This window comes from Streptomyces sp. NPDC005574, from assembly GCF_040605435.1.
Taxonomy (GTDB): Bacteria; Actinomycetota; Actinomycetes; order Streptomycetales; family Streptomycetaceae; genus Streptomyces.
Map to the genome: position 1 here is coordinate 1 of NZ_JBEXCW010000019.1, position 57,671 is coordinate 57,671.

The 57,671-nt window shown below is 72.2% G+C and carries 48 protein-coding genes and 1 tRNA gene (1 of these 49 running past the window's edge); 11 read left to right on the forward strand and 38 right to left on the reverse strand.

All coding sequences use genetic code 11. The features are described 5' to 3' along the window. Positions 1-148: 148 nt before the first annotated feature. The gene (era, locus tag ABZT03_RS15340) at positions 149-1,108 is read right to left on the reverse strand and encodes a GTPase Era (protein WP_356038879.1); all 960 of its coding nucleotides are present in this window, start codon (positions 1,106-1,108) and stop codon (positions 149-151) included. Between the two features lie 174 nt (positions 1,109-1,282). On the opposite strand from era, the gene ABZT03_RS15345 reads away from it, so the two are divergent. Together ABZT03_RS15345 and ABZT03_RS15350 are read left to right on the forward strand one after the other, a co-directional pair. After that, the gene (locus tag ABZT03_RS15345) at positions 1,283-2,605 is read left to right on the forward strand and encodes an ammonium transporter (RefSeq protein WP_356038881.1); all 1,323 of its coding nucleotides are present in this window, start codon (positions 1,283-1,285) and stop codon (positions 2,603-2,605) included. After that, the gene (locus tag ABZT03_RS15350; protein WP_356038884.1) at positions 2,602-2,940 is read left to right on the forward strand and encodes a P-II family nitrogen regulator; all 339 of its coding nucleotides are present in this window, start codon (positions 2,602-2,604) and stop codon (positions 2,938-2,940) included. The genes ABZT03_RS15345 and ABZT03_RS15350 overlap by 4 nt, the downstream gene beginning before the upstream one ends. On the opposite strand, the gene ABZT03_RS15355 is transcribed toward ABZT03_RS15350, so the two are convergent. From ABZT03_RS15355 to ABZT03_RS15405, 11 genes are all read right to left on the reverse strand, one after another. Then, complete coding sequence (locus ABZT03_RS15355) at positions 2,834-3,868, reverse strand: DUF916 domain-containing protein (protein ID WP_356038887.1); 1,035 nt, start codon at positions 3,866-3,868, stop codon at positions 2,834-2,836. The genes ABZT03_RS15350 and ABZT03_RS15355 overlap by 107 nt on opposite strands. An 88-nt stretch (positions 3,869-3,956) precedes the next feature. Continuing rightward, complete coding sequence (locus ABZT03_RS15360) at positions 3,957-5,300, reverse strand: beta-xylosidase (RefSeq protein WP_356038890.1); 1,344 nt, start codon at positions 5,298-5,300, stop codon at positions 3,957-3,959. Between the two features lie 172 nt (positions 5,301-5,472). Next, a complete protein-coding gene (locus tag ABZT03_RS15365; RefSeq protein WP_356038892.1) occupies positions 5,473-5,949 on the reverse strand; it encodes a hypothetical protein in 477 nt (158 codons plus the stop codon). A gap of 282 nt (positions 5,950-6,231) precedes the next feature. Then, entirely contained in the window at positions 6,232-6,585 is a 354-nt protein-coding gene (locus tag ABZT03_RS15370) for a cytidine deaminase (RefSeq protein ID WP_356038894.1), read from the reverse strand. Between the two features lie 76 nt (positions 6,586-6,661). Then, a complete protein-coding gene (locus tag ABZT03_RS15375) occupies positions 6,662-7,021 on the reverse strand; it encodes an MmcQ/YjbR family DNA-binding protein (RefSeq protein ID WP_356038896.1) in 360 nt (119 codons plus the stop codon). Then, complete coding sequence (locus tag ABZT03_RS15380) at positions 7,018-8,316, reverse strand: hemolysin family protein (RefSeq protein WP_356038898.1); 1,299 nt, start codon at positions 8,314-8,316, stop codon at positions 7,018-7,020. Before ABZT03_RS15380 ends, ABZT03_RS15375 begins: the two co-directional genes overlap by 4 nt. After that, entirely contained in the window at positions 8,313-8,810 is a 498-nt protein-coding gene (gene ybeY / locus ABZT03_RS15385) for an rRNA maturation RNase YbeY (protein WP_356038900.1), read from the reverse strand. The genes ABZT03_RS15380 and ybeY overlap by 4 nt, the downstream gene beginning before the upstream one ends. A 12-nt stretch (positions 8,811-8,822) precedes the next feature. Further along, positions 8,823-9,881, reverse strand: a complete 1,059-nt coding sequence (locus tag ABZT03_RS15390; protein ID WP_356038902.1) for a PhoH family protein — start codon at positions 9,879-9,881, stop codon at positions 8,823-8,825. Positions 9,882-10,057: 176 nt separating this feature from the next. Next, positions 10,058-11,167, reverse strand: coding sequence for a PfkB family carbohydrate kinase (locus ABZT03_RS15395; protein WP_356039122.1), 1,110 nt, complete (start codon positions 11,165-11,167; stop codon positions 10,058-10,060). Positions 11,168-11,285: 118 nt separating this feature from the next. Continuing rightward, positions 11,286-12,575 (reverse strand): glucarate dehydratase family protein, encoded by a 1,290-nt coding sequence (locus ABZT03_RS15400; RefSeq protein ID WP_356038904.1) that lies wholly within the window; start codon positions 12,573-12,575, stop codon positions 11,286-11,288. Then, positions 12,572-13,510 (reverse strand): 5-dehydro-4-deoxyglucarate dehydratase, encoded by a 939-nt coding sequence (locus ABZT03_RS15405; RefSeq protein WP_356038906.1) that lies wholly within the window; start codon positions 13,508-13,510, stop codon positions 12,572-12,574. Before ABZT03_RS15405 ends, ABZT03_RS15400 begins: the two co-directional genes overlap by 4 nt. Before the next feature lie 104 nt (positions 13,511-13,614). On the opposite strand from ABZT03_RS15405, the gene ABZT03_RS15410 reads away from it, so the two are divergent. Continuing rightward, a complete protein-coding gene (locus ABZT03_RS15410) occupies positions 13,615-14,400 on the forward strand; it encodes an IclR family transcriptional regulator (protein WP_356038908.1) in 786 nt (261 codons plus the stop codon). 104 nt (positions 14,401-14,504) lie between these two features. Here ABZT03_RS15410 and ABZT03_RS15415 read toward each other — a convergent pair whose 3' ends face one another. From ABZT03_RS15415 to hrcA, 10 genes are all read right to left on the reverse strand, one after another. Continuing rightward, positions 14,505-15,497 carry an adenosine deaminase gene (locus ABZT03_RS15415; protein ID WP_356038910.1) on the reverse strand — a complete coding sequence of 331 codons (993 nt, stop codon included), beginning with the start codon at positions 15,495-15,497 and terminating at the stop codon, positions 14,505-14,507. Between the two features lie 20 nt (positions 15,498-15,517). Beyond that, the gene (locus tag ABZT03_RS15420) at positions 15,518-16,423 is read right to left on the reverse strand and encodes a ribonuclease Z (RefSeq protein WP_356038912.1); all 906 of its coding nucleotides are present in this window, start codon (positions 16,421-16,423) and stop codon (positions 15,518-15,520) included. Between the two features lie 6 nt (positions 16,424-16,429). Continuing rightward, positions 16,430-16,783 (reverse strand): histidine triad nucleotide-binding protein, encoded by a 354-nt coding sequence (locus tag ABZT03_RS15425; protein WP_356038914.1) that lies wholly within the window; start codon positions 16,781-16,783, stop codon positions 16,430-16,432. Between the two features lie 86 nt (positions 16,784-16,869). Continuing rightward, positions 16,870-20,067 (reverse strand): S41 family peptidase, encoded by a 3,198-nt coding sequence (locus ABZT03_RS15430; protein WP_356038916.1) that lies wholly within the window; start codon positions 20,065-20,067, stop codon positions 16,870-16,872. A gap of 46 nt (positions 20,068-20,113) precedes the next feature. Further along, positions 20,114-20,611, reverse strand: coding sequence for a hypothetical protein (locus ABZT03_RS15435; RefSeq protein ID WP_356038918.1), 498 nt, complete (start codon positions 20,609-20,611; stop codon positions 20,114-20,116). Between the two features lie 122 nt (positions 20,612-20,733). Further along, on the reverse strand, positions 20,734-21,126 hold the full coding sequence (locus ABZT03_RS15440; RefSeq protein WP_356038920.1) for a VOC family protein: 393 nt from the start codon (positions 21,124-21,126) through the stop codon (positions 20,734-20,736). Between the two features lie 17 nt (positions 21,127-21,143). Then, on the reverse strand, positions 21,144-21,893 hold the full coding sequence (locus ABZT03_RS15445; protein WP_356038922.1) for a 16S rRNA (uracil(1498)-N(3))-methyltransferase: 750 nt from the start codon (positions 21,891-21,893) through the stop codon (positions 21,144-21,146). Next, complete coding sequence (locus ABZT03_RS15450) at positions 21,890-23,011, reverse strand: nitronate monooxygenase (protein ID WP_356038924.1); 1,122 nt, start codon at positions 23,009-23,011, stop codon at positions 21,890-21,892. The genes ABZT03_RS15445 and ABZT03_RS15450 overlap by 4 nt, the downstream gene beginning before the upstream one ends. A gap of 98 nt (positions 23,012-23,109) precedes the next feature. Then, complete coding sequence (gene dnaJ / locus ABZT03_RS15455) at positions 23,110-24,243, reverse strand: molecular chaperone DnaJ (RefSeq protein ID WP_356038926.1); 1,134 nt, start codon at positions 24,241-24,243, stop codon at positions 23,110-23,112. Then, positions 24,244-25,260 (reverse strand): heat-inducible transcriptional repressor HrcA, encoded by a 1,017-nt coding sequence (gene hrcA, locus ABZT03_RS15460; protein WP_356038929.1) that lies wholly within the window; start codon positions 25,258-25,260, stop codon positions 24,244-24,246. 271 nt (positions 25,261-25,531) lie between these two features. Here hrcA and ABZT03_RS15465 point away from each other — a divergent pair, with 271 nt between their 5' ends. Together ABZT03_RS15465 and ABZT03_RS15470 are read left to right on the forward strand one after the other, a co-directional pair. Then, a complete protein-coding gene (locus ABZT03_RS15465) occupies positions 25,532-26,266 on the forward strand; it encodes an MBL fold metallo-hydrolase (protein ID WP_356038933.1) in 735 nt (244 codons plus the stop codon). Positions 26,267-26,299: 33 nt separating this feature from the next. Beyond that, positions 26,300-27,163, forward strand: a complete 864-nt coding sequence (locus ABZT03_RS15470; protein WP_356038936.1) for a DUF3097 domain-containing protein — start codon at positions 26,300-26,302, stop codon at positions 27,161-27,163. Positions 27,164-27,220: 57 nt separating this feature from the next. On the opposite strand, the gene hemW is transcribed toward ABZT03_RS15470, so the two are convergent. Together hemW and ABZT03_RS15480 are read right to left on the reverse strand one after the other, a co-directional pair. Further along, positions 27,221-28,453: a radical SAM family heme chaperone HemW gene (gene hemW, locus ABZT03_RS15475; protein WP_356038938.1), complete on the reverse strand. Its 1,233-nt coding sequence runs from the start codon at positions 28,451-28,453 to the stop codon at positions 27,221-27,223. A 192-nt stretch (positions 28,454-28,645) separates the two neighbouring features. After that, positions 28,646-30,505 carry an ATP-binding SpoIIE family protein phosphatase gene (locus ABZT03_RS15480; RefSeq protein WP_356039125.1) on the reverse strand — a complete coding sequence of 620 codons (1,860 nt, stop codon included), beginning with the start codon at positions 30,503-30,505 and terminating at the stop codon, positions 28,646-28,648. Between the two features lie 582 nt (positions 30,506-31,087). Between ABZT03_RS15480 and ABZT03_RS15485 the strand changes: the two genes are divergently transcribed. Next, a complete protein-coding gene (locus ABZT03_RS15485) occupies positions 31,088-34,861 on the forward strand; it encodes a HAMP domain-containing protein (RefSeq protein ID WP_356039128.1) in 3,774 nt (1,257 codons plus the stop codon). A 12-nt stretch (positions 34,862-34,873) separates the two neighbouring features. Continuing rightward, positions 34,874-35,449: a response regulator gene (locus ABZT03_RS15490; RefSeq protein ID WP_356038941.1), complete on the forward strand. Its 576-nt coding sequence runs from the start codon at positions 34,874-34,876 to the stop codon at positions 35,447-35,449. A 47-nt stretch (positions 35,450-35,496) separates the two neighbouring features. On the opposite strand, the gene ABZT03_RS15495 is transcribed toward ABZT03_RS15490, so the two are convergent. Further along, positions 35,497-37,371 carry an AMP-dependent synthetase/ligase gene (locus ABZT03_RS15495; RefSeq protein WP_356038944.1) on the reverse strand — a complete coding sequence of 625 codons (1,875 nt, stop codon included), beginning with the start codon at positions 37,369-37,371 and terminating at the stop codon, positions 35,497-35,499. A 257-nt stretch (positions 37,372-37,628) separates the two neighbouring features. Then, complete coding sequence (lepA, locus tag ABZT03_RS15500) at positions 37,629-39,497, reverse strand: translation elongation factor 4 (RefSeq protein ID WP_356038947.1); 1,869 nt, start codon at positions 39,495-39,497, stop codon at positions 37,629-37,631. Positions 39,498-39,762: 265 nt separating this feature from the next. Here lepA and rpsT point away from each other — a divergent pair, with 265 nt between their 5' ends. Then, on the forward strand, positions 39,763-40,029 hold the full coding sequence (gene rpsT / locus ABZT03_RS15505) for a 30S ribosomal protein S20 (protein WP_356038950.1): 267 nt from the start codon (positions 39,763-39,765) through the stop codon (positions 40,027-40,029). A gap of 369 nt (positions 40,030-40,398) precedes the next feature. Here rpsT and ABZT03_RS15510 read toward each other — a convergent pair whose 3' ends face one another. From ABZT03_RS15510 to ABZT03_RS15535, 6 genes are all read right to left on the reverse strand, one after another. Next, positions 40,399-40,794, reverse strand: a complete 396-nt coding sequence (locus ABZT03_RS15510; protein ID WP_356038953.1) for a nuclear transport factor 2 family protein — start codon at positions 40,792-40,794, stop codon at positions 40,399-40,401. A gap of 172 nt (positions 40,795-40,966) precedes the next feature. Continuing rightward, entirely contained in the window at positions 40,967-41,956 is a 990-nt protein-coding gene (gene holA / locus ABZT03_RS15515; protein ID WP_356038955.1) for a DNA polymerase III subunit delta, read from the reverse strand. A gap of 414 nt (positions 41,957-42,370) precedes the next feature. After that, positions 42,371-42,616: a hypothetical protein gene (locus ABZT03_RS15520; RefSeq protein WP_356038958.1), complete on the reverse strand. Its 246-nt coding sequence runs from the start codon at positions 42,614-42,616 to the stop codon at positions 42,371-42,373. Between the two features lie 293 nt (positions 42,617-42,909). After that, the gene (locus ABZT03_RS15525; RefSeq protein ID WP_356038960.1) at positions 42,910-43,743 is read right to left on the reverse strand and encodes an arylamine N-acetyltransferase; all 834 of its coding nucleotides are present in this window, start codon (positions 43,741-43,743) and stop codon (positions 42,910-42,912) included. 4 nt (positions 43,744-43,747) lie between these two features. Continuing rightward, entirely contained in the window at positions 43,748-46,318 is a 2,571-nt protein-coding gene (locus ABZT03_RS15530) for a ComEC/Rec2 family competence protein (RefSeq protein ID WP_356038963.1), read from the reverse strand. Between the two features lie 122 nt (positions 46,319-46,440). Beyond that, on the reverse strand, positions 46,441-47,211 hold the full coding sequence (locus ABZT03_RS15535) for a ComEA family DNA-binding protein (RefSeq protein ID WP_356038966.1): 771 nt from the start codon (positions 47,209-47,211) through the stop codon (positions 46,441-46,443). 240 nt (positions 47,212-47,451) lie between these two features. On the opposite strand from ABZT03_RS15535, the gene ABZT03_RS15540 reads away from it, so the two are divergent. Next, on the forward strand, positions 47,452-47,910 hold the full coding sequence (locus tag ABZT03_RS15540) for a hypothetical protein (protein WP_356038970.1): 459 nt from the start codon (positions 47,452-47,454) through the stop codon (positions 47,908-47,910). Positions 47,911-48,182: 272 nt separating this feature from the next. Here the strand turns inward: ABZT03_RS15540 and ABZT03_RS15545 are convergent, their stop codons facing one another. From ABZT03_RS15545 to leuS, 3 genes are all read right to left on the reverse strand, one after another. Further along, the gene (locus tag ABZT03_RS15545) at positions 48,183-49,028 is read right to left on the reverse strand and encodes a DegV family protein (RefSeq protein WP_356038972.1); all 846 of its coding nucleotides are present in this window, start codon (positions 49,026-49,028) and stop codon (positions 48,183-48,185) included. A 72-nt stretch (positions 49,029-49,100) separates the two neighbouring features. Beyond that, positions 49,101-49,832, reverse strand: coding sequence for a hypothetical protein (locus ABZT03_RS15550; protein WP_356038975.1), 732 nt, complete (start codon positions 49,830-49,832; stop codon positions 49,101-49,103). A gap of 140 nt (positions 49,833-49,972) precedes the next feature. Continuing rightward, positions 49,973-52,852, reverse strand: a complete 2,880-nt coding sequence (gene leuS / locus ABZT03_RS15555) for a leucine--tRNA ligase (protein ID WP_356038978.1) — start codon at positions 52,850-52,852, stop codon at positions 49,973-49,975. A gap of 506 nt (positions 52,853-53,358) precedes the next feature. Between leuS and ABZT03_RS15560 the strand changes: the two genes are divergently transcribed. Continuing rightward, entirely contained in the window at positions 53,359-54,582 is a 1,224-nt protein-coding gene (locus ABZT03_RS15560) for a cytochrome b/b6 domain-containing protein (protein ID WP_356038981.1), read from the forward strand. Continuing rightward, the gene (locus ABZT03_RS15565; RefSeq protein ID WP_356038984.1) at positions 54,579-56,189 is read left to right on the forward strand and encodes an NADH-ubiquinone oxidoreductase-F iron-sulfur binding region domain-containing protein; all 1,611 of its coding nucleotides are present in this window, start codon (positions 54,579-54,581) and stop codon (positions 56,187-56,189) included. Before ABZT03_RS15560 ends, ABZT03_RS15565 begins: the two co-directional genes overlap by 4 nt. 117 nt (positions 56,190-56,306) lie before the next feature. Here ABZT03_RS15565 and ABZT03_RS15570 read toward each other — a convergent pair. The 3 genes from ABZT03_RS15570 to ABZT03_RS15580 form a co-directional block, all read right to left on the reverse strand. Continuing rightward, positions 56,307-56,379 (reverse strand) — tRNA-Ala (locus ABZT03_RS15570). A 187-nt stretch (positions 56,380-56,566) separates the two neighbouring features. Further along, positions 56,567-56,800, reverse strand: coding sequence for a hypothetical protein (locus ABZT03_RS15575; RefSeq protein WP_003976229.1), 234 nt, complete (start codon positions 56,798-56,800; stop codon positions 56,567-56,569). Between the two features lie 246 nt (positions 56,801-57,046). Continuing rightward, positions 57,047-57,671: the final stretch of an MFS transporter gene (locus ABZT03_RS15580; RefSeq protein ID WP_356038986.1), read on the reverse strand. 845 nt of this gene lie beyond the right edge of the window; the window shows 625 of its 1,470 coding nt (coding positions 846-1,470); its start codon lies beyond the right edge, outside the window; it ends in the stop codon at positions 57,047-57,049.

The window sequence follows — 57,671 nt, forward strand, 5'->3', positions numbered from 1 at the left end:
CGGCGTTTGAGGAGCGGGGGTCCGGGGGCGGAGCCCCCGGGTTCGGGACGGGAAGGGGCGGCGGGGGCGAACCCCCGTAGGCCCCGGACCGGACCCCCCGGGGAACGCCGGGGCCGCGCCCCGCCCGCGGCAGAAGACGAGACCGGTCTCAGAACCCCAGCTTCCGCAACTGCCGAGGATCCCGCTGCCAGTCCTTGGCGACCTTCACATGCAGGTCCAGGAACACCGGCGTCCCCAGCAACGCCTCGATCTGCTTGCGCGACTTGATCCCGACCTCCTTGAGCCGCTTCCCCTTGGGACCGATGATGATCCCCTTCTGGCTCGGCCGCTCGATGTACACGAACGCGTGGATGTCCAGGAGGGGCTTGTCCGCCGGCCGGTCCTCCCGCGGCAGCATCTCCTCGACCACGACGGCGATGGAGTGCGGCAGTTCGTCCCGCACCCCCTCCAGCGCGGCCTCCCGGATCAGCTCCGCGATCATGACCTGCTCGGGTTCGTCGGTGAGGTCGCCCTCCGGGTAGAGGGCCGGCCCCTCCGGCAGCAGCGGTACGAGCAGATCGGCCAGCAGGTCCACCTGCTGGTCGGCGACCGCCGACACCGGCACGATCTCCGCCCACTCGAACCCGAGCTCCCGGCCGAGCTGGTCGATCGCGATGAGCTGCTCGGCGAGCGTCTTGCTGTCGACGAGGTCGGTCTTCGTGACGATCGCGATCTTCGGCGTCTTCTTGATGGACGCCAGTTCCTTCGCGATGAAGCGGTCACCGGGGCCGAGCTTCTCGTTGGCCGGCAGACAGAAGCCGATCACGTCGACCTCGGCCCAGGTGGTCCGTACGACGTCGTTGAGGCGCTGGCCGAGCAGCGTCCGGGGCTTGTGGAGCCCGGGGGTGTCCACCAGGATCAGCTGGGCGTCGGGCCGGTGCACAATGCCCCGTACCGTGTGCCGCGTCGTCTGCGGCTGGTTCGCCGTGATCGCCACCTTCTGCCCGACCAGAGCGTTCGTGAGGGTGGACTTGCCCGCGTTGGGGCGGCCGACGAAACAGGCGAAGCCGGCCCGGTGGACGGTCTCCGGCGATTCCGGCGGCTCGGATGACTGGCTGCGAACGCTCATGGTGCCCATTCTCCCTGATCCACAGAGCCCTGCCGTACAAGCGTCCGCCCCCGGTCCTCCCCGTGAGCTTCCGGAAACCCGCACGCAACGAAACCTCACGGAAACACGGTCGTGCACAGCCGGAAACCGGGGCCGGTGAACCTCTGACGAGCCCCCACACCGGAGGAGACGACCGTGACCCTCGCCGCCCCCCTCGCCGCAGGGCGTGCCGACACCGGCGACACCGCCTGGCTGCTGGCCGCCACCGCCCTGGTCCTGCTGATGACCCCGGGCCTGGCCCTGTTCTACGGCGGGATGGTCCGCACGAAGAGCGTTCTCAACATGCTGATGATGAGCTTCGTGTCGATCGCCCTGGTCACGGTGGTCTGGCTGGCCGCCGGCTACTCCCTGGCCTTCGGCGGCGACGTCGGCGGCGGGCTGCTGGGCGGGCTGGAGCACACCGGCATGGCGAGCCTCGGCCCGGACAGCGTGCACGGCACCGTGCCGACCCTCCTGTTCGCCACCTTCCAGCTCACCTTCGCGATCGTCACGGCCGCGCTGATCAGCGGCGCGGTCGCCGACCGGGTGAAGTTCGGCGCGTGGCTGGTCTTCGTGCCGGTGTGGACCCTGCTGGTATACGTTCCGGTCGCGCACTGGGTGTGGGGTCCCGGCGGCTGGATCGCGGCGCGGCTCGGTGCCCTCGACTTCGCGGGCGGGCTCCCGGTGGAGATCACCTCGGGTGCCTCCGGGCTCGCGCTGTGTCTGGTCCTCGGCCCGCGCCTCGGCTTCAAGAAGGACGCGATGCGTCCGCACAACCTGCCGATGGTCATGCTGGGCGCCGGTCTGCTCTGGTTCGGCTGGTTCGGCTTCAACGCGGGCTCGGCCCTCGGCGCGAACGGCCTGGCCGCGGCCGCCTTCCTGAACACGCTCGCGGCCGGCTGCACCGGTCTGCTCGGCTGGCTCTTCGTCGAGCAGCGGCGCGACGGCCATCCGACCACGCTGGGCTCGGCCTCCGGCGCGGTCGCGGGCCTGGTCGCCGTGACGCCCTCGTGCGGTTCGGTCTCGCTGCTGGGCGCGCTGGTCGTCGGCCTGGCCGCCGGTGTGCTCTGCTCGTACGCCGTGAGCTGGAAGTTCCGGTTCGACTACGACGACTCGCTGGACGTCGTGGGTGTCCACCTGGTCGGCGGGGTCGTCGGCACCCTGCTGATCGGCGTGTTCGCGGTCGACACCATGACGGGCGGCGCCGAGGGGGTCCTCTACGGCGGCGGACCCGCGCAGCTCGGCAAGCAGGTGGTGGCCGTCCTCGCGGTGGGCTCGTACGCCTTCCTCGTCACGTACGGGCTCGGCCGGCTGATCGACAAGGTGCTCGGCTTCCGGGCGAGCGAGGAGCAGGAGCACACCGGCCTGGACCTTACGGTGCACGCCGAGACCGCCTACGATCACGGGGTCCTGGGCCATGGCGCCCCGGTCTCCGCATCCGTTCTCCCCTCCGGCCAGAAGGTCAAGACGCAGGCATGAAGCTCATCACCGCGATCGTCAAGCCGTACCGCCTCGACGAGGTCAAGACCGCCCTGCAGGAACTCGGCGTGCACGGTCTCACCGTCACCGAGGCCAGTGGCTACGGCCGGCAGCGCGGTCACACCGAGGTGTACCGCGGCGCCGAGTACCAGGTCGACCTGGTCCCCAAGGTCCGGATCGAGGTCGTCGTCGGGGACGCGGACTGCGACGCCGTGCTCGACGCGATCGTCAGGGCCGCGCGGACGGGGAAGATCGGCGACGGAAAGGTGTGGGCACTGCCGGTGGAGACGGTCGTACGGGTGCGGACGGGCGAGCGCGGCCCCGACGCGCTCTGACCAGCAGGACACCTGCCACGACGCCCGCGCCGAACAGGACGGCCGCCACCAGCCACGGCAACGCGAAGAAGCTCGCGCTCGCCGACTCCCGGGTGTCCTGCGCGCTCGCTGTCAACGTCACGTCGCCCCAGTCGAGTTGGGGGGCTCCCCGCCAGGGTTCGGTGAGGTGCACGCGCTGGCCGGGCAGCAGTTCGGCGGGGATCTTCGCGAGGTCGCGGGCCAGCAGCGTACGGCCGAACAGGCCCGTGGCCCGCAGCTCCACCTTCGGGTTCAGGGTGACGTTGCCGGTGTTGCGCAGGGTGTAGGAGACCGTCGCCGTGCTGGCCCCGAGACCGGGGACGAGCGGCTGGTGGTGGGTGAGGTGGACGTCCTCGACGGCGATCGCGGCGAGCGCGGGCCCGCCGACCCTCAGGTAGACGCGGGCGCCGACGGCCCGCCGCACGCCGAGGGCGAAGGAGCCGTCGCCCTTGTCGATCCGCTCGTCGAGCGCGACCAGCGCGCCCGGGTGGTCGCCGGGTTCCGCGCCCTCGGGCACGGTGATCGTGAAGGGCACGGTGACCTTGCCGTGCGCGGGGACGGTCACGCTGGAGCGGGCCGGGCGCGCCCAGGCGCCCACACCCCGCTGGGTCTCCTTCGGTGTGCGCACCGCGAAGCCGCCGTCGCGCGCGGTGTTGTAGGCGTCGGCCGCGTACAGCCGGAAGGTCAGCGGCGCGGCCGTCTTGTTGGCGACGACCACCTTGTCCCGCAGGGTGGTTCCGGGGTCGGCCGACAGATAGAAGTACGGCCGGGCAGCGATCCGCGAGGAGACCGGGTAGACGGACCAGCTGCCGTTGTCGGCGGCGTGCGCGGGAGGGGCCGGGAACACGGCGAGGACCGGGCACAGCAGCAGGCCCAGCAGGCTCAGGAGGAGGACGTGCGGCGTACGCATGGGTGCGGACCCCCGGACCGGATCGGGGTGGACGGGCGGGTGCGGCCCTGTGCGGAGGGGCGCCCGGCCACCGGAGACGGACATGCGGTCAGGTGAGCGTGAGGGTCAGGACGCCGGAGTACGTGCCCGGCGGGGTGAACGCCGGGACGTTCAGGGACAGTCCCGCGTCGGCGGTGAACTCACCTCCGGTGAGCGTGCCGTCGGGGGTGGAGGCGAGCGTCGCTCCCGAAGCGCCCACCGGGCCCGCGGAACCGGCCTGGCAGGTGCTCGGGCTGCCCGCCTTGGTGGCGCAGGCGGGGGTCCAGCTCAGCTTCCCGGCGTCGATCTTGGCGCCGGGACCCGTGAAGTCGGTGACCTTGCCGGTCAGGGACCAGCCCGCGGGTCCACCGCGGAAGTCCTTGACGGTCACCGAGCGCAGCGCGCCGTCCGAGGCGCCGCCCTTGCCGAAGTCGACCGGGGACAGGTCCACGGCGTCCCCGGCCTGGGACATGGACAGCGTGCCGGCCTTCACCGTGGTGGTGATCTTCTGGCTGCCGGCCGGGACCGGGGTGTCGTCGACGACGACGTAGGCCGCTGGGCCCGCGCCCTTGTCCGCGTTCCAGGCGGAGCCCTCGAACGCCACCACTCCCGTCGTCGTCTTGTCCCTGACGACGAGCGAACCGCTGAAGCCTCCCTGCGCGTTGGCGGTCACGGTCGCCGTGTCCGCGGTCTGGGTGGCGCCGGACCGTCCGGCCAGGGTGACACTCGCGCCCGGGGTGAAGTCGCTGCCGGTGACGGTGACGCTGTCGCCGGGCTTGCCGGAGGCCGAACCCAGCTGGATGGCACGGGTGTTGGCCGGTGTCCCGTCGGTGGCGGTGACCGTCTCGGACACCGGTGCCGGCGGGTTGGTGACCGTGCAGGGGGTGTCGAGTTCGAGGATGTAGCTGGTGTGGATGTTGTAGTCGCCGGGCGAGAGGGTGATCGCGCCGGGCGCGGTCACGGTGAAGGTGCCGGTCATCTCGAAGGACGGGAAGGCGGCCTTGCCGGCCACCGGGTCGTTCTTCTTGGGGCCGGCGACGGTGATGCTGCCCGTCTGCGCCCCGCCGAGAACGACCTTGCCGGTGGGCGTCATGATGTCGGCCGGCAGGGCGAGGTCGGTGGGGTTGTTCGCGGCGGGCTTGACCACCTTGTACGTCACCGTGACCGTGTCGCCGACCTTGGGCGCGGCCTTGTCCACCTCGATCCTCGCGGTGGTGGTGCCGTCGATCGGCGGAAGGCCCGCGATGGCGGGCGGGATGCAGTGCGTGGCGAAGTCGACGTCGGCGGACGCGGCGCCGGCCGGAGCGGCCAGCGCACCACCCGCGGTGACGGCGAGCGCGGTCGCCCCGAGCAGTGACGCCCAGCGCCGTCTTCGGGAACCTCGGGTGTTTCCGGAACTTCGGGGTGAACCCATGTGTGCCCCCTCCTCCAGGGTGCGGGCGCAGCGGCTCTTCTGCGCCGACAGGGGGCATTGAGGTGCGGATCGCGCGAGAAGTCAATGGACATCACGCACAGAACTGATGGACCGTCAGCTTCCTGCTGCCGTACGGAAGCCGACGGCCCGTCGGCCCGGTTTGCAGCCGCTGTCAGCTGAACACGAACGGTCCCGGCGCCTGCGGTCCGGTCGCCGTACAGGTGACGGTGATCCCGAAGACGACCATCTTCAGTGAACCGCCGTAGAAGTTCAGGCTGTCACCGGAGGCCACGGTGCCGTTGAGCGGACCGACCGTGATCGGGGCGCCGGTGGCCATGGCGGGGTTGACGGTGCCGCTGAAGACCCGGGCGGCACCGGTCGAGTTCGCCATCGTGAGCGTGGAACTGATGGTGTTCGCGCCGATCGGGATCGGCGCGGTGATCGCGGTGGACGACAGTTTGAGGGTGGCGGCCGTGCCCGTCTGGGTGGCCGTGAGGGTGGCTGCGCCGCCTCCGAAGAGACCGCAGTTGGCGGTGACGGTCGCCGTCAATGGGGTGACGGCGACAGCCGAGGGCGCGAGCGCCAGTCCGGTGACCGCGAGGGCCCCGACCAGCATTGCCGCACCTGATCCGATTCGCTTGCCTCTCATGGGATCCGCTCCCTTCCCGAGTACGGGAATCCATGTGGGGGGGTGGATGAGTGGGAGCCGACGGGTCGTCTTTCCGGGAGGGATGGGTGCGGGCACCCTGCCCGGGGCCAAATCTGACGGACCGTCGGAACGTGCGATCCCATTGATGCGCGAGCGACACGAAAACGGCAAGGTGGAAAACCGGCCTACCTCGGGCGCCCCGCCGCGGGCCGCCCGGATCCGCCGCCGAGCCGCTCCGGACCCGGTCCCGCGCCGCCGCCGCTCGCGGTGAACAGCCCGCCGTCAGCCCGCCGGGACGGTCAGCCGGACGGTCCCGTCGGGCGCTGCCACCAGGACCGGGGTCGCCGGCCCGCCGAGGTCCCGCACGGCGGCGAGATCGGCCTCGGCGGCCGCCTCCGCGGCGGTCACCACCGCCGCCGCCTCCAGCGACCGCGCCCCCGAGGCCACCGCCATCGCCACCGCCGTCTGCAGCGCGGTCAGACGCAGCGACGGCAGGTCCACCGTCCCCGCGACATACGTCCGGCCCGTCTCGTCCCGTACGGCGGCGCCCTCCGGCACGCCGTTGCGGGCCCGGGCCGAACGGGCCAGGGTGACGATCTTGCGGTCCTCGGGGTCGAGCGCGCTGCTGTCGGTCATGCCCCGAGCATACGGAGCGCCTCCGGCACCGCCCGGCCACGGGGGCCGCCCTGCCGCGTCCCGGGGACCCGGGAGGTCAGGGCCGGTCCAGCCGCAGCCGCTCCGCCCTCGGCAGACCGGCCACCACGAGGTCGTAGGAGTCCTCGACGAGCTCCCTGACCAGCCGGTCGGGCAGGCCGCCGCCGACGGTCACCGTGTTCCAGTGGCGCTTGTTCATGTGGTAGCCGGGGACGATCAGACCGGGGTGCTCGCCCCGCAGCCGGACCGCGTCGTCCGGGTCGCACTTCAGGTTCACGGTCAGCGGGCTGCCCGCCAGGTTCGTCAGGGCGAACAGCTTGCCCAGCACCTTGAACACGGACGTCTCGGGATTGAACGGGAAGTCCTCCACGGCCGCGTTGAAGGACAGGCACAGGGTGCGCAGCTGCTCCGGCGTCACTCCGGCTTCCCCTCCTCCGCGGAGCCGCCCACCGGCTCCACCAGCACGGTCACGATCTTGTTCCGGCGGCCGGCGGCCGCCTCCGCCGTCAGCTTCAGCTCGCGGCCGTCTGGCAGCTCCACCACGGCCGACGCCCCCGCGATGGGCACCCGGCCCAGCGCCTTGGCGAGCAGGCCGCCGACCGTCTCCACGTCCTCGTCGTCGTACTCCTCCAGGCCGTACAGCTCGCCCAGGTCGGTGATGTCGAGGCGGGCGGTGACCCGGTGGCGGTCGTCGCCGAGGTCCTCCACCGGCGGCAGCTCGCGGTCGTACTCGTCGGTGATCTCGCCGACGATCTCCTCGAGGATGTCCTCGATGGTGACGATGCCGGCCGTGCCGCCGTACTCGTCGATGACGACGGCGACGTGGTTGCGCTCCTGCTGCATCTCACGCAGCAGGTCACCGGCGTTCTTGGTGTCGGGCACGAAGGCGGCGGGCCGCATCGCCGTGGACACCAGCTCGCTCTCGGCCTCCCGGCTGATGTGCGTCTTGCGGACCAGGTCCTTCAGGTACACGATCCCGACGATGTCGTCCTCGCTCTCGCCCGTGACGGGGATGCGGGAGAACCCGGAGCGCAGGGCGAGGGTGAGCGCCTGGCGGATGGTCTTGTAGCGCTCGATGACGACCAGGTCGGTGCGCGGGACCATGACCTCCCGCACCAGGGTGTCGCCCAGCTCGAAGACCGAGTGCACCATGCGGCGCTCCTCGTCCTCGATGAGGGACTCCTTCTCCGCGAGGTCCACCAGCGCGCGCAGCTCCGCCTCGGAGGCGAACGGGCCGCGGCGGAAGCCCTTGCCCGGGGTGAGGGCGTTGCCGATGAGGATCAGCAGCGACGGGATGGGGCCCATGATCCGCGCGAGCGGCAGCAGGACGTAGGCGGCGGCCGTCGCCGTGTTCAGCGGATGCTGGCGGCCGATGGTGCGCGGGGACACCCCGACGGCGACGTACGACACGAGGACCATCACGCCGATCGCGGCGAACAGCGCCCCCACCGTCCCGTCGATGGCCTTCAGACAGGCGTAGGTGACCAGCGCGGCGGCCGCCATCTCGCAGGCGACCCGCACCAGCAGCGCCATGTTGAGGTAGCGGGTCGGGTCGGCGGCGACCTGCGCGAGCTTGGCGCTGCCGCGCCGGCCGGAGCGTACGGCCTCCTCGGCGCGGAAGCTGGAGACGCGCGCGAGGCCCGCCTCCGCGCACGCGGCGAGCCAGGCGACGACGACCAGGGCGATCGCGCCCGCGACGAGGGGCAGGCTCATGAGACGGTCGGGGCCGGGGAGGGACCGGTCAGGCCCTTCTCCGCGCGCCAGCCGTCCACGATCGCCGCCTGGAGACCGAACATCTCGGCCTTCTCGTCGGGCTCCTCGTGGTCGTAGCCGAGCAGGTGCAGCACTCCGTGCACGGTGAGCAGGTGGAGCTCCTCGTCCATGGAGTGCTGCGTGGGCGCCTCGGTGCCCTGCTTGGCGGCGACCTCGGGACACAGCACGATGTCGCCGAGGAGGCCCTGCGGGGGCTCGTCGTCGTCCTTCGACGGCGGACGCAGCTCGTCCATCGGGAAGGACATGACGTCGGTGGGCCCCGGCAGGTCCATCCACTGGATGTGCAGCTGTTCCATGGCGGCGGCGTCCACGACGATCACCGAGAGCTCGGAGAGCGGGTGGATGCGCATCCGTGCGAGGGCGTAGCGGGCGATGTCGAGGATCGCCTGCTCGTCGACCTCGGTTCCGGACTCGTTGTTGACGTCGATCGACATGGGCGTGCTGGTCTACTTCCGCTTGTCACGGGCGCCCTTGCGGGTGCCGTTCTCCGTACCGTTCTCGCTGTCGTACTTCTCGTACGCGTCGACGATACGGCCGACCAGCCGGTGCCGGACGACATCCTGGGACGTCAGCCGCGAGAAGTGCACGTCGTCGAGGCCCTCCAGGATGTCCTGCACCTGCCGCAGCCCGGACGCGGTGCCGCTCGGCAGGTCGACCTGCGTCACGTCACCCGTGATCACGATCTTCGACTCGAAGCCGAGCCGGGTGAGGAACATCTTCATCTGCTCGGGGCTGGTGTTCTGGGCCTCGTCCAGAATGATGAAGGCGTCATTGAGAGTTCTGCCGCGCATGTAGGCCAGCGGGGCCACCTCGATCGTCCCCGCCGCCATCAGCCGCGGGATCGAGTCGGGGTCCAGCATGTCGTGCAGCGCGTCGTACAGCGGGCGCAGGTAGGGGTCGATCTTCTCGTAGAGGGTGCCGGGCAGGAAGCCCAGGCGCTCTCCGGCCTCGACCGCGGGGCGGGTCAGGATGATGCGGTTGACCTGCTTGGACTGCAGGGCCTGGACCGCCTTGGCCATGGCCAGGTAGGTCTTGCCGGTGCCCGCGGGACCGATGCCGAACACGATCGTGTGCTTGTCGATCGCGTCGACGTACCGCTTCTGGTTGAGGGTCTTGGGGCGGATGGTGCGGCCGCGCGAGGACAGGATGTTCTGCGTGAGTACCTCGGCCGGGGTCTCCTGGCCGTCGCTCTCCCCGTTCTCGCTCGCCCTGAGCATGGCGATCGAGCGTTCCACTGCGTCCTCCGTCATCGGCAGTCCGGTGCGGAGCACCAGCATCATCTCGTCGAACAGGCGCTGGACGAGAGCGACTTCACCGGCGTCGCCGACCGCGCTGATCTCATTGCCCCGGACGTGGATGTCGGCCGCCGGGAAGGCCTTCTCGATCACGCGCAGGAGGGAGTCGCCGGAACCCAGCACGGTCACCATGGGGTGCTGGGCGGGGACGGTGAACTCGGCTCTCGCCTGTCCCTGCGCGGGGGTGTGAGCTGTGGGTGTCTGAGTCATGGGCCGGCGCTGTAGGCCTTGCTCGTCCTCCTCGATACGACTCGCCCGCCTCAGGGGCGGTCTGGCGGTTCCAAGGGTACGCCGCGCGACTGACATCGCCGTAGGAGTTTTGCGGGCGGACAGCGGCGCTCCCGGCGGGACGGGCCGGGGCCCGGCGCGGCGGGGGCCGGGCCGGGTCAGGCCGGGCCGCCGAACCCGATCGTGGGCACGGCCCGGCGCAGCGGCCAGGGCCGGGGCTCGGCCAGGCCGGGCAGCATGTCCGCCAGGAACGCGTACCGGCTGAGCGCCTCCGGGTCCTGCTCGCGGACCGACTGCACGGTGCGCCACCAGGCCGCGACCTCGGACCAGCCGGGGGCCGACAGCGAGCCGCCGAACTCCTGCACCGACAGGGCGGCGGTGAGTCCCGCGAAGGCGAGCCGGTCGGCCAGCGGCCAGCCCGCCAGGCTGCCGGTGACGAAGCCGGCCACGAAGACGTCGCCCGCGCCGGTCGGGTCGAGGGCCTCCACGGCGATGGCCGGGACCTCGGCGCTCTCCCCGGTCCGCCGGTCCACGGCGTAGGCGCCGTCCGCGCCGAGGGTGACCACCGCGACCGGTACGTGCTCGGTGAGGGCGTGCGCGGCGGTGCGCGGGCAGTCGGCGCCCGTGTACCGCATGGCCTCCTCGGCGTTCGGCAGGAACGCCTCGCAGTGCTCCAGGTCCCCGAGGCCGGCGAGGTCCCAGGTGCCGGTGTCGTCCCAGCCGACGTCGGCGAAGACGCGGGTGCCGCGCCCGGCGGCCTGGGCGATCCAGGGGGCCCGCTTGCCGGGCGTGAGCGAGGCGACGGCGGCGCGCGCGTGCGGCGGGCACTGCGGCGCGGGTTCCGCCGGTGGTGGCTCGTGGCCGTGGGAGACCATGGTGCGCTCCCCCTCGTACGCCATCGAGACGGTGACCGGGGAGTGCCAGCCGGGCACGGTCCGCGACGCGGACAGGTCGATGCCCTCGCCCTGTGCGAGGGCATCCCAGCAGTACTCGCCGTAGTGGTCGTCACCGAAGGCGGCGGCGAGGGACGTTTTCAGGCCGAGGCGGGCCAGGGCGGTGGCCATGTTCGCGACGCCCCCGGGGCTCGACCCCATGCCGCGCGCCCAGGACTCGGTACCGCGCACGGGGGCCGAGTCGAGCCCGGTGAAGATGATGTCCAGGAAGACGGTCCCCGTGAGGTAGACGTCCCGCGGCGGGTCCTGCGGCGCGCGCAGGGCGGCGAGCGGGTCGACCTGGGGCCGGTCGCGGTGGTCCTCTCCGGTGGACATGGTCACGGTGACTCCCTGACAGGTGCGGTTCAGGCCAGTCTGCACCACACCTGCGACAACACCGCGTGACGTCACCGCCCCGCCCGCGCCCGGGCCCCCTCGCCGACGGAGGGGCGGTCTACCAGCGGGGGACGCCCGGGGTGACCCAGCCCGGTTCGGCGACCCGCATGGCCGCCGCGTCGTCGCGCTCGCGCAGGGAGCCGTCGTCGTCGAGCCAGCGCCGGTGCAGGAACGCGAGCCTGTCCCGGTCGAGGGTGACGCCGAGGCCGGGCGCGTCGGAGACGGCGACCCTGCCGTCGTCGAAGGTGAGGCGTTCGGTCAGCACGTCCTCGGACTGCCAGGGGTAGTGGGAGTCGCAGGCGTGGTGGAGGTCGGGGACCGTCGCGGCGACGTGGGTCATCGCGGCGAGGCTGATCCCCAGGTGGGTGTTGGAGTGCATCGAGATCCCGACGCCGAACGTGCGGCAGACGGCGGCGAGTTGCTGGGTGTTGCGCAGTCCGCCCCAGTAGTGGTGGTCGCAGAGCACCACCTGGACGGCGCCCTTGGTGAACGCCTCCTCGATCTCGGGGAAGGTCGTCACGCACATGTTGGTGGCGAGCGGTACGCCGGTCCGCGCGGCCACCTCGGCCATGGCGGGCGTGCCGAGCGCGGGGTCCTCCAGGTACTCCAGGACGTCACCGAGTTCGGCGGCCACCTTCAGCGAGGTCTCCACGGACCAGGCGCCGTTGGGGTCCAGGCGCAGCGGGTGTCCGGGGAACGCCTCGGCGAGGGCGCGGACGGCGGCGACCTCCTCGTCCGGCGGGAAGACGCCGCCTTTGAGCTTGAAGGAGGTGAAGCCGTACCGCTCGGTGAACCTGCGGGCCTGCTCGACGACTCCGGCGGGGTCGACGGCGGCACCCCAGTCGTCCTTCTCGGCGGCCACGCCTTCCGGGTGGCCGGCCCACTTGTAGAACAGGTAGGCGCTGTACTCGACGCTGTCCCGGACCTTGCCGCCGAGCAGCGCGTGCACGGGCAGGCCGAGGGCCTTGCCGAGGGCGTCGAGGCAGGCGACCTCGAAGGCGGAGACGACGGACAGCCGCAGCTTGTCGGCGGTCTGGACACCGCGCAGGCCGCCGACGTCGACCTTGCCGGAGACGTGTGCGCCGTCGACGGCCACCTCGTCGGCGAGGGTGAACAGGCCGTTCAGGTCGCTGACCGGGCGTCCTTTCAGCCGGGCGGCGAACGGGCGGGCCAGGTCGAGGTACTTGGTGTCGCCGTACGTCTCGCCGACGCCGGTGATCCCGTCGGCCGTCACCACCTCCACGATCAGGCGCGGGGTGTACGGCTGGTGGACGCCCTGGGTGTTGAGCAGGGGCGGGTCGGCGACCAGGATCGGGGTCAGCCGTACGTCCGTGACGGTGAGGTTCACAGGGTGGCTCCTACGAGGTCGAGTCCGGCGGCGAGCAGGGTCGCGAGGTCGGCCAGGTCGGCGGCGGACGGGTCGGTGAGCGGGGCGCGCACGGGTCCCACCGGGCGGCCGCGGAGCCGGGCCGCGGCCTTCACCAGCGACACCGCGTATCCCGGTACGCGGTCGCGGATCTCGACGAGGGGGACGTAGAAACAGCGCAGCAGTTTCTCGACGGTGCCGTCGTCGCCGTCGCGGAGGGCGGTGAAGAAGGCGTTCGCGATCTCGGGGGCGAAGGCGTGCACGGCGGAGGAGTAGGCGGGGACGCCGACGGTGGCGTAGGCGCGGGCCTGGATCTCGGCCGTTGAGGCGCCGTTGAAGAACAGGAAGTCCTCGGGGGCGGCGAGCGTGAGCCGTTGCAGCCGGTCGAGGTCGCTGTGGCCGTCCTTGAGCCCGATGACGTGCGGGATACGGGCGATCCGCTTCAAGGAGTCGGCGCTGAAGGCGACTTGGCCGCGCTGGTAGGCGATGAGCGGGAGCGTGGTGCGGGCCGCGAGCTGTTCCAGCTGGGCGACCAGGCCGTCCTGGGGGGCGGCGACGAGGTAGTGGGGCAGGACGAGGAGCGCGTCGGCGCCGGCGTCCTCGGCGATGCGGGCGAAGCGGGCGGCCTGGGCCCAGCCGTAGCCGACGCCGGCGACGACGGGCACGCGGCCGGCGGCCTCCTCGACGGCGACGGTGACGACCTGGCGGTACTCGTCCTCGTCGAGGGAGAAGAACTCGCCGGTGCCGCAGGCGGGGAAGACGGCGCCGGGGTCGGTGGCGACCTGGGCCGCGAGGTGGGTGCGGAGGCCGTCGGGGTCGAGCGAGCCGTCGTCGTGGAAGCTGGTCAGCGGGAACGACAGCACGCCGCGTGTCATGCCCTCCCGCAGCCGCCGGACCGTGTCGGTGTCGAGGCTCACCCTCGCTCATCTCCCTGTGCAGACGTTATCTACGTATGTAGATGGAGGTTAGATACGCGAACGGCGGTCGTCAAGCGGCGGTCCGGCCCGCTTACGATCGGCACATGTCAGAGACAGGCGGCGTCCGCGAGGTGAAGTCCGCGGCGCGCACCGTCGAGTTGCTGGAGGTGCTGGCCGCGCGCGGCGACCGTCCGGCCCGCCTCCAGGAGCTCGCGGACGAACTGGGCGTGCCGCGCAGCTCGATGTACGCGCTGCTGCAGACCCTGATCTCGCGCGGCTGGGTCCGCACCGACGTCACCGGCTCCCTGTACGGCATCGGCATGCACGCCCTGCTGACCGGCACCAGCTATCTGGACTCCGACCCGCGCGTGCGAGCCGTACGCCCGTATCTCGACGAGGCGTCGCAGGCGCTGGGCGAGACGCTGCACCTGGGCCGTCTCGACGGCCGGCACGTGACGTACCTGGCGACGCGCGAGTCGCACGAGTACCTGCGCACCATCAGCCGGGTGGGGCGGCGGCTGCCCGCGCACGTGGGCGCGCTGGGCAAGGCGCTGCTGGCCGAGCGGGGTGAGGAGGAACTGCCCGAGGGGCCTTACGAAGCGCTCACTCCCCGCTCCCACACCAGCAGGGAGTCCCTGGCGGCGGACCTCACCGAGGTGCGCGCGCGGGGGTATTCCATCGACCGCGAGGAGGGCGTGACCGGCATCGTCGGCTTCGGCTTCACGCTGCGCTACGACTCCCCCGTGCGGGACGCGATCAGCTGCTCGGTGCCGGTGGCCCGGCTGACGCCCGAGCACGAGGGGCGGATCGTCGCGGTGATGCGGGAGATCAGGGCGAAGATCGAGGCGACCGCGCCGGGCACCGGCGGCGCACCGCACTGGCGCCGGTAGTCACGCGACGAGGGCGCCGCCAGCCGGCCTCACACCCCGGCGCGCGACGGCCGCGCCGGGGTTCGTCGGTGGCGTCCGGTCCGGTCCGATCCGAACGAGAGCCGCTAGGAGAACTCGTACGCCTCCACCTCGGCGAGGTAGCGGGAGCGCCGCTCCTCGTCGTCCTCCAGGAAGGACGCGGTGAACGAGTTGCGGGCCAGTTCCCGCAGCCGCTCGTCACCGAGGCCGAGCGCCTGCCGTACGGCGTCGAAGTTGTCGCCCGCGTAGCCGCCGAAGTAGGCGGGGTCGTCGGAGTTGACCGTGCACAGCAGGCCGGCGTCAAGCATCGCGGGCAGCGGGTGGTCGGCGAGGACGTCGACCGTGCGCAGGCGGACGTTGGACAGGGGGCAGAGGGTCAGCGGGATCCGGTCGCGGACCAGTCGCTCGACCAGTTCCGGGTCCTCCATGCAGCGCAGACCGTGGTCGACGCGCTCCACGCCGAGCACGTCCAGGGCCTCGGTGACGTACTGGGGCGGGCCCTCCTCACCGGCGTGCGCCACCCGGCGCAGCCCGAGCGCGGCGGCCGCCTCGTACACCGCGCGGAACTTCGCCGGCGGGTGCCCGACCTCGGCCGAGTCGAGTCCCACCCCGGTGATCCGGTCCAGGTACGGCCTGGCCGCGTCCAGCGTCTCCAGCGCCGACTCGGCCGACTCGTCCCGCAGGAAGCACAGGATCAGCCGGGTGGACACGCCGTGCGCCGACTCGCTCGACCCCAGCGCCCGCCACAGCCCCTCCACGACCGTGCCCATGCCGACACCGCGCGCGAGGTGCGCCTGCGGGTCGAAGAAGATCTCCGCGTGCCGCACCCCCTGGGCGGCCGCGCGGGCGAGGTAGGCGTTCGCCAGGTCCGCGAAGTCCTGCTCGGTGCGCAGCACGGCCATGAGCTCGTAGTACAGGTTCAGGAACGACTGGAGGTCCTCGAACCGGTACGCCTCGCGCAGCGCGTCGGTGTCGGCGTACGGCAGCGCGACACCGTTGCGGGCGGCCAGCTCGAAGGCCAGCTCCGGCTCCAGAGTGCCTTCGATATGGAGGTGCAGTTCTGCTTTCGGGAGGGGCATCAAAGCATCGTACGGGTGTTTTACCGCCGTTTCGGAACCGGGACCCGCAGCAGATCGTGGGCCACGGTCAGGGCACCCTCGAAGCCGGCCGCCCGCGCCGCGCGCTCGAAGGCGTCGGGGTCGGGGTAGCGCTGGCTGAAGTGGGTGAGCACCAGGTGGCGCACGCCCGCCTCCTTCGCCACCCGGGCGGCCTGACCGGCCGTCAGATGGCCGTGTTCCACGGCGAGTTCCTCGTCCTCGTCGAGGAAGGTGGACTCGATGACCAGCATGTCGCAGCCGTCCGCGAGGGCCTGCACGCCCTCGCACAGCCGGGTGTCCATGACGAACGCGAACCGCTGCCCCCGGCGCACCTCGCTGACGTCCTCCAGCCGCACCCCGCCCACCGCTCCGTCTCGCTGGACGCGGCCCACGTCAGGGCCCGTCACACCGTGCGCGGCGAGCCGGTCGGGCAGCATGCGGCGGCCGTCGGGCTCGACCAGCCGGTAGCCGTAGGACTCGACGGGATGGGAGAGCTTGCGGGCCTCCAGGGTGTAGGCCGGGGTGGTCGCGAGCACCCCGTCCGTGTCCACGGGCGCCTGGGTGAGCTCGACCGTCTCGCGGTAGGCGGTCGCGTACCGCAGGCGCTCGAAGAAGTGGGCGCCGGAGAGCGGGTAGTGCGCGGTGACCTCGTGCGGGACCCGGTCCAGGTTGACGCGCTGGATCACCCCGGCGAGGCCGAGGCAGTGGTCGCCGTGGAAGTGCGTGACGCAGATCCGGTTCAGGTCGTGGGCGGCGACCCCGGCCCGCAGCATCTGGCGCTGGGTGCCCTCACCGGGGTCGAAGAGGATGCCCTCGCCGTCCCAGCGCAGCAGGTAGCCGTTGTGGTTGCGGTGCCGGGTCGGGACCTGGCTCGCGGTGCCGAGGACCACCAGTTCGCGTACGGACATCGTTCGCTATCCGGGGGGCCACTGCAGGCCGCGGCCGCCCAGTACGTGGGCGTGCGCGTGGAAGACGGTCTGGCCGGCGCCGGCGCCGGTGTTGAAGACCACCCGGTAGCTCTCCAGGCCGTCCTGCTCGGCGACCGCCCTCGTCTCGCGCAGCACGTCCGCGGTGAGCGCGGGGTCGGCCTCCGCGAGCGCGGCGGCGTCTCGGTGGTGCGCCCTGGGGATCACCAGGACGTGGGTGGGCGCCTGCGGGTTGATGTCACGGAACGCCACGGTCGTCCCGGTCTCCCGGACGATGGTCGCCGGGATGTGCCCGGCGACGATCTTGCAGAACAGGCAGTCGTCCTGCGGCTCCCCAGCCATGCGGTGTCTCCTCCACGCGTGGTGATCTCTGACGTCGGCATGGTATCGACTCGGCCGCTACGGGAGCGGCAGCCCCCGGGGGGCGGTCACGGCAGGGACGGGGGTGTCTTGGCCGGGGTCTCCTCCAGCGCGGCCAGCGCCAGCTCGATCGCCTTGTCCAGCTGCGCGTCGCGGCCCGCCGCGTGGTCCTGGGGGCGCTGCACGACCTCCACGTCCGGGTCCACGCCGTGGTTCTCCACGCCCCACTCGTACCCCTCCAGCCAGAACGCGTACTTGGGCTGGGTGATGAGCGTGCCGTCGACCAGGCGGTAGCGGCTGTCGATGCCGATGACACCGCCCCATGTGCGGGTGCCGACCACCGGACCGATGCGCAGTGCCTTGATCGCCGCGTTGACGATGTCCCCGTCGGAGCCGGAGAACTCGTCGGCGACGGCGACGACGGGTCCGCGGGGCGCGTCCTGCGGGTAGCTGACGGGCCGCATCCCGCGCGGCAGGTCCCAGCCGACGATCCGCCGGGCGAGCTTCTCGACGACCAGTTGGGAGGTGTGGCCGCCGCGGTTCTCGCGGACGTCCACGACCAGGCCCTCACGGGTCACCTCGACGCGCAGGTCACGGTGGATCTGGGCCCAGCCGGGCGCCTGCATGTCGGGCACGTGGAGGTAGCCGAGCCGGCCGCCGGACCGTTCGTGGACGTAGGCCCGCCGGTCCGCGACCCAGGCGTGGTAGCGCAGCGGTTCCTCGTCGGCGACGGGGACGACGACGGCATGGCGCGCGTCTCCGCCGCCGGACGGGGAGATGGTCAGCTCGACCGGTCTGCCCGCCGTCCCCACCAGCAGCGGGCCGGGTCCGGCGATGGGGTCGACCGGTACCCCGCCGACCGCGACGATCGCGTCCCCGGCGCGCACCGCGACACCGGGCGCGGCGAGCGGGGAGCGGGCGTCGGGGTCGGAGGTCTCCGTGGGCAGGATGCGGTCGATGCGCCAACTGCCGTCCTCGTGACGGGAGATGTCGGCGCCGAGCAGTCCCTGCCGGGCGCCCCGGCCGGTACCGCCGCGCGGGACGACGTAGGCGTGCGAGGTGCCGAGTTCGCCCTGCACCTCCCAGAGCAGGTCGACCAGGTCGTCGTGGGTGGCGACCCGGTCGAGGACCGGCCGGTAGCGGTCGAGGACGCCGTCCCAGTCGACTCCGCCGAGGTCCGGCCGCCAGAAGTGGTCGCGCATGATGCGGCCGGTCTCGTCGTACATCTGGCGCCACTCGGCCGCGGGATCGACCATCTGGCGGACCCGGCCGAGGTCGACGGTGACGTTGGTGTCGCTGTCCTCGTCGCCCGAGGCACGGCGGTCGCTGGGGACGACCTTGAGCCGGCCGTCGGTCCACAGCAGGACGCGTTTGCCGTCGCCGCTGACCGCGAAGTGGTCGGCGTCGGCGGCGAGATGCTCGATGCGCTGCTGGGCGAGGTCGTAGCGTTCCAGCTGGGTGTCGGGGTCGGGCGCGTCCGGGGTGGCCCGGGAGGCCCCGAGCACTCCGCGCACGGGGTGCCGCAGCCACAGCACGCCGTCCTTGGCCGCGCGCAGGTTGGAGTAGCGGGCGGCCTCGACCGGGAAGGGCACGATGCGGTCGGCGAGGCCCTCCAGGTCGACGCGGGTGGCGGGGGTGCCCTCGCTGTCGGGCGTCTCGTCCTTGTCCGGCGCCTCGAAGGGCCGGCCGTGCCGCTGGGGCCCGAAGGGGGACGGGGTGGTCGCGGCCAGGGTGATCAGGTGCGGGCGTACGCCCTCGACGAACGCCAGGTCGAAGACGTGCTCGTCGTAGACCGGGTCGAAGGAGCGGGTGGACAGGAAGGCGAGGTGCTTGCCGTCGAGGGTGAAGGCCGGCGCGTAGTCCTTGAACCGCAGCGGGGTGGCCTCGGTGACCGACAGGTCGGTGGTGTTGGCGAGCCGCAGCTGACGCAGCGGGTCGGTGCCGGGGTGCGACCAGGCCAGCCAGGCGGAGTCGGGTGAGAAGACCAGCCCGGAGACGTCACCGTCCTCGCTGCGGTCGACGTCGCGGACCTCGCCGGTCTCGCGTTCGACGAGCAGGACGCGGCCGTCGTGCGCGGCGACGGCGGCGCGGCTGCCGTCGGGCGCCATGGCGAGGCCGAGCACCCGGCCGAGCAGCCCGGCGGCGAGGCGGCGCGGGGTCGCGCCGGGCGCGAGTCCGGTGGCGGGCGCGAACTCCAGGGCGTCCTCGCCCTCCGCGTCCGTCACCCACACCACCCACTCCTCGCCGTCGGCGCGGAAGGTGCGCGGCAGCCGGGCCCGTACGCCGGGCTGCGCGGCGAGGGCGCGGGCCGGTCCGGCGCGGTGGGTGACCCAGTGGACGGCGCCGCGGACGGCGACCGCGCTGCCGCGCGCGGTGTGGTCGGGGGCGGCGGAGCCGAACCAGCGGGCGGCGTTCACCGGGAACGGCTGGCGGTCGGTGCGCGGGCCGCCGAGCCGGATGTCCAGTCTGCGGGGCTCGGCGCCGTCGAGGTCGTCGAGCAGCCACAGTTCACCCGCGGAGGAGTACACGACGCGGGTGCCGTCACCGGCCGCGTGGCGGGCGTAATAGCCGTCGAGGGGAGTGTGCCGCCGCAGGTCGGAGCCGTCGGCGAGGGAGGAGTACAGCGCGCCGACGCCCTCGTGGTCGGACAGGAACCCGATCCGGTCCCCCGCCCACACCGGGTACTCGATGTTCCCGTCGAGGTCGGCGTGCAGCCGGACGAACTCGCCCTGGCCGTCGTGGTCGATCCACAACTTGCCCGCGGTGCCGCCCCGGTAGCGCTTCCACCAGGCGGCCTCGCGTCCCATGGGCGCGGACAGCAGCACCGTGGCGGGCCCGTCCGCGACGTCTCCGACGGGGCCGTAGGGCAGGGTGGTGGCCGGTCCTCCGTCGAGCGGGACGGCGCGCGCCCAGGTCCGGCGCAGGCTGGGCTGGCCGTGGGTGGTGATCGCGAGGACCTGTCCGTCCGGGGTCCAGCCGCGCACCTGGGTCCTGCCGCTGCCCCAGTACGTCAGGCGCCGGGACGGCCCGCCGTCGACCGGGGCGATGTGCACCTCGGGGGCGCCGTCGCGGACGGAGGTCCAGGCGACGGTCGTGCCGTCGGGGGAGATCCGGGGCTGGGTGACCGGCACGTTGTCGGCGCTGACCCGCCAGGCGCGGCCCCCGTCGAGGGGGGCCAGCCAGACGTCGTCCTCGGCGGTGAAGGCGACCAACTCGCCGTGCGGGTGCGGAAAGCGGAGGTAGGAAGGTGTGGGCGACTGTGTCACCCGGTCACCCTATGCAGCGGCCGCCCGCCGCGCACGGGGAAACGGATCACTTCCCCTCGACGGGACGGCACCGCGGATCGGTCTGGCACCAGATGGTCCGGGTGACGGTCACCGTGGTGGTGGGTCCCCGCTGTCCGGGGTTGTCGACGCGGGGCGCGGTCGTGGCGTCGCAGTTGCCGAGCCCGTCGACGTGGAAGCGCACCCTGCCGCCCACCTTGGCGGTCAGATCGCCGCGCACGCAGGCGCCGTTGACGGCGTGGGTGACCTTGCCGGTGACGGTGATGTCCTGCCCGTCGCCGGTCTCGCCCTTGCAGTCGACGCTCGCGACGGTCCGCTCGGTCGCCGAGGGCGCGGTGGAGGCCGACGCGTGGCCGTCGTAGGAGGCGGTGCAGGTGAGCCAGCGGACGTCGACGTTCTGCCGCTCCAGCCGCTTGGTCGCGGTCTGGTCGGTGGTGAACGCCACGCTCGCGGAGCTCAGTCCGTTCGGGTCGCAGGCGGCCGCGCCGCCCACCGCGACGACCGCGAACACGGCCGCCGCTGCCATCCGTCGGCCCCGCGGCCGACGCCAGTTGCGTCTCAAAGCCCCCATGGAAGGCAGCCTGCCACCGACCCCGCCGTCGCGGAAGGGCGCATACGGCCACTCACGCGCCCGCGTGCGCCCCGCTGTCAGCCGCGCAGCAGCAGCCACTCCTGGAGTTCCACGAGGTTGCCCTCGGGGTCCTTGAGGTGGGCGACGCGCATCCGGTCCGTCATGTGGTCCGGGCCGTGCAGCAGGGTCGCGCCACGGGTCGCGAGGTCCGCGCAGTAGCCGTCGAGGTCGTCGACGCGCAGCACGACCAGGGAGCGGTGGCCGCTCGCCGCGTCGCCGAGTTCGCCCAGCACCTCGGCCATCATCGCCCGGTCCTGCAGCGCGATGCCCGCCGAGCCGGCCGCGGGGCTGAACTTCTCGTACGGCCCGTCCGCGGCCCCCGACTGCGGCCGCAGGCCGAGGACTTCGGCGTAGAAGCGGTAGCAGGCGGGGAAGTCGGTGACGAGCAGGCGTACTTGGGCGAGTTCCACGATCGGCTCTCCGGGGGTCAGGACCAGCGGCCGGTGCGGCCGAGGAGCAGGGCGGTGGCCGCCGTGCCGGCGGTCGAGGTGCGCAGCACGGAGGGGCCGAGCCGGTACGCCTTCGCGCCGGCCTGCTCGAACAGTGCCAGTTCCTCGGGCGAGACACCGCCCTCGGGCCCGACGACCAGCACGATCTCGCCCGTGGCGGGCAGTTCGGCCGTCGCGAGCGGCTCGCTGCCGTAGTCGCGGTCCTCGTGCAGTACGGCGGCGAGGTCGGCCGTGGCGAGAAGTGCCGCCACCTGCTTGCTCGTCGAGGCGTCCGCGACCTCGGGGAAGCGGACCCGGCGGGACTGCTTGCCGGCCTCCCGCGCGGTGGCCCGCCACTTGGCGAGGGCCTTCAGCCCGCGTTCGCCCCGCCACTGGGTGACGCAGCGGGAGGCGGCCCACGGCACGATCGCGTCGACGCCGGTCTCGGTCATCGTCTCCACGGCCAGCTCGCCCCGGTCCCCCTTGGGCAGCGCCTGGACGACGGTGATCCGGGGCCGCGGCGCGGGCTCCTCCCGCACGCCGGTCAGCCGCAGGACCAGCCGGTCCTTGCCCTCGGCGGCGGTCACCTCGCCCTCGGCCCACCGGCCGGCGCCGTCGGTGAGGACGACGGCCTCCCCCGCGCGCAGCCGCTTCACGGACACGGCGTGCCGTCCCTCGGGGCCGTCGAGGACGTACGGTCCGCCGTCTCCCGGCGGGAGGGCCTCGACCACGAACACCGGGGCGGTCATCGGTCCGTGCCCTCGGCCGGGAACACCGACAACGCTGTCCTGGCGGCGTCGAGTTCGGCGGCCAGCACCTCGACGAGCCGCCCGGCGGGCAGCTCGCGGGCCATCCGGTGGCCCTGCCCGGCCCACAGCGCCATGCCCTGCGCGTCACCGGCCTTGGCGGCCGCCTTGCGCAGCGGGGAGGTCAGGTGGTGGATCTCGGGATAGGCGGCGGGCGCGTACGGGCCGTGCTCGCGCATGAACCGGTTGACCAGGCCGCGGGCCGGCCGGCCGGAGAAAGCGCGGGTCAGCTCGGTGCGCACGAACAGCGGGTTGGTCAGCGCCTGCTTGTGCACGGCGTGCGCGCCGGACTCGGGGGTGGCGAGGAAGGCCGTGCCGAGCTGGGCCGCGTGGGCGCCCGCGGCGAGCACGGCGGCGATCTGGCTGCCGCGCATGATGCCGCCGGCGGCGACGACCGGCAGGTCCACGCTCTCGCTCACCTGGGCGACCAGCGACAGCAGTCCGATGCCGGAGCCGTCGGCCTCCGGGTCGTCGCGGTGGGTGCCCTGGTGGCCGCCCGCCTCCACGCCCTGCGCTATCACCGCGTCGGCGCCCGCCCGCTGCACGGCGAGGGCCTCCTCCACGGTGGTCGCGGTGGCCAGGGTCAGGGTGCCGGCGCGGCGCAGGGCCTCCAGGGTGTCGGGGCCGGGCACGCCGAAGTGGAAGGAGACCGCCGGCACCGGGTTGTCCAGCAGTACGGCGAGTTTGGCGTCGTAGCCGTCGTCGCGGCCGCTGTCGGGGTCGCCGAGCTCGGTGTCGTACCAGGTGGCCTCGCCGGCCAGCTGGTGGGCGTAGACGTCCACGGTCGCCGGCGCGGGGGGCGCGGTGCCGGCCGGGCCGCCCGCGCCGGCCCGGGACTCCGGCTGCGGCATGAAGAGGTTCACGCCGAACGGCCGGCCGGTGAGCCCCCGCACCTGCTTGATGTCCTGGTACATCCCGTCCGCCGTCTTGTACCCGGCGGCCAGGAAGCCCAGCCCGCCCGCCTCGGACACGGCGGCGGCGAGCTGCGGGACGGAGACGCCGCCCGCCATGGGAGCCTGCACGATCGGATGGGGGCAGAGATCGGTCAGTGCGGTGGACATGACGGCATGTTGTCACGCCCGCCGGACAAGTCCGAATCCGCCGGCCGCCCGGCACGGGCCGTCGGCGGCGCCGGGCGGAGGGTCTCACCCAGCGCCCGTCACCGCCCGTTGAAGGCGTCCTTGAGCCGGGAGAACAGCCCCTGCTGACCGGGCTGGAACTGCCCGGTGGGCCGCTCCTCGCCGCGCAGCTTGGCGAGCTCCCGCAGCAGTCGCTCCTGCTCCGGGTCCAGCTTGCTCGGGGTCATGACCTCGACGTGCACGATCAGGTCGCCGCGGCCGCCGCCCCGCAGGTGCGTGATACCCCGGGCGTGCAGCGGGATCGACTGGCCGGACTGGGTGCCCGGACGGATGTCGACCTCCTCCATCCCGTCGAGGGTCTCCAGCGGCACCTTGGTGCCGAGGGAGGCCGCCGTCATCGGGATGGTGACCGTGCAGTGCAGGTCGTCGCCGCGCCGCTGGAAGGTGGAGTGCGGCAACTCGTGGATCTCGACGTAGAGGTCGCCGGCGGGACCGCCGCCGGGGCCGACCTCGCCCTCGCCCGCGAGCTGGATGCGGGTGCCGTTGTCGACACCGGCGGGGATCTTCACGGTCAGCGTCCGGCGCGAGCGCACCCGTCCGTCGCCCGCGCACTCCGGGCACGGGGTGGGGACCACGGTGCCGAAACCCTGGCACTGCGGGCACGGCCGCGAGGTCATGACCTGGCCGAGGAAGGACCGAGTGACCTGCGACACCTCACCGCGTCCGCGGCACATGTCGCACGTCTGGGCGGAGGTGCCCGGCGCCGCGCCCTCACCGTTGCAGGTGGTGCAGACGATCGCCGTGTCGACCTGGATGTCCTTCGTGGTGCCGAAGGCCGCCTCGTCGAGCTCGATCTCCAGCCGGATCATCGCGTCCTGGCCGCGCCGGGTGCGTGAGCGCGGGCCCCGCTGCGACGCCGTACCGAAGAACGCGTCCATGATGTCCGAGAAGTTCCCGAAGCCGCCGGCCCCGAAGCCGCCCGCGCCGCCGCCGGCCTGCGAGAGCGGGTCGCCGCCGAGGTCGTAGACCTGCTTCTTCTGCGGGTCCGACAACACCTCGTAGGCGGCGTTGATCTCCTTGAACCGCTCCTGGGTCTTCGGGTCCGGATTGACGTCCGGGTGCAGCTCGCGCGCGAGCCGCCGGAAGGCCTTCTTGATCTCTTCCTGCGACGCGTCGCGGCGCACGCCGAGAACGGCGTAGTAGTCCGTGGCCACTTACGACTCCGCCAGGATCTGTCCGACGTACCGTGCCACTGCGCGTACCGCTCCCATCGTTCCCGGGTAATCCATGCGGGTCGGTCCGACCACGCCGAGCTTGGCTACTGCCTCGCCGCCCGAACCGTAACCGACCGACACCACAGAAGTGGAGTTGAGTCCCTCATAGGCGTTCTCGTGACCGATGCGTACGGTCATGCCCGAATCCCCCGCCTCACCCAGCAACTTGAGAAGCACGACCTGCTCCTCCAGTGCCTCCAGCACCGGCCGGATGGTGAGGGGGAAGTCATGTCCGAAGCGGGTCAGATTGGCGGTGCCGCCGATCATCAGCCGCTCCTCGTTCTCCTCGACAAGCGTCTCCAGGAGGGTGGAGAGCACCGTGGTGACCGTACCGCGGTCCTCGATGTCGAACGCCTCCGGCAGGTCCTCCACGAGGCGCGGGACGTCGCTGAAGCGGCGGCCGGCGACCCGGCTGTTGAGCCGGGCCCGCAGATCCGCGAGCGACGCCTCCCCGAAGGGCGCGGGTGCGTCCACCATCCGCTGCTCGACCCGGCCCGTGTCCGTGATCAGCACGAGCATCAGACGCGCGGGGGCCAGCGCGAGCAGTTCCACGTGCCGCACCGTCGAGCGGGTCAGCGAGGGGTACTGCACGACGGCGACCTGCCGGGTGAGCTGGGCGAGCAGCCGCACGGTGCGCGCCACGACGTCGTCGAGGTCGACCGCGCCGTCGAGGAAGTTCTGGATGGCGCGCCGCTCGGGCGCGGTCATCGGCTTCACGCCCGCGAGCTTGTCGACGAACAGCCGGTAGCCCTTGTCGGTGGGGATGCGCCCGGCGCTGGTGTGCGGCTGGGCGATGTACCCCTCGTCCTCCAGGGCCGCCATGTCGTTGCGCACGGTCGCCGGGGAGACGCCGAGGCTGTGCCGCTCGGTGAGCGCCTTGGAACCGACCGGCTCCTCGGTGCCCACGTAGTCCTGGACGATGGCGCGCAGCACCCGGAGCCTGCGTTCACTCAGCACCGCGCTCACCTCCAGACGTCGTCCCCCGGGCCCTGCTCCTGGCACTCTGTCCGTCCGAGTGCCAGCACTGACCCGCCCAGTGTACGGCCGGGGGGTGCACCCCGGGCAAGGCCGGTCGCACCGCTCGCCGCCGGCACCCCGGCTCACGACCGGCCACTCCTGTCACCTGCCCGGCGAGAGCCGCCGGACACCGCCCGGAACGTGTCGAAAAAGTCCCGGCGTTCGCCCGCGGGACGGCCGCGACCTGTGTGACACGGCCTAGCGTCGCGGTATGACGGTGACTTGGGAAGAGCTCGGGTGGGAGCGGCTGGCGGCCGGGGTCGGGCGGTGCAGGCTGCCGGGCTGGGACTGCACGGCCGGGCTGGTCGTCGGGGCGGACGCGGTCCTGTTGGTGGACGCCGGGTCCGCTCTCGCGGAGGGCGCGCTGCTGCGGGCGCGGGCGAAGGAGCTGGCCGGCCGGGATGTGACCCATCTCGCGCTCACCCATCCCCACTTCGACCACGTCTTCGGGGCGGCGGCGTTCCCGGACGTGGAGGTGTTCGGCGCGGCCGGCTTCGACGCGGTGACCGGGCCGGCCGGCCGGGAGGAGCTGCGCGCGGACGCGGTGCGCAACGGGCTGGGCGAAGGGACGGCGGGCGAGGCCGCGGACGCGCTCACCCCGCCCGGGCACCTCGTGCGCGGTGAGCGGACCCTCGACCTGGGCGGCAGGCAGGTGCTGCTGGCGGACGCGGGTCCCGGCCACACCGCGCACGACCTGGCGGTGGTGGTGCCGGGCGACCCGCGGGTGGTGTTCTGCGGCGACCTGGTCGAGGAGTCCGGTGAGCCGCAGGCCGGCCCGGACGCCGTACCCGCCCGGTGGCCCGCCGCCCTCGACCGGCTGCTCGCCCTCGGCGGCGCGGACGCCCTGTACGTGCCGGGCCACGGGGCCGTGGTGGACGCGGTGTTCGTACGGGCGCAGCGGGACGCCCTGGCGGCCCGCTTCGGCGTGTCGCGGGGACCCTCGTAGGGCCGCCCGGGCGCTTCTCCTATCGTCATCCGAATGCTCCCACCCGTCTCCCGCCACCGCCCCTCCAACGAGGGCGCTCCGGGCCCGCAGCGCCGTCTGTACTCTCCGGACCTGACCCCGCCGTGGAAGAAGCCCAAGCCTGTGCCCGAGGTGGCGGCGGAGCCGGGTCTCGTGGTGGAGGAGCCGGGCACCGGCTTCTGCGGCGCGGTGGTCCGCTGCGAGGCCGGCACGGTCACCCTGGAGGACCGCTTCGGCAAGCACCGCGTCTTCCCCATGGAACCGCGCGGCTTCCTGCTGGAGGGCCGCCCGGTGACGCTCGTCCGGCCCACCGGACAGGCTCCGGTACGGCCCACCCGCACCGCGTCCGGTTCGGTCGCCGTCCCCGGCGCACGCGCGCGCGTGGCCCGCGCCGGGCGCATCTACGTCGAGGGCCGGCACGACGCCGAACTGGTCGAACGGGTGTGGGGCGACGACCTGCGCATCGAGGGCGTGGTGGTCGAGTACCTGGAGGGCGTCGACGACCTGCCCGCCATCGTGGCCGAGTTCGCGCCGGGGCCCGACGCCCGACTCGGCGTGCTGGTGGACCACCTGGTGCCGGGCAGCAAGGAGTCCCGGATCGCCGCGTCCGTGACCAGCGACCACGCGCTGGTCGTCGGCCACCCCTACATCGACGTCTGGGAGGCGGTGAAGCCGTCGGCCGTCGGCATCGCGGCCTGGCCCCGCGTCCCGCGCGGCCAGGACTGGAAGACGGGCGTGTGCCGGGCGCTGAGCTGGCCCGAGAACACGGGCGCGGCCTGGCAGCACATCCTGTCGCGGGTCCACTCCTACCGGGACCTGGAGCCGGAGCTGCTGGGCCGGGTCGAAGAACTCATCGACTTCGTGACGGCGGACGCCTGACCGTGACGGCGGACGCCTGACGGAGACGCGGGGCCGCGCCGGGCCGCAGGGCGCGGGTCAGTCGACCAGGTCCCTGACCACCGCGTCCGCCAGCAGCCGTCCCCGCAGGGTGAGCACCGCCGCTCCCTCGTCGTAGGGCCGTCGCTGGAGGAGTCCGTCGGACAGCGCCCGGCCCGCCGCGGCGAGCCCCGCCTCGCGCAGCAGCGACAGGGGCACGCCCTCCCGCAGCCGCAGTTCCAGCAGGATCCGCTCCACCCGGCGGTCCTCCGCGGAGAGGATCTCCCGCCCGGCGCCGGGTGAGCGCCCCGACGCGAGCGCCGCCGCGTACGCCCCGGGGTGTTTCACGTTCCACCAGCGCACGCCGCCCACGTGGCTGTGGGCTCCGGGGCCCGCGCCCCACCAGTCGGCGCCGCGCCAGTAGAGCTCGTTGTGCAGGCAGCGGCCCGCGTCCGAGGTGGCCCAGTTCGACACCTCGTACCAGTCGTAGCCCGCCGCCGACAGCAGTTCCTCGGCGATCAGGTAGCGGTCGGCGTGCACGTCGTCGTCCGTCATGGGCACCTCGCCCCGGCGGATACGGCGGGCCAGCTGAGTGCCCTCCTCGACGATCAGGGCGTACGCCGAGACGTGGTCGGGACCGGCGCCGAGCGCCGCCTCGAGCGAGGCCCGCCAGTCGTCGTCGGACTCGCCGGGGGTGCCGTAGATCAGGTCGAGGTTGACGTGCGCGAAGCCCGCCGCGCGGGCCTCCGCCACGCAGGCCTCGGGGCGGCCCGGGGTGTGCGTGCGGTCCAGCACCTTCAGGACGTGCTGCCGCGCGCTCTGCATGCCGAAGGAGATCCGGTTGAAGCCGCCGTGCCGCAGGGCCGCGAGATACGCCGGGTCGACCGACTCCGGGTTCGCCTCCGTCGTCACCTCCGCGTCCTGTGCCAGCCCGAACTCCTCACGGATCGAGCGCAGCATCCGTACGAGGTCGCCCGCGGCCAGCAGGGTGGGCGTGCCGCCGCCGACGAAGACCGTGCGGACCGGGCGCGGGTCGTCACCGAGGACCTTGCGGGCCAGGCGGATCTCGTCGATCACGGTGTCCGCGTAGTTGTCCCGGGAGGCGAGCACCCCGCCCGTGCCGCGCAGCTCGGTCGCCGTGTAGGTGTTGAAGTCGCAGTAGCCGCAGCGGGTCGCGCAGTAGGGAACGTGCAGGTAGAACCCGAGAGGGCGGTCGGCGGCCCCGGCGAGCGCGGACGCGGGCAGCGCACCGTCACCGGGAACGGGCTCACCGTCGGGAAGAGCGGAAGGCATGCCCCCCATTGTCCAGCACCGGGGGGAGTGGGCGTGTCGGGGCGGGGACCGGGGCCGCCGCCCATCCGTTCCACCGCCCTACGACGACGGCGGGCACCCGCGGTCGCAGGGCCCCGCCCCCGTCCGGCCACTCGCGCCCGCGCCGGCGTGCGGGCGTCGGCCGGTCGGCGGACCTCCGAGCCGGGCGCGGTGTCATTCCGTCTGGAGTACCAGGAGTGCGAGGTCGTCCTCCGGTGGCCCCGTGCCGAAGTCGTGCACGAGGTGTTTGATGCGCTCCGCGATCAGCTGGGCGCTCAGCCCCACGCAGCCGGTGAGCGCCGCCGCGAGGCCGTCGCCGTCGTCGAACTGGCGGGAGCCGGAGCGGCGTTCGGTCACACCGTCGGTCACGCACAGCAGGCTGTCGCCGGGCCGCAGCACGAAGGTCTCGCTGACGTACGTCTCGTCCTCGACCACCCCGAGCAGGGTCTGCGGCCGGGCGGCCGTGCAGACCTCGCCACCCGACCCGAGCAGCAGCGGCAGCGGGTGCCCGGCGGAGGCGAGCGTGCAGCGCACCCCGCCGTCGAAGGGGACCAGCTCGCCGTAGAGAAGGGAGAGGAAACGGTTCTGGGGGCCATCGCCGGGGAGCGCAGGTCCGCCGCCCGCGGCCACCAGCGCGCGGGCCGCCGCGTCCGCGGCCTCCGTCGCGTCGTCGAGGAGGAGCTGGTTGAGGCGGTCGAGGACGTCGGCGACGCGGTAGCCCTCCCGGGCCAGCAGCCGCAGCCAGGGCCGGGCCAGGCCGATGACGACCGCGGCCTCGGGGCCCTTGCCCTGGACGTCACCGAGCGCGAAGCACCAGCGGCCGTCGCCGCCCGGGAAGAGGTCGTAGAAGTCGCCGCTCGGTCCGCCCATGTCGCAGGGCTCGTAGACCAGGGCGCTGCGCACCCCGGGTATCTCCGCCACCGCCCCGGGCAGCAGCCCGCGCTGCAGTACGGCACTGATGGTGGCCTGGCGGGCGTACTGGCGGGCCGCGCCGATGGCGAGCGCCACCCGGCGGCCGAGGTCCTCGACCAGCCCGGTGATCTCGTCCGGGAAGCGCAGCAGGCCGGCCCGGCCGATGACCAGGGTGCCCAGCGGGCGGCCGCCGGCGACGAGCCGGTAGGCGAGCGCGGAGCCGTGGGTTCCGTGCGGGCCGAGCGCCTCGCCGGGCCACGGGAAGGGGACCGGCCCCGAGCGCAGGTCACCGGCCGGGCCCGGCGGGTCCTTCTCCAGGGCCCGGCGCAGCTCCTCGATCCGGTTCTCGCTGCCGTGCCAGACGCGGGCGAGCCGCGGCCCGGCGGCGAACCCGCCGCCCTCGCCCCAGCCTCCCGCGCCCTCGGACTCCCCCGCGCCGGGCGACCCCCAGCGCCCCATCACCTCGTCCTCCATCCACACCGCGCACCAGTCGGCCAGACGCGGCACGATCAGCTGTCCGGCGAGAGCGGCGACCAGGTTCTCGTCGAGCTGCCCGGCGAGCAGGTCGGACGCCTCGGCCAGGAAGGACAGAGCACCCCGGTCGAGCCACTCCCGGTCCTGCTCGGCCCGCAGCGGTTCCGGCGCGAGGATGCCGGCGACGCGCAGACCGCGCTGGAGTGCGCGTTCCCCGACGTACGCCACCTTCGCCGCGCCCGCCGGCCTGCCCTCGGCGGGCAGCCGCGCCCACACCGTCTTGGCGCCGGTGCGGTAGGTGATGCCCCAGGACTCGGCGAGCGCGGCCACCAGCCGCAGCCCGCGCCCGTACTCCGGTGTCTCGTACGGCGGTTCGGCGTCGGCGCCGCGCGGCGCACGGGACGGGTGGTGGTCGGCCACCTCCACGACGAGCGCGCCGGTGTCCGCCTCCAGCCGCCAGGCGAGCTCGACGTCGGTGCCCGCGTGCACGACGGCGTTCGTCACGAGTTCGCTGACGGCCACCACGGCGTCGTCGGCGAGACGGCCGGTGAGGTGCTGCGTGCCGGGCAGCCCACGCTCGCGCCACTCCGCGAGCGAGTCCCGCACGAGCGCCCGGGCGCAGCCCGGCGCGGCCGAACTCCCGGGCAGCGCGGCATGCGCCTCGGCGCGGGCGGAGGGTGTGTCGGGGTCTGAGGATCTCGCGGGGGGTGGGGGTTCGGCGGGGGCCGGCGACCGGGCGGGGGCCGGGCGGCCGGCTGACACGAGCGGATCGACGGGCGCCAACGGCTGCGCGGGCGACGGAAGTTCGGCGACGGCGGAGGCGGACACAGGCGCGGGTGCCGGTCCGGACACGGGCGGGGGTGCCGACGCGGGGGCGGGCGTGGGTATGGGCGCTGGCGCAGGGGCGGGCGTGGGTATGGGCGCCGACGCGGGCGCGTCCGGGGCCTGCGTGGACGTGCCGGAGTGATCCGGGGTCTCGCTCCCGGGCGCCTCGGAGGCACGGGAAGCGGTCTCCCGTTGCGCCGGTATGGCCCCCATGGACAGCTCCCCGAACGGTTCGGACGAATACGCCTCGGTCGATGGCGACAGAGTGACAGACTGGCCCCGCCCATAAGCGCCGAGTTACCGAAGTGGGCCGCCATGAGTGAGAACAGTGCTACGCATGTGCTCGAAGACGGACAGAACGGCGTTCATATTCGAGCATCCGACCTGCGTCCTCTGCTCGCCGCGATGACCGCCGCCCGCGACGGTGACTTCACCAAGGTGCCGGAGACCGGCCACGGGATGGTGGCCGAACTCACCGCGGTGTTCAACCAGATCATGGACCGCAGCCTGCACTTCAACGCCGAGTCGCAGCGGGTGAGGCGGGACCTGGTGCGCTACGGCCGGCTCGACGAGCGGCTGTCGGCGAGCCCCGGCCAGGGCGGCTGGACCTCCCGGATCGACGACGTGAACCAGCTGCTGGACGCCCTGGTGGCGCCCGCGGCGAACGCGACACGCGTGCTCGACGCGGTGGCCGGCGGGGACCTGACCCAGCGGGTCGACCTGCACGACGGGAGCCGGCAGCTGCGCGGCGACCTGCGCCACCTCGGCCGGGCCGTGAACAAGATGGTCGACCAGCTGTCCCTGTTCACCGGCGAGGTGACCCGCGTCGCGCGCGAGGTCGGCACCGAAGGCCGGCTGGGAGGGCGGGCCAAGGTGCAGGGCCTGTCGGGGAGTTGGCGGGCGGTGACCGAGGCCGTCAACACGATGGCGTCCCGGCTGACGGCCCAGGTACGGGACATCGCCCTGGTGACGACGGCGGTGGCCCGCGGTGACCTGACCCGGACGGTCACCGTGGAGGCCACCGGTGAACTGCTCGAACTGAAGCTGACCGTGAACACGATGGTCGAGCAGCTCTCCGCCTTCGCCGACGAGGTCACCCGGGTGGCCCGCGAGGTGGGCACCGAGGGGCAGTTGGGCGGCCGGGCGCAGGTGCGGGGGGTGTCCGGGGTGTGGAAGGACCTCACCGACAACGTCAACTTCATGGCGTCCAACCTGACCTCGCAGGTCCGCAACATCGCCCAGGTGACCACGGCGGTGGCCAACGGCGACCTCAGCCAGAAGATCACGGTCGACGCGCAGGGCGAGATCCTGGAGCTGAAGTCCACCATCAACACGATGGTCGACCAGCTCTCCGCCTTCGCCGACGAGGTCACCCGGGTCGCCCGCGAGGTCGGCACCGAGGGGCAGTTGGGCGGCCGGGCGCAGGTGCGGGGGGTGTCCGGGGTCTGGAAGGACCTCACCGACAACGTCAACTTCATGGCGGACAACCTCACTTCGCAGGTCCGCAACATCGCGCTGGTGTCCACCGCCGTCGCGCAGGGCGACCTCGGCAAGAAGATCACGGTGGAGGCGAAGGGCGAGATCCTGGAGCTGAAGGACACCGTCAACACGATGGTGGAGCAGCTGCGCGCCTTCGCCGACGAGGTGACCCGGGTGGCCCGCGAGGTCGGCACCGACGGCCGGCTCGGCGGCCGGGCCCAGGTACTGGGCGTCTCCGGCGTCTGGCGGGACCTGACCGACAACGTCAACTACATGGCGGACAACCTGACTTCGCAGGTCCGCAACATCGCCCAGGTGGCGACGGCGGTGGCGCAGGGCGACCTGTCGAAGAAGATCGACGTGGACGCGCGCGGCGAGATCCTGGAGCTCAAGACCACCATCAACACCATGGTCGACACGCTGTCCTCGTTCTCCTCGGAGGTCACCCGGGTGGCGCGCGAGGTGGGCAGCGAGGGCCGGCTCGGCGGCCAGGCGAGGGTCGAGGGCGTCTACGGCACCTGGAAGCGCCTGACGACCAACGTCAACGAGCTGGCCCTGAACCTCACCACGCAGGTCCGCGCGATCGCCGAGGTCGCCTCGGCCGTGGCCCAGGGCGACATGTCCCGCTCGATCACCGTGGAGACGCAGGGCGAGGTCGCGGAGCTGAAGGACAACATCAACCTGATGGTGGCCAACCTGCGCGAGACGACCCGCGCGAAGGACTGGCTGGAGTCCAACCTGGCCCGGCTCGCGGCCCTGATGCAGGGCCACCGTGACCTGATGGAGGTCGCCGACCTCATCCTGCGCGAGCTGACCCCGCTGGTGAACGCCCAGTACGGCGCGTTCTTCCTGGCGGACCCCGACGAGGACGGCTCCTCGCTGCACACGGCCGTCCCCGCGAAGGGGCTGGCGTTCATCGCCGGGTACGGCTCGGCGCAGAGCGCCACCGTCGACACCGGGGGCATGCCGGTGCACGGGCTGGTCCGGCAGGCCGCCCGGGAGAAGAAGCGCATCCTGGTGGAGGAGGCCCCGCCGGGCTACATCAAGATCAACAGTGGTCTGGGCGAGGCCGCCCCGAGCAGTGTCGTGATCATCCCGATCCTCTTCGAGGACAAGCTCCTCGGGGTGATCGAGCTGGCGTCCTTCTCCCGCTTCTCGGACGTCCACCTCGCGTTCTTCGACCAGTTCGTGAACACCATCGGCGTCGCGATCAACACCATCATCGCCAACTCCCGTACGGAGTCGCTACTCGGCGAGTCCCAGCGGCTGGCCATGCAGCTCCAGGAGCGCTCCGACGAACTCCAGAAGCAGCAGGCGGAGTTGCAGCACTCGAACGCCGAACTGGAGGAGAAGGCCGCCCTGCTGGCGACCTCCTCGCAGTACAAGTCGGAGTTCCTGGCCAACATGTCCCACGAACTGCGCACCCCGCTGAACTCGTTGCTGATCCTGGCGCGGCTGCTGTCGGACAACCCCGACGGCCGGCTGTCCGACCAGGAGGTGCAGTTCGCGACCACGATCCACCGCTCAGGCTCGGACCTCCTCCAGCTGATCAACGACATCCTCGACCTGTCGAAGATCGAGGCCGGCCGGATGGACGTACGCCCCAAGCGGCTGCCGCTCATCAAGCTGCTCGACTACGTGCACGCCACCTTCCGCCCGCTCACCCTCGACCGGGGACTCGCCTTCGAGGTGGCGGTCGGCGAGGACGTGCCGCGCGAGATGTACTCCGACGAGCAGCGACTCCAGCAGATCCTGCGCAACCTGCTGTCCAACGCGATCAAGTTCACCGCGACGGGCCGGGTCGAGCTGCGGGTCGACCGGGTCAGGGACCCCGAGAACCCGTATGTGCGCGACAGCGGCGAGCTGGTCGCCTTCGCCGTATCCGACACCGGTATCGGGATCGCGCCGGAGAAACTCCCGGTGATCTTCGAGGCGTTCCAGCAGGCCGACGGCACGACGAACCGCAAGTACGGCGGCACCGGCCTCGGCCTGTCCATCAGCCGCGAGATCGCGGGGCTGCTCGGCGGCCGTATCGTCGCCGAGAGCCAGCCCGGCAGGGGATCCACCTTCACCCTGTACGTGCCCGCCGTCAGCCCCGGCAACCCGGCGACCGGCCCGGCTCCCGAGGAGCACCCGCTTCCGGTGCCCGACCAGCCGGCGGCCGGATCTTTCCCGGCCACGCACGACACCTACGACTCCTGGCCGGCGCCCACCAAACTGGAGGCGTGGAAGGCGGGACGCGCGGGCCGGGTCCTGCCCGGCCGGCGGGTGCTGATCGTCGACGACGACATCCGCAACGTCTTCGCCCTCACCCACGTCCTGGGCCGCGTCGGCATGCCGGTGCTCTACGCCGAGAACGGCCGCGAGGGCATCGAGACGCTGGAGCGCAACCCGGACGTCGAGCTCGTCCTGATGGACATCATGATGCCGGAGATGGACGGCTACGAGACCATCGCCGCCATCCGCCGCGCCCCCCGCTGGACGGGCCTGCCCATCATCGCGCTGACCGCCAAGGCCATGCCGGGGGACCGGGAGAAGTCGATCGGGCGGGGCGCCAACGACTACGTGCCCAAGCCGGTGGACGTCGACCAGCTGCTGACCGTCGTCTGCTCCCTCCTGGACCCCGAGGGTTGTGACGACGACACCACCGGGGCACCCGGACCGGCGGCGGAGGCCGCGCTTCCGCCGACGACTGAATGAGGCACCGCCACCATGAGCGCTGAGGCAACGACCGACGAGCGCGCCAGCATCCTCCTGGTCGACGACATGGAGGACAACCTGATCGCGCTGGAGGCGGTCCTGCGGTCCCTCAACGAGCCGCTGGTGCGCGCCCGTTCGGGCGAGGAGGCGATGAAGGCGCTGCTGCGCCGGCCGTTCGCCCTGGTGCTGCTCGACGTCCGCATGCCCGGCATGGACGGCTTCGAGACCGCCGCCAACATCAAGCGGCTCGACCAGACCAGGGACGTCCCGATCATCTTCCTGACCGGCGCCGAGGACGACTCCGGCTACGCCTTCCGCGGTTACGCGACCGGCGCCGCCGACTATCTGACCAAGCCCTTCGACCCCTGGGTGCTCAGAGCCAAGGTCAGCGTCTTCCTCGACCTGCACCGCAAGACCCGGCAGCTGGAGCGGCTGCTGGCGCGGCAGCACGGGGAGGACGGCGAGATAGGCACGCGGCTCGCGGAGCTGGAGGACCAGCTGGCGGGCGGCGACCCTCCGGACCTGGCGGCGATGCGCGCCCGGATCGGGGAGCTGCGCCGGCTGGTCGACCGGGGGCGGACCGGCTGACCCGGGGGCGCGGGGCGGCGGCGTGGGCCGTCGCCCCGCGCGGCCGGTCAGGCCTCCCGCGAGCCCGCGTACATCTCGTCGATCAGGTGCTTGTACTCCCGCTCGACCACCGGCCGCTTCAGCTTCAGGCTCGGCGTGATCTCACCGTGTTCGACGTCGAGGTCCCGCGGCAGCAGCCGGAACTGCTTGATGGTCTGCCAGCGCTGGAGACCCTCGTTGAGTTCCTTCACGTACCCCTCGACGAGGGCGACCGTGGCGGGCGCGGCGACGACGTCGGCGTAGGACCTGCCCCCGAGCCCGTTCTCCTTGGCCCAGTCGAGGATGGAGGGCTCGTCGAGCGCGATGAGCGCGGTGCAGAAGTTCCGGTCGGCGCCGTGCACCAGGATGTTCGAGACGTACGGGCACACCGCCTTGAACTGTCCCTCGACCTCGGCCGGCGCGATGTACTTGCCGCCGGAGGTCTTGATCAAGTCCTTCTTGCGGTCGGTGATGCGCAGGTAGCCGTCGGGCGACAGTTCGCCGATGTCACCGGTGTGGAACCAGCCGTCGGACTCCAGTACCTCGGCGGTCTTCTCGGGCAGCCCGTGGTAGCCCTCCATGATGCCGGGGCCGCGCAGCAGGATCTCGCCGTCGTCCGCGATCCGCACCTCGGTGCCGGGCAACGGCTTGCCGACCGTACCGGTGCGATAGGCCTCGCCCGGGTTCACGAAGGAGGCCGCGGAGGACTCGGTGAGGCCGTAGCCCTCCAGGATGTGGATGCCGGCGCCGGCGAAGAAGTAGCCGATGTCGGGCGCGAGGGCGGCGGAGCCGGAGACGCAGGCCCGCAGGTTGCCGCCGAACGCCTCGCGGATCTTGGAGAAGACCAGGGCGTCGGCAACCTTGTGCCGGGCGCTCAGGCCGAACGGCGCCGAGGCGGTGCCGGTGCGCCGGAAGTTGTCCTGGGTGACCTTGGCGTACTCGCGGGCGACCTCGGCGGCCCACTGGAAGATCTTGTACTTGGCCCCGCCGCCGGCCCGGGCCTTGGCGGCGACCCCGTTGTAGACCTTCTCGAAGATGCGCGGCACGGCCGCCATGTACGTCGGTTCGACGACCGGCAGGTTCTCGATGATCTTGTCCACGCGGCCGTCGACGGCGGTGACGTGCCCGACCTCGATCTGGCCGGAGGTGAGCACCTTGCCGAAGACGTGCGCGAGCGGCAGCCACAGGTACTGCACGTCGTCAGCGCTGATCAGCCCGGTCGCGGCGGTCGCCTTCGCCATGTACGACCAGTTGTCGTGCGGGAGGCGGACGCCCTTGGGGCGGCCGGTGGTGCCGGAGGTGTAGATCAGCGTGGCGAGCTGGTCCCTGGTGATCGCACCGACCCGCTCCTTGATCAGGTCCGGGTTCTTCTCCAGGTACGCGGCACCGCGCTGCTCCAGCTCGGCGAGCGTGAGCACCCAGTCGCTCGTCTCGACGCCGGCCGGGTCGATGACCACGACGTGCGTGAGGTCGGGCAGCTCGCCGCGCTTCTCGCGCGCCTTGGCGAGCTGGGCCGCGTCCTCGGCGATCAGCACCCGGCTGTCGGAGTCGGCGAGGATGAAGGCGGACTCGTCGGCGTTGGTCTGCGGGTAGACCGTGGTGGTGGCCGCGCCGGCGCACAGGATGCCCAGGTCGGCGAGGATCCACTCGACCCGGGTGGAGGAGGCGAGCGCGACGCGCTGCTCCGACCGCACCCCCAGCTCGATCAGGCCGGCCGCGATGGCGTAGACCCGCTCGGCGGCCTGGCCCCAGGTCAGCGACTTCCAGTCGTCCGGCCCCTGCCCGGAGGCCGGCGGCACGGGGTAGCGGTACGCCTCCGCGTCCGGTGTCGCCGCCACGCGCTCCAGGAAGAGGGCCGCCACGGTCGGCGGGCGGTTCTCGATCAGGGTCTGTGTGTCGCTCACGACATCCTCCGGGGCGCCCGCGGCGGTGCGGCTTGGCTCAGTTGCGGCTGCTGTTTAACTCGCGAGTAACTATCGAGCAGAGATCAGGGTAGAGCCCGACCGGCCGGTTCGTAAGAGGCGGCGGCCTGTCACTTCCTACAGAGAGCGACGCTACGCACGCGTAGGGGCCCGTCGCACTTTCGCACGACGAGCCCCCGTTGCGGCGGATTTGGCAGGGCAGGACGCGGTTACCGGTAGTTACCCGGGGTTACCCGCGATTACTTCTTGCCCTTGCCCGATCCCGCGCTGTCATCACTGCTGAGCACCGCGATGAAGGCCTCCTGCGGAACCTCCACGGAACCCACCATCTTCATCCGCTTCTTGCCTTCCTTCTGCTTCTCCAGCAGCTTCCGCTTCCGGGAGATGTCACCGCCGTAGCACTTGGCGAGGACGTCCTTGCGGATGGCGCGGATGGTCTCGCGGGCGATGACCCGGGAGCCGATGGCGGCCTGGATCGGCACCTCGAAGGCCTGCCGCGGGATGAGCTCGCGCAGCTTGGCGACCAGCCGCACGCCGTACGCGTACGCCGCGTCCTTGTGCGTGACCGCCGAGAACGCGTCCACCTTGTCGCCGTGCAGCAGGATGTCGACCTTGACCAGGGAGGAGGTCTGCTCGCCGGTGGGCTCGTAGTCCAGGGAGGCGTACCCGCGGGTCTTGGACTTCAGCTGGTCGAAGAAGTCGAAGACGATCTCCGCGAGCGGGAGCGTGTAGCGGATCTCCACCCGGTCCTCGGACAGGTAGTCCATGCCGAGCAGGGTGCCGCGCCGGGTCTGGCACAGCTCCATGATCGAGCCGATGAACTCCGAGGGCGCGAGGATGGTAGCGCGCACCACCGGCTCGTACACGTCGTTGATCTTGCCCTCGGGGAACTCGCTCGGGTTGGTGACGGTGTGCTCGGTGCCGTCCTCCATCACCACGCGGTAGACCACGTTGGGCGCGGTCGCGATCAGGTCGAGCCCGAACTCGCGCTCCAGGCGCTCCCGGATCACGTCCAGGTGCAGCAGCCCGAGGAAGCCCACCCGGAAACCGAAGCCGAGGGCGGCGGAGGTCTCCGGCTCGTAGACCAGCGCGGCGTCGTTGAGCTGGAGCTTGTCGAGGGCGTCACGCAGCTCCGGGTAGTCGGAGCCGTCGAGGGGATACAGACCCGAGAAGACCATCGGCTTGGGGTCCTTGTACCCGCCGAGGGCCTCGGTCGCGCCGTTGTGCAGGCTGGTGATCGTGTCACCGACCTTCGACTGCCGCACGTCCTTCACGCCGGTGATGATGTAGCCCACCTCACCGACACCGAGACCGTCGGCGGGGAGCATCTCCGGCGAGTTGGTCCCGATCTCCAGCAGCTCGTGCGTGGCGTTCGTGGACATCATCCTGATGCGCTCACGCCGGTTGAGCTGCCCGTCGATGACCCGGACGTAGGTGACGACACCCCGGTAGGAGTCGTAGACCGAGTCGAAGATCATCGCGCGGGCCGGGGCGTCCTGGACGCCGACCGGCGCGGGCACCTCCGCGACCACCTTGTCGAGCAGCGCCTCGACGCCGAGCCCGGTCTTGGCGGAGACCTTGAGCACGTCCTCGGGGTCGCAGCCGATGAGGTTGGCGAGCTCCTCGGAGAACTTCTCCGGCTGGGCGGCCGGCAGGTCGATCTTGTTCAGTACGGGGATGATCTTGAGGTCGTTCTCCATCGCCAGGTAGAGGTTGGCGAGGGTCTGGGCCTCGATGCCCTGGGCGGCGTCGACGAGGAGGACGGTGCCCTCGCAGGCGGCGAGGGACCGCGAGACCTCATAGGTGAAGTCGACGTGCCCCGGGGTGTCGATCATGTTCAGGATGTGCGTGTTGCCCGGATCGTGGGTCGGGGCCCAGGGCAGGCGCACGGCCTGGGACTTGATCGTGATGCCACGCTCGCGCTCGATGTCCATCCGGTCGAGGTACTGGGCACGCATCTGCCGCTGATCGACGACGCCGGTCAGCTGGAGCATGCGGTCGGCGAGCGTGGACTTGCCGTGGTCGATGTGCGCGATGATGCAGAAATTGCGGACCAGAGCCGGGGCGGTACGGCTCGGCTCGGGCACATTGTTAGGGGTCGCGGGCACGCAGGGTCCTGTCTCTTGAGGCGCCTTGTGCCTCGGGTCGGATCGATACGTAGGCTCCATGGTCCCACGGGTGGAGGGCGGAGGCGGATTTGCCCCGATCCCTTCCCGCGGTGGACGGCGACCCCAGGCCGGTTTGGGCTGCCCGACAGGCCACTGCTACTCTGGGTGGCTGTGTCTCATGCCCTCTCAGCAGGAGACACAACCCAAGAAATTCACCGGTGCGGGACCCGTGCGGCCCCGTGCCAGAACCTGTAGAGGCTCATTCGTGGCGAACATCAAGTCCCAGATCAAGCGGATCAAGACCAACGAGAAGGCTCGGCTGCGCAACAAGGCCGTCAAGTCCTCCCTGAAGACCGCGATCCGCAAGGCCCGCGAGGCCGCTGCCGCGGGTGACGTCGAGAAGGCCACCGAGTACCAGCGCGCTGCCGCGCGTCAGCTCGACAAGGCCGTCTCCAAGGGCGTCATCCACAAGAACCAGGCCGCCAACAAGAAGTCGGCACTGGCCGCCAAGGCCGCGTCCGTCAAGGGCTGACACTCATCTGATCTGATCGCCGGAGGGAATCGAGCGGGCCCTCTCATCCGCTCCCGTCCGGCACCCCGGTATCCGCGCGCGGCCTGCGTTCGCCACGCGGGCGCGGATCCACCCTCTTGAACCGAGGCCCCGGTACCCACCCTTCCCCAGGGCGGGCACCGGGGCCTTCGGCGTACGGCCTCCTGTACGAGCGGTGGGTGCGGCCGCCTCACGGCCGGACGGGTGCGCGGGTGCGGCCGCCTCACGGCCGGACGGGTGCGCGGGTACGGCCGCCTCACGGCCGGACGGGTGCGCGGGTACGGCCGCCTCACGGCCGGACGAGTGCGCGGGTGCGGGGGTGCGGGGGTGCGGGTGCGCGGGTGTGTGACGTCACGACCAGAAGTCGTTGCTCCGGTCCATGTCCTCGACGCACTCGTCGAGGTCGCTGATCTTGTCTCCGACGATCCGGAAGACGATGCAGCCAGTCTCGTCCATACGCCTGCCCTGGCGCTCGGCGGTGAAGCGGTGCACCGCCACCGCGTGCCCCCGGCCGTCCACGAGCACGGAACGCACGTCGACGCGCAGGGTCCCTCCCGTCTCCGAGAAGAGCCGGCCGTACATGTCGATCATCGCGTCCTGCCCCTTGAAGTCCCCCGACAAGGGGTGACTGCCGGGCACGTGATGGGTGGCGTCCGCCGTCATCAGTCCGCGCAGGGTGTCCATGTCCCCACGCGAGAAGGCCTCGTAGCCCTTACGGACGAGCGCTGCGTGCGGATGTTCAGCCATTCCAACCGCCACCTCTCCATTGCGTAGGCGATCCGGCTGACAGGGACGATTGTCCTCTCCGAACCGGGGAGAGGCGAGGGCAGCACCGGCACCGGCACCGAGTCCGTAGGCGCTCCTCGCGGCCGGGAATCTGCCGTGCCCTCCCCCGCTGTGCGTCTTCCGCGCTTCCGCGCTATCCGCGCCCGCGCGACCGCGCCGCCCGTGCGATCGCCACGACGGCCTTCTCCAGGGCGTACTCCGGGTCGTCCCCGCCGCCCTTGACCCCCGCGTCCGCCTCGGCCACGGCCAGCAGCGCGGCGGCGACACCGTCCGGCGTCCAGCCCCGCATCTGCTGGCGCACCCGGTCGATCTTCCACGGAGGCATCCCGAGCTCACGCGCGAGGTCGGCCGGCCGGCCACCGCGGGCCGACGACAGCTTGCCGATCGCGCGCACCCCCTGAGCCAGCGCACTGGTGATCAGCACCGGTGCCACCCCCGTCGCCATCGACCACCGCAGCGCCTCCAGCGCTTCCGCAGTCCGCCCTTCCACGGCCCGGTCGGCGACCGTGAAGCTGGAGGCCTCGGCCCGCCCGGTGTAGTACCGCCCGACGACCGCCTCGTCGATGGTCCCCTCGACGTCCGCGACCAGCTGCGTGACCGCCGAGGCCAGCTCCCGCAGGTCGCTCCCGATCGCGTCCACCAGCGCCTGACAGGCCTCGGGGGTGGCGGAGCGCCCCAGCGTGCGGAACTCGCCCCTGGTGAAGGCCAGCCGGTCCGCGGGCTTGGTCATCTTCGGGCATGCCACCTCCCGCGCCCCCGCCTTGCGCGCCGCGTCAAGCAGGCCCTTGCCCTTGGCCGCACCCGCGTGCAGGAGCACGAGCGTGATCTCCTCGGCGGGCGCCCCGAGATACGCCTTCACGTCCTTGATCGTGTCGGCCGACAGATCCTGCGCATTGCGTACGACGACGACCTTGCGCTCCGCGAAGAGCGAGGGACTCGTCAGCTCGGCGAGGGTGCCGGGCTGCAACTGCTCCGGATTCAGATCACGTACGTCCGTGTCGGCGTCGGCGGCCCTGGCGGCGGCCACCACCTCCCGCACGGCACGGTCGAGCAGGAGGTCCTCCTGGCCCACGGCAAGCGTCACCGGGGCGAGCGGACTGTCATTCGCAGGGTTCCTGGCCATCGCGACAAGCATCCCACGCGCCACTGACAGCCCGCCCCGACGACGCCCTCCTCGGACCGCCCGCGCCCGTCACGGCGGGAGCCGGTGCCCGGAGCCGGGTTCCCGCCCCGTCGTCGCCCCGACCTGGAGGGCCCGCCACGGTGAGGGATCGACCCGGTGGGTCCATCACGGTCAGGGACCGAACCGGTGGCCCCGCTCCCGTCATGGCCGGTCCCGGCCACCCGCTCCCGTCGGGACCGAGCCACCCGCTGCTGTCATGGTCCGAGTCGGAGGGCCCGTCACGGTCAAGGACCGACCCTGTGGGCCCGGTCTGTCATGGCCGGTCCCGGCCACCCGCTGCTGTCATGCTCCGAGTCGGAGGGCCGCTGCCACGGTCATGGCCCGACCGGGCCGGCCGCTCATCGGCCCGCAGGGTCACGGCTCCTCGCGCCAGCCGTCCCACTCCCCCACGAACTCCTCCAGTTCGCGCACGTCCAACCGCTTCTCCTCGTCCCGCAGCACGAGAAGCCACTGCGCGTCCTCGGCGTCGTCCTCGCCGGCCAGCGCGTCCCGGACGAGCTGCGGCTCCTCACTGAGCCGGAACCGCTCCCCGAGCGCCTCGGCCGCCTCCTCCGCCGCATCCCGGTCGGGCAGCACCAGCACATGTCTCACATCGCTCACGGAGCCATTGTCCGGTGTCCGGGAGGTGAGCCGTCCGCCGGTGCGGGTGGGGGGCGGTTGAGGGGCGGTCCGTGGGCCGGTCGTCGGCGGGCGGTCCGTGGCCCGGTCGGTGGGCCGGTCCGTGTGGGCCGGTCCGGGGCCGGCCGCACCAGCGCGTTGTGCCACGCGCGGGTCGGGCGGTGGCGGGCGGTTGACGTCGGGCGGCAACGGGTCACGGCAGCCGGCCGTGGCGGGCAGCCGGCAGCAGGCCACGGCGGGCGCCGGCAGGCAGACGCCTCGGCGGGCGACGGCGCTCAGGTGCCCGCCGGGCGCACCACCGGGACCCGGTCGAGCGCGATGCCGAACCGGTCCCGGTACACCGCGAGCACCTCCTCGTCCGTGGCCGGTTCGCGTACCTCACGCGTTCCGTCGGCGGCCGTCACCGTCAGCTTGCGGCCGCTGAGCGTGATCCGGCCGCCGTCCTCGGTGATCCGCGAGCACACGAGCGACCGCAGGAAGTGCGACTTTGGCGAGGTGCTGTGCCACCAGGCCCCGGCGACGAAGTCCTCCAGCACCCGCGGCCGTGTCTCCAGGCGGTACTGCGCCTTGCCGCCCAGGGCCACGTCCAGGTCGACCGCCGCAGCCTCCTCGGACCCGCCCCGTGCTCCGGCCGCATCCGGCTCCGCCCCGCCGATCCGGAACACCCCGCCGGGATCCACCTGGTCCCCCCGCTCGGAGAACGCCAGGGGGTAATGGCTGTGCGCCCCGAACCCGACGTCGGCCAGCCACTCGCCCCCGTCCACCGTCCGCACCCGCAGCGCGAGATGGTCGTAGGGGATGCCCAGCCGCCCCTCGTCCCCGTAGACCCGCGCCGCGAGCAGCACGACCTCGAAACCGAGTGCGGTCAGCAACGCCCCGAACGCGCCGTTCAGTTCGTAGCAGAACCCGCCCCGCCGCGCGTCCACCAGCTTCTCCAGCAGCCGGTCCTCCGTCAGCACGATCTCCTCTCCGAGGTGGACGGACAGGTTCTCGAAGGGCACCGCCCGCAGATGGCGCAGGTGCAGCTCACGCAGGGCGTCGTCGGTGGGCCGCGCCGGGCGCTCGGCACCCAGGCGGCGGAGATAGGCATCGACCTGTGCGGAATCCATGCCCTCAGTCTCTCGTCACCCGCACCTCCTCGCCGACCCCACCGGTGACCGCCAACGCCCCGTCCCGGTCCGTCCGCAGCACCGCCGCGCCCCCGGCCCGCAGCATCGCGACCGTACTGGGAGCCGGATGCCCGTACGGGTTGCCGGTCCCGCAGGAGATCAGCGCCAGCCGCGGAGCCACCCGGCGTATGAGGTCGGGGTCCTGGTAGGCCGACCCGTGGTGGGCCACCTTGAGCACGTCCACGCCGGCCAGCCGCGCACCCGCCGGGGATCTCAACAGGTCCTGTTGGGCCGGTGGTTCGAGGTCCCCCAGGAGCAGGAACCGCAACCCCGCCGACCGGGCGAGCAGCGCGACACTGGCGTCGTTCGGCCCGTCCGGTTCGACGGTCGGCCGCACCGGCGGCCACAGCACCTCCCAGGACAGCGAGCCGGTACGCCGGCGCTCCCCGGCCGCGGCCCGCGTCACGGGAATCCCCCGGGCGGTCGCCGCCCGGCGCACGAACGCCACCTGGTCCGCGGGTTCCTCGAAGCCGGTCGTCTCGATCGCGCCGACCGAGCGTCCACGCAGCACACCCGGGAGGCCCGCCACGTGATCGGCGTGGAAATGCGTCAGCACGACCAACGGAATCCTGGTGACGCCGAGCGCTCGCAGACAGTGGTCCACCGGCTCCGGCTCGGGTCCTGCGTCCACGACGACCCCGGCTCCGTCCCCCGCCGACAGAACGGTCGCGTCGCCCTGTCCCACGTCGCACACGGCGAACCGCCAGCCAGGGGGAGGCCAGCCCGTGATCACCCGGGTCAACGGCGGTGGTTGCACGATCGCGAGCAGGAGCAGCACCCCGCAGGTCGCGCACAGCCACGGGTGCCCCAGCAGCCTCCGGCCGGCGAGCACGACCACCGCCGTGACGAGTGCCAGCAGCAGAGCCCCGGCCCAGCTGCCCGGCCAGTCCACTCCTCCGCCCGGCAGCGCGGCCCCGGTCCGGGCGATGCCGGCGATCCACCCGGTGGGCCAACTCGCGCACCAGGCAAGCGCCTTGGCCACCGGCATCGTCGTCGGCGCCGCGGCCAGGGCGGCGAAGCCCAGGACGGTGGCCGGCGCTACCGCGAACTCCGCCAGCAGATTGCACGGCACCGCCACCAGGCTCACCCGCGCCGACAGCACCGCGACCACCGGCGCGCACAGGGCCTGCGCGGCAGCGGCCGCCGCGAGCGCCTCGGCCAGTCGGGGCGGAACCCGGCGCCGCCGCAGCGCCGCACTCCAGCGTGGCGCGATCGTGAGCAGGGCGCCGGTGGCCAGCACCGAGAGCAGGAACCCGTAACTACGGCCCAGCCACGGGTCGTACAGCACCAGCAGCAGCACGGCCGTCGCCAGGGCCGGGATCAGGGACCGACGGCGTCCGGTCGCGAGCGCGAGCAGCGCGACGGCTCCGCAGGCCGCTGCCCGCAGCACACTCGGGTCCGGCCTGCACACGACGACGAAGGCAAGCGTCAGTGTCCCGCCGAGCAGCGCGGTCGTCCGCAGCGGAAGTCCGAGACGCGGCGCCAGCCCCCGGCGCTCCACCAGTTGGGCCAGGCCGGGCGGTCCGATGAGCAGGGCGAGCAGGATGGTGAGGTTGCTGCCGGACACGGCCAGTGTGTGCGTGAGGTCCGTCGCTCTGAAGGCCTCGTCCAGCTCGGGGGTGATCCGCGAGGTGTCCCCCACCACCAGTCCCGGCAGCAGCGCACGGGCGTCCGCCGGCAGCCCGTCGGTCGCCTCCCGCAGCCCTGCGCGGAGCCGGCCCGCGAACCGCTGCGGTGCGGACGGCCGCCCCACCACGTCCGGCGGCGTCCGGCCCCGCACCCGCAACACGGCGGCGATCCGGTCTCCGCCGAGCATCGGAGGCGCGAGCCGCGCGGTCACGCTCAGCCGCGTCGACGGCAGCAGTTGCAGCCAGGGCGAGCGTCCCGCGTCTCCGCGCACCGTGCCCGCGTCGACGAGCACCAGCACCGGTGTCCGCGTCACGGTGTCCGTGCCGTTCGCGTTCTCGACGCGTCGGACCTCGGCGTTGATCAGTACCGACGTGGGCGTCGCGTGATCGCCGTTGATCCGCGGCCGGGTCAGGCGGGGATCGGAGCTGGTCTCGATCTCCGCGATGACGGTGGCCTGCTGCCGTGCCAGCGCCGGGATCGGCCCCCGCCGCAGGTCGGCCCCATGCAGACCGGCCGAGGCGGCGGCCGCGGCGACACAGAGCAGCAGGGCGGCGACGGAGACACGGGGCCAGGTGACACGCTCGGAACGGAGGAACCGGGGGGACCGGAGCAACCTGCCGTGCGGAAGGGGAGGCGTGTTCGGCCGTGGGCCGGGGGAGCCGTCCCCACCGCTTCGCCGCCGTCTCATGAGCAGCGCGCCCGCCGTGACCAGGCACAGGGCCACGACGCCGGTGGTCCACTCCGGCGAGGCGTTCACCGTCAGCGCGACCGTCGCCCAGGCGGCGAGCGCCGGAGGTACGAGTCGTAGATCCGTCGGTCCTTCCTGTCGGGGGTGGGCGGCTCCCGGACGGGGATCGGCGACGTGCGCGGCGGAACGGCCGGGCACGGACGGCGGAGGTCGCTCCGCCGACTGCCCCCGCCGCCTGATCGGGTGTCGAGGTGCGGCGGTTCGCTCTCGGCGGGGCGGCGTCCGCTGCCGCCCGTCGGGGCCAGGGCCTGAGCCGGGGCTCATGGCTGTACGAGTTCGCGCAGGTCGGCGAAGCGGCGGTCGCCGATGCCGTTGACCTGACGCAACTCGCCCACCGAACGGAAACCACCGTGCTGGGTGCGGTAGTCGATGATGTGCTGTGCCAGCACGGGCCCGACGCCCGGCAGGGTGTCGAGTTGCTCCACCGTCGCCGTGTTGAGGGAGACGGGGGCCGCCGGTGCTACTCCCCCTGCCGCACCGGGCAGGCCGCCGACCGGGGCACCACCCGGCGCCGGACCCTGGGGAGGTGCGGGGCCTCCGACGACCACCTGCTCCCCGTCCACGAGGAAACGCGCCCGGTTGAGGCCGTCGGTACCGGTGCCTGGACGGACACCACCAGCCGCGCGCAACGCGTCGGCGACGCGCGAACCGGTCGGCAGCCGATGAATCCCGGGATCACGGACCTTGCCGCTGACGTCCACGACGATCTCGGGCCCGGCCGTACCCGTGGCGTTGGGCGCACCGGCCGAACCAGCGGGCCCCGTCCGGCTGGTCCGCCGTCCTTCGGGGTAGGGGGCGACCGCTCGCACCACCTCGGGCGCCCGGACCGACTGGGTACGGCCCGTCCAGAAGTGCTGGACGGCGAAGGCCGCGGCGACCACGAGCAGCACGGTCAGCGCGACCACACTTCGCCGCTCCAGTCCACACCTCACCTGCAGCCACACGGGCAGCCGCTCCCGCAGAGCGGGCCCTACCCGCGCCCGGCGACTTCGCCCGTCGTCGGCCACACCGTCCTGAACGTCCTTCGGCACGGGGTCACTTGAAGTGTCCGGACGGTTCCGACCAGCCCAGCCGTATGGAGCGTGCGAGCCGTCCGAACCACGCGAGGCACCGGTTCCGTCCGGTCCGTCACCGTCCGCACCGACTGAGACCACGTCGCCGTAGGGGCCGTTGACGTACAGGTCATGGGCAGCGCGCGAGGTCCGTGGGGCGTACAGGGCTTGCGCTGCGTACGCGTCCGCGTGCGAATCCGCTTTCAGGGTCACACCCACATGACGAGCAGTCGACTCGCCATCCACAGCGCCGCCACGAGGGCGCAACTCCCCTTGATCCGGCGCCTCTCCCCCACCAGGCGACCCGTCACCGGACTCCCGCCGCTCCCCGCCGCGGTCACCCAGATCCCCCAGATCACCGCGGTCACCGAGATCACCGCGGCCACCGAGATCACCGAGATCACCGAGATCACCGAGACCAGCCCGATCGCCGTGATCGCCTCGATCGCCCCGATCTGCTGGGTCTCCCCGCTCGACGGCTTGTTCCGCCGCTCCGGCCCCCTCGCCGAAAGGCGTTCCCACCCGCTCACCGAAGAGCGTCTCCGCCCGCCTGCGGAGCTCATCCGCCGACGCGTGCCGGTGGCGGGTCCTGGTGCGGCCGGCCGGTCGGCGGTGCCGGGTGCGGCCGTCGGAGGTGGGGCCGCGTCCGGGGCCACTGCTTACGGTCGCTGTGCGTGAACGTGATCGAAGAGCCATGCGACGAGGATCGAGCACTCGGCGAACTCGCGATGATCTTGAGCAAATCCCGTGGACGACCACCCCCTTGTGGATAACTCCGTCACCCGCAAGGGTCATGCGCCCTGCCCGCCCACACCCCGCCGGCGGAACCAGCCCGGCCCCTGGGACACAGCGGAACCCGCGGCGCCCAGGAAACCCAGGCACCCGCCTGCTAAGTCACGCCAAGTCACGCCACGCAAGTCACGTCACATCACGCCAAGTCACATCCCCCCTCAGCGAGGCGACACCACAACTCCCAGCAGACCGGGGCCCGTGTGCGCCCCGATCACCGCACCGACCTCGCTCACATGCAGCTCGGCGAGTCCCGGCACCCTGGCCCGCAGGCGGTCCGCCAGAGCGGACGCACGATCGGGCGCGGCCAGGTGGTGAACCGCGATGTCGACGGGGGCGCTGCCCGCCCGGTCGGCCACGATCTCCTCCAGGCGGGCGATGGCCTTGGACGCCGTCCGCACCTTCTCCAGAAGCTCGATCCGTCCGCCGCCCAGCTGCAGCAGGGGCTTCACCGCGAGGGCGGAGCCGAGGAGGGCCTGCGCCGCGCCGATCCGGCCGCCGCGGCGCAGATAGTCGAGGGTGTCGACGTAGAAGTAGGCGGCCGTCCCCGCGGCCCGTTTCTCCGCGGCCGTGACGGCCTCATCCACCGTGCCGCCCGCTCCCGCCGTCTCCGCCGCGGCGAGCGCGCAGAAGCCGAGAGCCATCGCGACCATCCCGGTGTCGACCACACGCACCGGCACGGCCGCCTCGCGGGCGGCGACGACCGCGGCGTCGTAGGTGCCGGAGAGTTCCGCGGACAGGTGCAGGGAGACGATGCCGGTGGCGCCGGACTCGGCGATCTCGCGGTAGGTCTCGGCGAAGTGCCGGGGGCTGGGGCGGGATGTGGTGACCGACCGGCGCTTCTGGAGGGCCTGTGCCAGCGAACGGGTCGAGATCTCGGTGCCCTCTTCGAGCGCCTGGTCGCCGAGGACGACGGTCAGGGGCACCGCGGTGATGCCGTGGCGCTGCATCGTCCGCGGCGGCAGGTAGGCCGTTGAATCGGTGACGATCGCGACATGGCGGGACATGAGCTGGAGGTTACCTGGCGTAGCGCCCGGGTGGCAGCCCGGCCCCGCTGAGCCGGGACGGCCGTGTCCGGATCAAGTGGTGCTCTCCGGACGGGGTTTCTTCTGCCAGGGGTACACGGGCCGGTCGGCCGGCGGGGTGATGGCCTGCGGCGCCGGCTCGTCGGCCGCGGGCCGGGGGGTCTCCGGCCAGGTCTGGTGGACCGTGGTCGGATCGGTGGCGGGGGCCTGCGGCCAGGGGGCGGCCGGGGGCGGTGGCTCGGGCGTCGTCCAGTGCCGCAGGGCGCCGGACTCGACGTCGATCTGCGCGCTGAGCGAGTCCAGGTCGTCGTTCGCGAAGCGGTGGGCGCGGTCGCGGGCCGCCCAGCGCAGGGAGTCCGCCGAGTGTGTGAGACGTTCGGCGCGCTCGCGCAGGGAGGGCAACCGCTCGGCCAGCGTCGCCCGGTCGGGCTCGGACTCCATGCGCTTGAGTTCGCCGTCGAGTTCGTGGCCGTGCGCGCTGAGCCGCTCGAACAGGCTGAGGGACTCCTTCAGCGTCTCGTCCTCGGTCACGCCCGCCAGCAGGGTGTCCTGGGTCGCGCGCATCGAGGTGCGCAGCTTCAGCCGCAGCTGGGCTATCTCCCCGGCCGGTCCCGGCTGAGCGAAGGACTTGGCCCGCAGGGTGTGGTCCTCGACGGTGCGGCGGGCCTGGGTGATCGTGCGGTCCACGCCCCGCTTGGCGGCGCCGACCACCTTCACCGTGGCATAGGCGCCGAGCACCAGGAAAAGCACGAAGAGAAGGGCGACGATGGTGACGGCTACTTCCACGACGCTCCTCCTCGGCCGGTCCCGGCGCGCGGCGCGCCACTCCTCAACGGTAAACGCAAAGGGCAGGCACGGAGTTCCAGAAAAACCCCGAACCTGCCCGTAGGGGACTACCCCGAGCCGCGCCCGCGGCCCCCTGACGCCTACGCGGTGACGATGTTCACCAGCTTCGGCGCCCGCACGATCACCTTGCGGATGCCCGCGCCGTCCAGCGCGGCCACCACCTTCTCGTCGGCCAGCGCGACCTTTTCCAGCTCCTCGTCCGAGATGGACGGGGAGACCTCCAGGCGCGCCTTGACCTTGCCCTTTACCTGGACCACGCAGGTGACGGTCTCGTCCACGACGTACGCCGGGTCCGCGACCGGGAAGTCCCGGTGGACGACCGAGTCGGTGTGGCCCAGCTTGCGCCACAGCTCCTCGGCGATGTGCGGGGCCAGCGGGGCGACCAGCAGCACCAGGTCCTCGGCGACGGAGCGCGGCACCGGGCCGGCCGCCTTGGTCAGGTGGTTGTTCAGCTCGGTGATCTTGGCGATGGCGGTGTTGAAGCGCAGTCCCTCCAGGTCCTGGCGCACGCCGTCGATCGCCTTGTGCAGGGCACGCAGCGTCTCCTCGTCGGCCTCGGCGTCGACGACGGTGACCTCGCCGCTCGCCTCGTCGACGATGTTGCGCCACAGCCGCTGCAGCAGCCGGAACTGGCCCACCACCGCGCGCGTGTCCCACGGTCGCGACACGTCCAGGGGACCCATCGCCATCTCGTACAGGCGCAGCGTGTCGGCGCCGTACTCGGCGGCGATCTCGTCCGGAGTGACGGCGTTCTTCAGGGACTTGCCCATCTTGCCCAGCAACCGCGAGACCTTCTCGCCCTGGTGGTAGTAGGCGCCGTCGCGCTCCTCCACCTCGGCGGCCGGCACCGCGATGCCCCGGCTGTCGCGGTAGACGAAGGCCTGGATCATGCCCTGGTTGAACAGCTTGTGGAACGGTTCGACCGACGAGACGTGACCCAGGTCGAACAGGACCTTGGACCAGAAGCGCGCGTACAGCAGGTGCAGCACCGCGTGCTCGGCGCCGCCGACGTACAGGTCGACACCGCCGTGCGGCTGGCCCTCGCGCGGACCCATCCAGTAGCGCTCGATCTCCGGGTCGACCAGCTCGCGGTCGTTGTGCGGGTCCAGGTAGCGCAGCTCGTACCAGCAGGAGCCGGCCCAGTTGGGCATGGTGTTGGTCTCACGGCGGTACTTGCGCGGGCCGCGGCCGTCGCCCAGGTCCAGGGTGACGTCGACCCAGTCCTCGTTGCGGGACAGCGGGGTCTCCGGGGAGGTGTCCGCGTCGTCCGGGTCGAAGGTGCGCGGCGAGTAGTCCTCGACCTCCGGCAGTTCCAGCGGCAGCATCGACTCGGGCAGGGAGTGGGCGACGCCCTCCTCGTCGTAGACGATCGGGAAGGGCTCGCCCCAGTAGCGCTGGCGGCTGAACAACCAGTCCCGCAGGCGGAAGTTGACGGTGCCTTCGCCGATGCCCTCGTGCGCCAGCCAGTCGGTGATGCGCGCCTTGGCCTCGACGACTCCCAGTCCGTCCAGGGAGACGGCGTCCCGGGAGGAGTTGACGATCTTCGCGTCGTAGGACACGAAGGCGTCCTCCCACGCGGAGGTGTCGGTGTCGCGGCCGTCGGTCGGCTCGACGACACAGCGGACCGGCAGTTCGAAGGCGCGCGCGAAGGCGAAGTCGCGCGTGTCGTGGGCGGGGACCGCCATGATCGCGCCGGTGCCGTAGCCCATCAGCACGTAGTCGGCGATGAAGACGGGGATCCGCTCGCCGGTGACCGGGTTGGTCGCGAACACGCCGGTGAAGACACCGGTCTTGTCCTTGGCCTCGGCCTGCCGCTCGACGTCGGACTTGGCGGCGGCCTGCGCGCGGTACGCGGCGACGGCCTCGGCCGGACTCGCGTGGCCGCCGGTCCACACCTCGTGCGTGCCCTCGGGCCAGGTGTCCGGGGTGAACTTCTCGACCAGCGGGTGCTCGGGGGCCAGCACCATGTAGGTCGCGCCGAACAGGGTGTCCTGGCGGGTGGTGAAGACGGTGATGTGCTCGCCGTCGACGGGGAAGTCGACGCGGGCGCCCTCGGAGCGGCCGATCCAGTTGCGCTGCTGCAGCTTGATGGCCTCGGGCCAGTCCAGCGCGTCCAGGTCGTTCAGCAGGCGGTCGGCGTAGGCCGTGATCCGCATGTTCCACTGGCGCAGCTTGGCCTTGAAGACGGGGAAGTTGCCGCGCTCGGAGCGGCCCTCGGAGGTGACCTCCTCGTTGGCCAGCACGGTGCCCAGCCCGGGGCACCAGTTGACGGGCGCGTCGGAGGCGTAGGCCAGGCGGTACTCGCTCAGGACGTCCGCGCGCTCGACGGCGCTCAGCTCGCTCCACGCGCGCGTGGTGCCCGGTACGGCGCGCTCACCGCTCTCGAAGCGGGCGATCAGCTCGGCGATGGGGCGGGCCTTGTCCGCCTCCTCGTCGTACCAGGAGTTGAAGATCTGCAGGAAGATCCACTGCGTCCACTTGTAGTAGTCCGGATCGATCGTCGCGAACGACCGGCGCTTGTCGTGGCCCAGGCCCAGCCTGCGCAGCTGGGACTTCATGTTGTTGATGGCCGCCTCGGTGGTGATCCGAGGGTGCTCGCCGGTCTGCACGGCGTGCTGCTCGGCCGGCAGGCCGAAGGCGTCGAAGCCCAGGGTGTGCAGGACGTTGTGGCCGGTCATCCGCTGGAACCGGGCGTAGACGTCGGTGGCGATGTACCCCAGAGGGTGACCGACGTGCAGTCCGGCACCCGACGGATAGGGGAACATGTCCATGATGAACTTCTTGGGCTTGGCGACCAGCGCCGGGTCGCCCGCGAGGTCGCCCTTGGGGTTGGGTGCCGCGTAGGTGCCCTCGGCGTCCCAGAAGTCCTGCCAGCGTGCCTCGACCTCGGCCGCCATGGCGGCCGTGTAGCGGTGCGGCGCGACCGCCTCGGAGGCGGCAGCGTGGTTCGTCTCGCTCATGATCCTCAAAGCTCCATCGATCGTCTCTGCCAACGGCTGCGACATCCAAGAAACGAAAAATCCCCTCGCACAGGAGGGGACGCCGCGCCGATTCCGCACCAGCCGGCTGCCCGGCGGTCGGGACTGATCAGCGCGGCTCGCTAAGCAGAAGGCGTACGGCACGCATGGCGTTAGGGTACCGCAGGCGTTGAGCACGCCGCGACGCGCTTACGTATGCCTTCTTGGCACCGGGTGCCGCCCGCGCGGCGACCCCCTGCGTCGCGTCAACATCGTGCACAACAACTGAACAGGGCCAAAAGTTACTTCGCGTAACGGCCACTAAAGGACATCGCAACGACACCGTGGTCGTTTGATAACAACGCAATAACTGAAACCTCGTACTCACCGGTATGGCGCCACTTAGAGTGCGGCAACGGGACCGCTTTCCCGAACTGCTCGGAGTTGCCCCCATGAACGATCGTCGTAGTAACAGCTCGCTCCCCCGTACAGGCCGGTCGGCCTACGGGATGGCTTCGGCTGTCGTCCTGCTCCTGATACCCGTGATGGTGCTGGTAGGAGGTGACAGGTTCCGTGACTTCCTCAACTTCGGCGCGGGCGTCCTGTCACTGGTGTCGCTCAGCTGCTCGGTGATCTGGGGCCTCGTCGCCCAGGACCGGATCTTCCTGAACACACGTCAGCGGATCATCGGCCAGGCGGTGCACCGGACGACCGCGGTCGCCTCGATCGCGTTCCTGCTGCTGCACATCACCACCAAGATCGCACTCGATCACACCCAGCTGATCGCCGCGGTGCTCCCCTTCTCCCTGGGTGTCACCGGAAGCGCCGGCCTCATCGGGCTCGGCTCCCTGGCCGGTCTCCTCATGATCTTCGTCGGCATCACCGGCGCCCTGCGCAGCAAGTTCGCCTCCCCGGCCCCGGTGGCGGCCCGCTGGCGGGCGATGCACATGCTGGCCTATCCGGCCTGGTGCGCCGCGCTCATCCACGGGCTCTACGCGGGTCGCGCGGCGAAGCCGATCTTCGTCATCCTGTACGGCCTGTCCCTGCTCGGGGTCACCGCGGCCCTCGCCCTGCGTGCGGCGCCCCGGCCGATCAAGCGCCAGGTCGCCGACCGGATCGCCGCTGTCCTCGGGACCGAGGAGCGGCCGGGCCGCGAGGGGCTGGAGGCGAGCCGCGCCAGGATGGCGGAGTCCACGCTCTCCGGCTTCGACAACCGGCGTGCGGGGCAGTCGCGCGGCGCCGAGACCCGCTTCGACGCACCGGCTGCGCCCACCCCGGCCCCGGAACCCAACGGCTTCGCGGCCGCCTACCGCACGGTGTCCACCCCGCAACGTCCCCAGCAGCCCTTCGCCGCCGACCAGACCGCGCGCATGAACGTGCCGATGGACATGCAGCCCACCGAGGCCATGCCCCGCATGGACGGCGGCGGCAGCACCTCCGGCAGCTGGCCGATCCCGTCACCGCCGCCCGTGGGCGAGGCGCCGCCGTCGGCCTACGACCCCATGCAGGACACCGGATTCAACATCCCGACCTACGGCAGTTCGGGCACCGGCGGGTACGGGACGAGTGACATGTACGACACCGGTGAGTCAAACAGTGCCTATGGCACGTATAACCCGAACGACACGTACAACAGCGGTCCCGCCACTGAAACGCTGCCCGGTGCTTCCTACGACTTCGACGCACCGGGCTCGGGCGAACCTTGGAACACGCCTTCCGGAGGCTTTAAGTGAACGAGGCCCTGCCCGACGTCCCAGAAGTCCGCGTGGTCGGGCTTCCACAGCTCACGTCGGGTTTCGACCTTGTCGAAAGGCTCGATCTGCCCATGCACCTCAAGGTGCACGGGCCGCTCGAGCCCTTGGGCGGCGAGCAGCTCGCGAAGCTCGCCGAGAACATCAACCTGAAGGGCCGCGGCGGCGCGGGCTTCCCCTTCCACAAGAAGCTGCGCTCGGTCGCGGAGGCCGCGATCAAGCGCGGCGTCCGGCCGGTCGTCGTCGTCAACGGCAGCGAGGACGAACCGGCCTGCCGCAAGGACACGGTGCTCATCAACCGTGCCCCGCACCTCATCCTGGACGGCGCTCTGCTGGTCGCGGAGGCGCTGGGTGCCCGCACGCTCGTGGTGGGGGTCACCCGCGAATCGACCCAGCGCTCCATGGAGGCCGCGCTCGCCGAGCGCGGCCTGAGCAACGGGCGCCGGTCGGCGCTGCGCGCGAGCGTCCAGCGCAACCCGATCCGGATGGTCACCGGCGCCGCCGCGTCGCTGGTCCGCTCCATCGACGGCGGCCCCGCGATCCCGCCGGGCCGCAAGGTCAGCGCCTCGCAGAACGGCGTGGGCGGGGCGCCCACCCTGCTGTCCAACGCGGAGACCTTCGCCCAGCTGGCCATCGCCGCCCGCATCGGCCCGGAGCGCTACGGCAACACCGGCCTGTACGACGAGCCCGGCACCGTCATGCTGACGGTCTCGGGCGCCGTGGCCCGCCCGATGGTCATCGAGGTGCCCACGGGCGTCCCGCTGCGCTACGTCCTGCAGCTGGCCGGCGCCCCGCCGGTGCCCCAGGGTGTGCTGACCGGCGGCTACCACGGCAAGTGGATCGACGCGGCGACGGTCAACGAGGCGGTCGTCTCCCGCAACTCCCTGGACGCGGTGGGCGGGGCCCTCGGCGCGGGCGCGATCCTGCCGATCAGCCAGGAGACGTGCCCGCTGGGCGAGTCCCTGCGGGTGGCGCAGTGGCTGGCGGACGAGAGCGCGGGCCAGTGCGGTCCCTGCTACCTCGGTCTGCCGGCCGCCGCGCGCGGCATGGAGGACATCATCAACGGTGGCGGCCCGGCCGCCCTGGAGGCCCTCAAGCAGGTCGCCAAGAACGTCAAGCGGCGTGGTGCGTGCTCGCACCCGGACGGCTCCGCGATGTTCCTGGAGTCGACCATCAAGGCGTTCACCGACGACCTCGCCGCGCACGTCCTCGGCAACGGCTGCGGACGGCCCGTGGAGGGCGTGCTGCCGCTCTTCGAGGCCGGGACGGCCCCGGCGAGCATCACGAGCGGCGCCGCGACGGACGACGGCGGCGGCAGCCGCCAGAAGATCTTCGTCGACTGGACCCTGTGCCGCGGCCACGGCCTGTGCGCGGACATCCTCCCGGAGGTCTTCCAGCTCGGCGCCGACGGCTTCCCCACGGTGGCGCAGGCGAAGGTGCCGCAGTACGCGGAGGCGAAGGCACTGCGGGCGGTGCGCCGCTGCCCGGCGCTCGCCCTGCGCCTGGAGGAGGACACGCGCGCGCAGGCGCCGTCCCGCAACCTCCCGGTGCTCTCCCAGGGCCGCGGCCGCCGCGCCCTGGGCCGCTGACCACGCGAACGGTGGGCCGCCCGGCTCGGGCGGCCCACCGCTGTTCGTCGGGGGTGCATTTTCGAACACACGCCGAGGGCGGGCCATCCGATTCGGATGACCCGCCCTCGACTTCTGTGGAGCTAAGGAGAATTGAACTCCTGACCTCCTGCATGCCATGCAGGCGCTCTACCAACTGAGCTATAGCCCCTTGCGGTGTTCCGCCCGGCTTCCCCGGCGGCGACGCCAACATTACACGGTCCACAGGGTGCAGTACCAAATCGTTTCCGTTCCGCACGGAGACGTGAGGCACGGGGCCCGGGGGGCGTCGCACGCGGCCCTGCGGTCCGGGTCGCCGGCAGGCTCGCCGGGACCCGTCCGCGCGGTCCCGGCCGGCCTCAGGCGGTGACGAAGGAGTAGAACCGCTTGAGCGTGCAGTGCTCTTCGAGGAGGCGGCCGTAGATCGGCTCACCCTCCAGTTCGCGGTACGTCTCGATCGGGTCGCCCTTTATGATCAGCGCCCGCGCGCATTCCTCGCACCAGTACTGGTAGTCGGGGTTGACCGGCTCCATGTCCCGGACAATGGGCGTGCCGCTGCCACACCAGTCGCACTTTCGCCTGTGTGCACCCATCGATCAGCTCCAGCTGTGGCCGCAGGCCGTGCACACGTAGGAGATCCCGCCGTTGTCCCCGAGGACTTGGGCGACCCGGACAGAACCGCAGGAAGGGCAGCTGAGACGGGTGACCGTACCCCGTGTCGACGCTGCATCGAGAAGGTGGCCGACCTCCTCGATGATGCTCGCAGGCATCACTGCTCCCTCCCGTCGGGCCGCGCCCCCTTCCGGTCGTTTGATTCTGCCACGACCGGACCAATACGGTCAGCGACGCCTCAGTACCAGTCCGGACACGGCACCCACCGCGGCGGTCCCTGCCAGCGCGAACGTGCACGCCAAAAGCGCCTCCGCAGAGGTATACGCCCCGGAGACCCCGAGTGACTCAAGCCGGTTCAGGAACAGTGTGCCGAACGCGGCGACTCCGACGATCTGGCCGAGCTGGGTGACCGTCGCGAGCAGGCCGCTGGCGTCCGCCGCGTCCTCGGGCCGGACCGTGGCCAACGCGCGCGTGAGCGTGGGACTGAAGGCGAGCGCCAGCCCGACGCCCAGGCCCGCGTAGGCGACGTACAGCGGCACTCCGCCGTGGTCGCCGCCTCTCAGCGCGAGGCCCACTCCCGCCACTGAGAGGGCGGTGAGCGCGAACCCGGCGGGGGTGAGCCCGCGCTGCCAGGCGGCCGGCCAGTTCCGCCAGGTGAGACCGACCACTCCGAAGACGACCGCGGTCGGCGCGAAGGTCAGGCCGGCCCGCAACGGGCTGTAGCCGAGGCCTCCCTGGACATGCAGGGTCAGCGCGAACAGGAAGCCGCCGTTCACGGCCATGACGGCCATGATGCGCAGTACGGCGAGACCCATCCCGGGGTGGCGCAGCACGCGGGGCGCGATCAGCGGG

Coding starts and splice junctions, on each gene's coding strand:
- ABZT03_RS15435 (WP_356038918.1), bottom strand. CDS start 20,611: ATGGCAGCGGCGGCCGTGTTCGCGGTCGTCGCGGTGGGCGGCGCGGCC.
- ABZT03_RS15545 (WP_356038972.1), bottom strand. CDS start 49,028: ATGTCCCGCCATGTCGCGATCGTCACCGATTCAACGGCCTACCTGCCG.
- ABZT03_RS15355 (WP_356038887.1), bottom strand. CDS start 3,868: ATGCGTACGCCGCACGTCCTCCTCCTGAGCCTGCTGGGCCTGCTGCTG.
- ABZT03_RS15390 (WP_356038902.1), bottom strand. CDS start 9,881: ATGACTCAGACACCCACAGCTCACACCCCCGCGCAGGGACAGGCGAGA.
- leuS (WP_356038978.1), bottom strand. CDS start 52,852: ATGAGCGAGACGAACCACGCTGCCGCCTCCGAGGCGGTCGCGCCGCAC.
- ABZT03_RS15365 (WP_356038892.1), bottom strand. CDS start 5,949: ATGAGAGGCAAGCGAATCGGATCAGGTGCGGCAATGCTGGTCGGGGCC.
- ABZT03_RS15490 (WP_356038941.1), top strand. CDS start 34,874: ATGAGCGCTGAGGCAACGACCGACGAGCGCGCCAGCATCCTCCTGGTC.
- ABZT03_RS15575 (WP_003976229.1), bottom strand. CDS start 56,800: ATGGGTGCACACAGGCGAAAGTGCGACTGGTGTGGCAGCGGCACGCCC.
- ABZT03_RS15510 (WP_356038953.1), bottom strand. CDS start 40,794: ATGGCTGAACATCCGCACGCAGCGCTCGTCCGTAAGGGCTACGAGGCC.
- ABZT03_RS15445 (WP_356038922.1), bottom strand. CDS start 21,893: ATGACCGCCCCGGTGTTCGTGGTCGAGGCCCTCCCGCCGGGAGACGGC.
- ABZT03_RS15560 (WP_356038981.1), top strand. CDS start 53,359: ATGGCTTCGGCTGTCGTCCTGCTCCTGATACCCGTGATGGTGCTGGTA.
- ABZT03_RS15450 (WP_356038924.1), bottom strand. CDS start 23,011: ATGTCCACCGCACTGACCGATCTCTGCCCCCATCCGATCGTGCAGGCT.
- ABZT03_RS15465 (WP_356038933.1), top strand. CDS start 25,532: ATGACGGTGACTTGGGAAGAGCTCGGGTGGGAGCGGCTGGCGGCCGGG.
- ABZT03_RS15420 (WP_356038912.1), bottom strand. CDS start 16,423: ATGTCCGTACGCGAACTGGTGGTCCTCGGCACCGCGAGCCAGGTCCCG.
- ABZT03_RS15395 (WP_356039122.1), bottom strand. CDS start 11,167: ATGTCCACCGGAGAGGACCACCGCGACCGGCCCCAGGTCGACCCGCTC.
- ABZT03_RS15470 (WP_356038936.1), top strand. CDS start 26,300: ATGCTCCCACCCGTCTCCCGCCACCGCCCCTCCAACGAGGGCGCTCCG.
- holA (WP_356038955.1), bottom strand. CDS start 41,956: ATGGCCAGGAACCCTGCGAATGACAGTCCGCTCGCCCCGGTGACGCTT.
- era (WP_356038879.1), bottom strand. CDS start 1,108: ATGAGCGTTCGCAGCCAGTCATCCGAGCCGCCGGAATCGCCGGAGACC.
- ABZT03_RS15540 (WP_356038970.1), top strand. CDS start 47,452: ATGACGAGCAGTCGACTCGCCATCCACAGCGCCGCCACGAGGGCGCAA.
- ABZT03_RS15485 (WP_356039128.1), top strand. CDS start 31,088: ATGACCGCCGCCCGCGACGGTGACTTCACCAAGGTGCCGGAGACCGGC.
- ABZT03_RS15415 (WP_356038910.1), bottom strand. CDS start 15,497: ATGCCCCTCCCGAAAGCAGAACTGCACCTCCATATCGAAGGCACTCTG.
- ybeY (WP_356038900.1), bottom strand. CDS start 8,810: ATGTCGATCGACGTCAACAACGAGTCCGGAACCGAGGTCGACGAGCAG.
- ABZT03_RS15370 (WP_356038894.1), bottom strand. CDS start 6,585: ATGACCGACAGCAGCGCGCTCGACCCCGAGGACCGCAAGATCGTCACC.
- ABZT03_RS15380 (WP_356038898.1), bottom strand. CDS start 8,316: ATGAGCCTGCCCCTCGTCGCGGGCGCGATCGCCCTGGTCGTCGTCGCC.
- hemW (WP_356038938.1), bottom strand. CDS start 28,453: ATGCCTTCCGCTCTTCCCGACGGTGAGCCCGTTCCCGGTGACGGTGCG.
- ABZT03_RS15425 (WP_356038914.1), bottom strand. CDS start 16,783: ATGGCTGGGGAGCCGCAGGACGACTGCCTGTTCTGCAAGATCGTCGCC.
- ABZT03_RS15410 (WP_356038908.1), top strand. CDS start 13,615: ATGTCAGAGACAGGCGGCGTCCGCGAGGTGAAGTCCGCGGCGCGCACC.
- ABZT03_RS15525 (WP_356038960.1), bottom strand. CDS start 43,743: ATGGATTCCGCACAGGTCGATGCCTATCTCCGCCGCCTGGGTGCCGAG.
- ABZT03_RS15350 (WP_356038884.1), top strand. CDS start 2,602: ATGAAGCTCATCACCGCGATCGTCAAGCCGTACCGCCTCGACGAGGTC.
- ABZT03_RS15360 (WP_356038890.1), bottom strand. CDS start 5,300: ATGGGTTCACCCCGAAGTTCCGGAAACACCCGAGGTTCCCGAAGACGG.